This window comes from Rheinheimera sp. (assembly GCF_036782235.1).
Classification (GTDB): Bacteria; Pseudomonadota; Gammaproteobacteria; order Enterobacterales; family Alteromonadaceae; genus Pararheinheimera.
Genome location: NZ_DAIPZL010000020.1, coordinates 1 through 43,015 on the forward strand (window position 1 = coordinate 1; position 43,015 = coordinate 43,015).

Below are 43,015 nucleotides of genomic sequence, written 5' to 3' on the forward strand. Positions count from 1 at the left end.
GACCCCCACCATGTCAAGGTGGTGCTCTAACCAACTGAGCTAAGGACGCATTTTGCAATACCACCGGCAGGTGGTTTTGACAACGGACGCTATAGTATTTTCGCGGACAGGCTATTGCAAGTGATTTTTTGGCAAGCCCCGTCAAGCGCTGTTATTTTGTGCGAAATGTCTGCAGCGTTCAGCTTTGCCCAGGTTGAGCGGCAATTTTAAACTGACAGTGCTGCTGTAACTGTTGCCACCAGGCTACATGACGGTTGAGTTGCTGTCTAAGCTCTTGATGCTGAGCTTCTGTACGCTGATAAAGCACTGCAGCTATGGGACTTTGTTGATAAATCCGGTTTAACGCGGGTTGCAATTGCTGGCTTATACCATCCAGTTCGGCCAAATAGGGCTGAATTTTGCCAATAAACTGTTGCAATAAAATGTTGTTGAGAATTTGCGTTTTGTCTTTGGCCTGAGGTCGTTGGCAAAAAGCATCAAGGTTGATGTGGTCAAGCTGTGCATTCAGCGCACTGAGCCAGCCGTTATTCTGCCGCAGGCTATATTGCCAGTCAGCCAGCAGCTGGCTTTGATAAAGGGCGCCAACCTGGTGATTAATAAAAGCTGCATCAGTGCTAGCCAGAGCGGCAAGATCCTTTTTCAGTACATTGTCTTGCAAACGCCCAAGCTGCTGCAGTGCCGTCAATGTTGAGGTGATACTAACACCGCTTTGAATGCTACGTTGACTGCCATACAGTTGCTGGCGCAGTGTCTGATCGGTCAACAGGAAGTTGGCCAATACCTGAGGTAACTGCTGTTGTTTTTCCTGATAAATCAGCTGAAGTTTCTGCTGCAAATCTGCATCCAGTTGCGGGTGCTGCAGGCAGGGTTTGAGCTGATTGACTAACTGCAGTTCGTAACCGAGTTGATTCGCGACCGTCATGGTTTTGCCAAGGCTGTTATTACGCTCGGCAACAAGCTGCTGTAATCCACAGCGTCGCAGCACCACCAAATCAAGTACATTCAGTTTTGTGTCGGGGAGCGGCTGATAAAGCTGCCGTACCGGCGGTAGTTCAGGCACAGGAGTAAGTTTAGGTGCCAGATCAGGCAGCTCCAGCATACGCTGAAGTCTGCTGTGATAATCCAGCCATAAATCTTCGGCATCATGCCTGCTGCAACTGCCGAGCGTGAAACACAACAACAGCGGCAGTAAAGCGCCAAACAGCCTTCTGTTTAGTCGATCAGGCTGCGGTTTCCGGTGCTGCTGGGGTTGAGGTGTTGTTTTTTTGTTGGCCATCTTCTATCCGGTGCAGTTGCTGTTTCAGGATCATGGCCAGTAATACGGCGGCAACAGTCAAACCGACGATAATGCCAATCCAAAATCCATGTGCGCCCATTTTGGGGGTGAGCCAGTCGGTCAGGCCAAGCACTGTGCCCAAGCCAAAACCTATAGGCCAATATGCAATCAGCGTAATAAAAAATATTGGTTTGGTATATTTTAGGCCACGCAGAGCACAGCTTGACACCACCTGAATAGCATCGGAGATCTGGTAGAAGCAGGCCAAAATCAGAATAGAACTTGCCATGGCGATCACTGTAGCGTCTGTGGTGTATAAAGACGCTACCCAGCTGCGGGTTAAGAAAGTAAAACCGGCTATGGCAAAAGCCATCATGACAGCGAGCACTATAGCGGTACTAATTGCAGTGCGAAGCTCCCGTACGTCCATAGCACCGGCCAGATGGCCGACACGGATGGTGGTTGCCATGCCCATACTCAGCGGCAGCATAAATACTAAAGCGCTGTAGTTATTGGCGATTTGATGCGCCGCCACGACTGTAGGACCTAAATGCACTATCATCAGCGGAATACAGGCAAAGAGGGTTACTTCAAAAAACATCGCAAAGGCGATAGGGGTGCCCAGCGCAATAATTTGCCAGATCTCGCGGATTTTAGGTCTGTAATCCGGCAGTTTCAGCCGGTACGGCGCTGTACGGGCGCTTTTTAATGCATACAGGCTAATGGCCAGCAGCTGCGCCAGAAATACCAGTGAGGTTGCCACACCACAACCGGCACCACCCAATGCAGGCATGCCGAACTTACCGTAAATAAAAATATAGTTGGCCGGAATATTTACCAAAATGCCAACGAAGCTTATCCACATGGTGGCTTTGGTATAACCTATGCCTTCAAATAAATTACGCAGTACCATATAACCTGCGGCTGGGAACACCCCCCAGGCAATATAGGCCATGTAATCGAGCGCTTTTTGCCTGAGCGTATCGTCCATTTCCATCATGCCAACAGGCACCGCAATAAACTGCATTAACAAAAACACCAGCAGCGCAAGTGCAAAAGCAAGGTAAGCACCTTGCAAAGTGACAGCTGTCACTTCTTTTTTATGGCCGGCCCCAAAATGCTGCGCAATCATTGGGGTCAGAGCCAACAACAGTCCCTGAAATGTCAGAATAATTGGTAGCCACAAGGCGGATGCCACTGCAATACCGGCCATGTCGACCGGGCTGACCCGGCCGGCCATCAGGGTGTCCACCACATACATCATGGTTTGGGTCAGCTGCGCCAGCACTATAGGGCCTGACAGTTTCAGAATGGTTTTGGCTTCAAAGCGGGAAAAAGGTAACATGGCAACTCACAACAGACGGATTAGACGCGATTTTTTCGTCGCGAAACAGCGGTTAATTTAGCACAAACAGGGGCAGTGATGTTTACCGGAATAGTTCAGACTCAGGCCATTGTCGACAAAATCCAGGATCAACCAGGTTTTCGTCAGCTGCAGCTCAAAGTGGCAGCATCTTATCTGACAACGCTGGAGCAGGGCGCCAGTATTGCCATCAACGGTACTTGTTTAACTGTGGTGGGTTTTACCGCCAATGACACCGAAGGGAACGTCAGCTTTGATGTGATTGACGAAACCCTGCGCCTGACCAACCTGGGATTATTAAAACCAGGTGATTTGGTCAATTTTGAGCGTTCTTTAACTATCGGCAAAGAGCTGGGTGGCCATATTTTGTCGGGTCATATTCATTGCAGAGCGCAAATTATCGAGGTGAATAAAACGGCGCATAACTGCGCTATGCAATTAGCCTTGCCTGCGCCTTTTGGCAGTTATGTGTTTAGCAAAGGCTTTATTGCGATTGACGGCATCAGTCTGACAGTAGGACAGCTTCAGCTAAACGCAGACCAAAGCTGTGTGTTTTCGCTGCATTTAATACCTGAAACTTTAGCTGTAACTAATCTTGGCAAACGTCAGTGTGGTGACTGGGTTAATATTGAAATTGACCAGCAAAGTTACACCATAGTGCAGAGTGTGGAGCGTATGCTGGCTGCCCGCGGCTTGATCCAATAACTATCAGTGCATGTTCAGGCTGCAGCCTTTAAGGCTGCGCCTTTGCCGCTTTTATTAATAAATCTGTTCGTCATCGGCGTCGATAAACACCTGCACGCTGCGGTGCGCTTCATCTTTGTGCGTTTTAATATGGATAGGGTTACAGCAATTGCTGCAATCTTCAAAATCGTCCTGATCTTCGCCGCTGACATCCAGCGTGATATGGGTAGGGTGGCCACAAAACGGGCAGATAATGGTTTTGTTAATCAAGTCCATCATATCCTCCAGACGTGTTGTTGTGTGTTGCCGCTGCCGTTGATGTACAGGCTTAGCCGATCCTCACTAGTGTAGGCCTAAATTGTGTTTTATGTCGGCTGACTTTGCTACAGCGAAGTACTGATTTCAGGTCGCTTCGCCGTCATTGTTTCAGCAGTCTGTTATTTTGGGTTTTGCAAATGGCCGGGGGTAAGCTCAGTCAGTGAAGCAAGCACATGATCAGCAAGGGCATAACCCGGCGCATGTTGATGTGCGCTGTCAGGCACAGCAATACAGCGCATCCGGGCTGCTTTGGCGGCAATCAAACCTGTGACACTGTCTTCCAGTGCCAGGCAATATTGCGGCGCCACGCCTAAAGCTGCGGCAGCATTGAGATAGACCTGCGGATGAGGTTTTGCCAGTGGTAAAAATTCAGCCGAGCAAGTTGCCTGAAAAAAAGGCAATAATTCAAAGTGTTTTAATGTTGCCAACATCATTCTGTGGTTGGATGAAGTGGCCAAAGCTATGGGCAGCCTGAGCGATTGGCATAACTTCAGCGCTTCAAGAGCGCCTGGCATCAGTTTGCCTTTGCTGATGATCATGTTTATTACCTGCTCAATAATCAGGGTGGCCACTTCCGCCTGAGTCGGGCCCTGCCAGGCAAAACGTTGATACCAGTGTTGCACCACATTATCACAGCGCCAGCCCAGCGTTTGAGCAGTGTCCTCTGGTTTGAGCGGTACACCAAGGGAAGAAAAAATTTGATATTCAGCCTGTTGCCAGAAATTTTCCGAGTCAAGCAACAAACCGTCCAGATCAAAAACGACGACTTGGATCATCAGTTATCCATTATTTTCATGGCCTACAACAAACGTTGGCGGATCAAATCTCTGGCCTGCCAGCTGTAACGACCGCCACGGATATAAGCGTGGTGTAATAAATGATACAGATTATAAAGATCTTTCCTGTCGTTGTAATTGTTGTCGAGCGGATACACCTGATTGTATGCATTAAAAAAACTGTCGGGTAATGGGTCAAACATCTGGCTGTAGGCCAAATCTGTTTCCCGATCACCAAAATAGCTGGCTGGGTCAAATAACACCGGTACTTCAGATAAAAAGCCGATATTGCCGCGCACCAGTTCCCCGTGCAGCAGCGCAGGTTTGGGCTGATGACCATGCAATTGCTGGCGCACCCGTTCGACTATTTTATCAATATCACCAAATTGCTGATCTTGTTCGGCCAGTAGTTGCAATAACCAGCCAATTCGTTGTTCGGAAAAAAACGTTGACCAGTTGGCCTGCCACTGATTCGGCTGCATAGTGGCACTTAAATAATTATCCCAGTCAAAACCATACATCGCCTGATCGTCGGCCTGATGCAAAAAGGCCAGTTGATGACCAAGTGCCTGCCAACCGTATGGATGTGCGTTGGTCATAGGTAAGTATTCCAGCACCAAAAAGGATTTATCCAGGGTTTGACCTGCGCAGATCACCTTTGGCAAACGTACACATTGGCGCTGTGTCAGTGCCTGAATACTCAGTGCTTCGGTGTCAAAACTGTCCAGTACCTCGCGTTGATTCAGTTTGACAAAAAACTCCAACTCCTGACCTTTAAGGTGGTACAGCATATTGCCGGAATGGGTGGACAGCTGGTGTTTTTGTTCAATCTTAAAGTCACATTGCAATTCGGCACTGATTTGTTCTGCAAGAGCTTGCCACATGAATAAACTCCGGTGTTGTCAGGAAATAAAGCTGGGGATGTCAGTAGTATGGTGCAAATTTAGCCAAAGTGGAGTTGTTATGCGCAGCAGCAACACCCTTGCCTGAGCGCCTTTGTGCCAGTAAGATAACGGCGCTTTTTGGCTGATAATTGCCCGCTACGTGCCGGTCGTTGTTGGTTTAACCGTTCGTATGGTTGAACACCATCAGGCATCCACTCAGATTTGATAAAACAAGTGTCCCTTGGTATGGGCCACCACTGTAAGGAAAATGACATGCCAGTTATTACTTTGCCTGACGGAAGTCAGCGCGTTTTTGAAGCCCCTTTATCTGTATTAGACGTTGCCAAAGACATAGGTCCTGGCCTTGCTAAAGCGACCATTGCCGGCAAAATTGACGGTGTATTGGTTGACGCCTGTGAAATGATCGACCGTGACGTCAAACTGTCTATTGTCACCAGCAAAGACGACGAGGGCCTGGAAATTTTGCGCCACTCTTGTGCGCATTTGTTGGGTCATGCCATTAAACAGCTGTGGCCAAACGTCAAAATGGCCATTGGTCCTGTGATCGACAACGGCTTTTACTATGACGTTGATTTAGATCGGGCTATCAGTGCTGAAGACTTAGCAGCACTCGAAGAGCGTATGCTTAAGCTGGCAAAAACCGAATATGACGTTGTGAAGAAAAAAGTCAGCTGGCAACAGGCTTACGATACCTTCAAAGCGCGTGGCGAAAGCTACAAAATGGAAATTCTCGAGCAGAATGTCGCCAAAGACGACCAGCCGGGTTTATACCATCACGAAGAATACATCGATATGTGTCGCGGTCCACACGTGCCGAATATGCGTTTTTGCCAACACTTTAAAATTATGAAAGTGGCCGGGGCATACTGGCGTGGTGACTCAAAAAACAAAATGCTGCAGCGTATTTACGGTACCGCATGGGCGGATAAAAAGCAGCTGGCTGCTTATTTAACCCGTTTAGAAGAAGCCGAAAAACGCGACCACCGTAAAATTGGTAAAGCTCTGGATTTATTCCACTGGCAGGAAGAAGCACCAGGCATGGTGTTCTGGCATAACGACGGCTGGACTATTTACACTGAGCTGGAAAAATTTGTCCGGGAAAAATTGCGTTCATTTGATTATGACGAAGTCAAAGGCCCGTTGATGATGGACCGTTCTTTGTGGGAAAAATCAGGCCACTGGGATAAATACTCTAGTGCCATGTTTACCACTGAGTCGGAAAAACGCGAATACGCCATTAAGCCGATGAACTGCCCTGGCCATGTGCAGATTTTTAACCAGGGTCTGAAGTCTTACCGTGATTTACCGCTGCGGATGGCCGAATTCGGCTGTTGCCACCGTAATGAGCCTTCAGGTTCTTTACACGGTTTAATGCGGGTGCGTGGTTTTACTCAGGACGACGCGCACATTTTCTGTACTGAAGAGCAAATTGAAGCCGAAGTGGGCGCTTGTATCGACATGGTGTACCAGACTTATCAAACCTTTGGTTTTGATAAGATTGTGGTGAAATTGTCGACCCGGCCGGAAAAGCGGGTAGGTTCTGACGAAATCTGGGATAAAGCCGAAAAAGCCCTGGCTGATGTACTGACCAGCAAAGGTATTGAATTCCAGTACTTACCTGGTGAAGGTGCGTTTTACGGTCCAAAAATCGAATTTACTTTACACGATTGTCTGGACAGAGCCTGGCAATGTGGTACCGTGCAGCTCGATTTTTCAATGCCAGCCCGTTTAGGTGCTTCTTATGTAGCGGAAAACGGCGAAAAACAAATTCCGGTAATGATCCACCGCGCCATTTTAGGTTCGCTGGAGCGTTTTATCGGTATTTTAATTGAAGAGTACGCAGGTTTTATGCCGGCATGGTTAGCGCCAACTCAGGTTGTGGTGATGAATATTACCGACAATCAGGCCGAATATGCCCAACAATTAGTAAAAACTTTCAAATCTCACGGTATTAGAGCAACTTCTGACTTGAGAAATGAGAAGATAGGCTTTAAAATCCGCGAGCACACGCTGGCTCGTGTTCCGTATTTAGTGGTTGTTGGCGACAAAGAAGTTGAAGCCGGCGATTTAGCACTGAGAACACGTAAAGGCGAAGACCTCGGTAAAATGACTGTAGCTGCTTTTGTTGACAAGCTGACGACAGAAATCAAAAACCGGGTCTGATGATATTAATCCTTGGAGGAACATACCATTAAAGTAGGAAAGAAACCGTTACCGACGAACAGACCAAATCGTATTAACGAAGAAATCAGCGTCCGCGAAGTGCGTTTGATTGGTCTGGAAGGTGAACAATTAGGGGTTGTAGGTATTACTGAAGCCATTCGTTTGGCAGAAGAAGGTGGTTGTGATCTGGTCGAAATCAGTCCAACAGCTGAACCTCCTGTTTGTAAGTTGATGGACTATGGTAAGTTCCTTTTTGAAAAGGGTAAAGCTGCTAAAGAGCAGAAGAAGAAGCAAAAACAGATCCAGATCAAGGAAATTAAATTCCGGCCTGGAACTGATGAAGGCGATTACCAGGTAAAACTACGCAACCTGCGTCGCTTCATTGAAGAGGGTGACAAAGCTAAAGTAACACTGCGTTATCGTGGTCGTGAAATGGCGCATCTGGATATCGGTATAGAGATGCTCAACCGGATCAAAGAAGATATGTCAGATATTGCTATCTGCGAATCTTTCCCGAGCCGCGTTGAGGGTCGTCAGATGATCATGATGCTGGCCCCAAATAAGAAGTAATAAGCGCATTCAAGTAAAAGTCGTACACCACTGCGGCAACGCAGTGGTGTTTGATTTTTCGCCTTATTATTCGTTGTAATTAAACAATGCGAGTTATTTAACTATGCCTAAGATGAAAACCAATAAAGGTGCTGCAAAGCGCTTTAAAAAAACCGCTTCTGGTGGTTTTAAACGTAAGCAATCACATCTTCGCCACATTCTGACGAAGAAGTCTTCTAAGCGTAAGCGTCAGTTAGGTCCAAAAACGTTAGTTGCAAAAGTTGACGTCGCTGGTATCGCTCGCTGCATGCCATACGCATAATATTTAGGAGACTGAAATGCCAAGAGTAAAACGTGGTGTGACCGCACGTGCGCGTCATAAGAAGGTATTAAACCAGGCTAAAGGTTACTACGGTGCCCGTAGCCGTGTTTATCGTGTAGCTTTCCAAGCAGTTATCAAAGCCGGCCAGTACGCTTACCGTGACCGTCGTCAACGTAAACGTCAATTCCGTCAACTGTGGATCGCGCGTATCAACGCTGCTTCACGTCAAAACGGTTTATCTTACAGCCGTTTCATCGATGGTCTGAAAAGAGCGTCTGTTGAAATCGACCGTAAAATTCTGGCTGACATCGCTGTATTCGACAAAGGCGCATTTGCTGCTTTAGTTGCCAAAGCGAAACAAGCTTTAACTGCTTAATTTTTAAGTAGTAAAAAAGGCAGCTCCGGCTGCCTTTTTTGTTTTTGTTGACCTGTGATAAATCAGTGGCCTGCTGTACCTGAGGTTAATGATCCGATTTTTGCTGCTGTTGCGAAAGACTGGACTCAATACGCCTGATTTTATCCATCAGCTCGCGCTGCTCGTCGTCGCTGAATAAATGTTTGTCTTCCACCAGATGCATAATAATGTTTGCCACTATCATTGGGATCACCACAAAAATCCAGAAATGACCAAATAAGATGCCGATAATACGGCCAGCAGTGGTGACCGGCGTTAAATCCCCATAACCTATCGTTAATGAAGTAACAGTGGCCCACCATAAACCATCGGCAAAGGATTTTGCTTCCAGTAATGAAAAACAGAAAGCACCGGATAACAAACTGGTGATATACAACAGCAGGATCAACCACAGCCGGTTGGCGGTATAAATCAGTAGTTTTTTCATAATAAAAATCCATTTCAGCTAAAAAAACACCTCCAAAGGAGGTGTTTTACAAATGACGATCTAAACACAGAATACGGGCCTGAGATCTAGTTTTTAGTTCACCGCAGGCGCAAACTCCATAATCATGGTGTTGTCTTTAAACAATTGCAGCTTCGCTTGATTCACTTCGATTCGATCGGCCAGCTGCAGCTGTTTGGTAAATTGTTGTTCATAAAAATGAGCATCAGCACAATGTTTGCGCGTGCTGACCACGGGCATCACTTTTAACTGATTGTCTTTTTGCTCATAAGTTGCATTAAAGTTATTGCAGCCGGAAAAACCATATAACTTATTGTCAGCAAACATCATCCGGATATTCAGTTTTTGTGGCACACCAATTTGTGACACTGAACTTAACCGCCAGACCACTCCCTGAGCTGAGCCCGGAGCCGCCTGATTCGGGCAAGTGGCGCCTGGCCAGAACTGGTCGAACTTATCGACAAATAATGCCTGGTTATTATCCGGACTCTTTCTGGCAGTCATAGTCGCAACCACAGATTTGCCGTTTAATACCGGATTGGTCTGGTAGCTGCGCATCATCGGCAAATGATGTTGGGTCATGGCAATCTGATGACTTTCACCGGTCTGACAATCGGTAAAGCTCGCTTCATTGCCTTTGAGCTGATACATGCCGAGTAACGGTAAACGGCTGTCAATTTTCTGCACTGTTGGCTGGCGCGTCAGCGTCATGTTGTCTGCCGATACAATAGGTTTTCCTGCTACATCCAGCATTACCAGATGTTGATTACTGGCAAACTGAAAAGACGGCATCTGCTGACGTTGTGTCGTAAAGTGCAGGGTGCGCTCGTCCAGCTGCCAACTGCCCTCAATCAGTTCAACGACATTGCGGTCAATAAATTCACGGCGAGCCTCAAATTTACCATTTTGGTAGACATTGATATGGTAGTTCACACCCGGGCATTTTTTGCAGGGCAAAGTGCCGGTAAAACTCATGTCGCGGTCGATAAAAATTAAACCAAAGTCGGTGGCAATAGGCTCGGCATTGTCGGAATGTACCACTTCGTCGGGCACCAGCTCTGGTTTGACTTCAACTTCTGTAATTTCCTGCACAGGGGCGGGTTTGGCGGCTTGCTCGGGAACCACAGAACAGGCGGACAACAATAATACGCTCAGTACTACACTGCTTTTTTTCACTTGAATCATTACCGGATAACCAAAATTGGCGCCATTATACTGAAACTGCAAAAAGAGCGGCAGCGGTTTTTTTGTAACAGCGTTACGCCGCTTGTTATCTTAGGTTGAGTAAGAAGCGAGTGCTCAGATAAAGCCCCAGTGTTTTAGCATCAGTTCTGCACTGTGCTTTGGGTATTGCTGCATAAAACAATGCCCACCTTTTGTTTGTAATGAGGAGACTGCAGGGTTCAGCGATTGCCATCTGTGCACTGCCTTTTGTACAAAGGGATAAGTATCATCACCATAAATCACCAGCGTTTCGCTGCAAGGGCGTTTTAGTTCCCGCCATAAATTTTGCGGGTAAGATGCAAATATTTCAGCTTCACGCTCCGGCTTACATTTCAGTCTGCTGCCATCCTGATGATACAGTGCATGGTCGATATAAGCGCGCAGAGCGTCTTGTTGCCAACCTCTGAACATACCTCTGTTGGTTAAATATTGCTCTGTTTCGAGTTTGTCAGGCCAAAACTGCCGGCGTTTTAAGGCTTTTTTCGCCATTGGGTTGTGTTGATATAAGCCAAGCAGATCCAGCGCCTGCATAGAGCGCAGCAACAGTGGTGGAAATAATACCGGGTCCAGCAGGATAACTTTGTGAAAGATCCGCTGTGGTTGGGCATTGACCAACGCAGTTAATACGCCGCCAAAACTATGACCACATCCATATACATCCACCTCACCAAACTTAGGTAAATGCTGCTGAAAGGCATCACTTGCAAGTTCGGCACTTTGATGCCAGCCAATAAATTTACCACCGTGGTCGCTGTCGCCATGGCCCTGGGTGTCGGATAAAAATAAATCAAAATAAGGTGAAAGCTGCTGTAACAGTGGCAAATACATCAAGCTGCAAAAACCATTGCCGTGTAGCAGATGTAATAGAGGTTTGCCGCTTGGAGTGCTGTGATGGCCACGCAAGGTAAAACCGTAGCGGCTTTGATAATGCCAGGGAATAAGTTGCACTGCTAAATCTCAAGTAAATACTCTAATAAAACCATGCCATGTTTTTACTGAAGCAGCAAGCAAAGCTTAAAGCTGACTCTGTGCTCAACGGCTATTGTGCTGAAGTGCGGAGGTGGTGAGGTAGTTGTGCAGCTGCCGCCGGCCAGGCACTGGAAAAAAGACAATGGCAGAACGATGTGTGACATGACAGGTAAAAAAACACCCGAAGTAACACTTCGGGTGTTTTGGTGAAACAAACCGGTTAATAAAAGCCGGTTGTCAGATCATCAGAAGTTGTAAGTTAAGCGGGCGTAATAGAAACCGCCGTTAAAACCCATCACCGTTGTGGTTGGGTATTTGGCACCCAATACTTCGGCCCAGCGGTTTTCATCCGGTACTTCATCAAACAGGTTATTGGCACCGATAGCGATGTTGTAGTTGTCGCTAAAGCTATAATTCAGTTCAATATCCACTGTTTTTTCTGCACCTAAGAACAGTGGTAAACCGTCATCTTCCACCCTTAAGGCACCAGAGTCAGCATGGTCTTCAAAATAAGAGCCATAGTGATTTAACCGGATAAATCCACCAATTTCGCCCCAGTTCTGGCTAATGGTAAAGCTGCCACGAACTTTTGGTAAACCATCTTCAATCTGTTTGATTTTGGCTTCATTGATATTACGCAGCACCACAGGGTTGCCATCGTCATCTACACCAGGTCTTTCGGTGATGCGATCCACTTCCGTTTTGTTGTAGTTCAGAGCCAGGGCAAAAGTGGTGCGACCGCCCATTAAATCGGCGCTGTAGTTGGCAACAAAATCAACACCCTGCGTTGTGGTATCAAAGTCATTGGTGAAGTATTTGACACCGGCAAAGCTGGTTGCATCGGCCACACCCAGATTTAACAAGGCCTGAATATCGGCAGGAGTTAAGGTCTGGGATGAAGATTGACTAATACGGTCTTCCACTTCAATACGGTAGTAGTCTAGGGTGGCATAAAAACCGTCCACTTCCACCACAGTACCAAATGAATAGTTAGTTGACTCTTCAGGCGTTAACGCCTTACCACCTTTGAGCACAGAAATTGGATGGGTTGGCGGTAGGGTGGCATTATCAACCAGACCTTGGCCTGCGGCAAAAGACGTGGTGACGTTACGAACCATCGACTGACCGATAGTCGGAGCCCTGAAACCTGTGCTGACTGCACCACGCAGCGCCATTTCATCAGTTGCCTGGAAACGACCTGTTAATTTAGCGTTGGTGGTAGTGCCAAAATCTTCATAGTTTTCATAACGCAGCGCAAAATCTGAGCGGAAGCGGTCAGAGAACTCAGCACCAAATTCAGTATAAGCGGCGTAGTTATAACGGTTAAAAGAACCGGCATCGTCCGGCTTAAAGCCAGGGAAACCGTTTGAACCTATACCAAAACCTTGTGATGCCAATGGACCTACTTCAAAAGAGTTTTTATCACCGGCATAAATTTCAAAGGTATCAATACGGTATTCCAGACCACCAGCGACAGCCAGCGGGTAAGGCAGGGCATCCACTTCGATCAGTTTATTCATATCGTAGTTGATGGCTTGTTCCTGCTGTACATACTTACCTGCGTTAAAGTCGCGTGGCGTCCGTGGACCCATCGACGCGTTGATGGTGTTTTTTATATAAAACTCCACTTCGCTGCGGCCATAGCTGGTGCTTAAATCAAAGAACCAGCCGTTGTCCATTTCGCCTTTCAGACCACCAGCCAGGGCGCCATCAGTGACGATACCACCAAACTTCGGTGTAAAACCGCCTGGCAGCATAGAGAAGAAAGTGAAACAGTGCGACGGCAGTGCTTTTACTTTAGCAGTTACCTGGCTGTAGTTCAGACCCTCGATGTCAACATTGCTGCATGCGCCTTTGCTGGCGTCCAGATTGCCGACCAATAAAGACTTACCGCCGTCATTGGAATAGACACCACCGCGGGTTTGTGGGTTACGGAAATAAAAACCGCCTTCCACATTACGCTGAGCTACGTTACCAAAGGCATAAAACTCTTTGTTTTTCGCGACTTCTAAACCAATGTTACCAAAGACTTTAAAGTCACGTTTAAATTCAGGTGAACCCCAGACCTGGGCCGGATCCGCAATTTGTGTGTTGCCTTTTGCAGCTAAACCTGCTGCATCACCGCGTTGCACTGAACGGCTGGTTGGATCAGATTGTTTAAATTCAGTACTGAAGTTGGCAAAACCATTGTCGGTGAAAGGTAAACCAATATTGGCGGACACCTGACGTAAATCGCCGTCACCGTCATAATGCTGACCGGTTTTCAGTTCTACCGCACCACCTTCGCTGGCATCTTTTAACCGGAAGTTAATTACACCGGCAATAGCATCAGAACCATATTGAGCCGCAGCACCATCACGCAGAATCTCTACCTGCTTTAATGCAATAGATGGAATAACTGAAATATCAGGGCCTTGTGAACCGTCTGACAAACCACTGCCTAAGAAGGTAATAACGGCAGAGCGGTGGCGGCGTTTGCCGTTGACCAAAACCAGGGTGCTGTCTGGTGGTAAACCACGAAGGTTGGCCGGGCGGACTAAAGTAGAAGCATCGTTGATAGGTTGGGTGTTTACGTTGAAGGAGGGAACTGCGGAACTCATCAGGGTCATCATGTCACTTGGGCCGGCTTTCACAAACTCGTCGGCACTGATGACATCTACAGGGACTGCGGAATCCCCGACCGAGCGTGGCGCGCCCCGGGAGCCGACTACCACGATCTTTTCTACGTCCTCATTCTTTTGCGCTTCTGCTGTGTCCTGAGCTAATGCTGCAAAGCTGGTACCACTTAACATCAACAGGGCACTACCGGTCAGCGCAAACTTAATTCCCGCCGCAAGCGGCTGAAGTTTTGTCTTGTTTTTCATAATTATGCCTTTTAATCCTGGATCGTTTTATACGGCTCGTTTTATTTGTGTGAGCTCGTGAACTAACTTATGGCAATTTTGTCCGTTTGTCCAACCTGTAAAATGGCCGAGTTATCTCAAAACTGTTGCAGAATATTTATAGATTGGTGTTTTGGGTTTGGGTATTTTCGCGCCGATGAAGGCTTGCAGCGATGTTTTTAGCGTTTGAACCGCTTTATTAAGAGACTGGACGGATTTGATTGAAAAAAATAATCCGCTGGCGTTAGATAGAAGTCCTTCATTGTTTTCAGGATTTTTTATGAACCCTTCTTTGACCACTGGTCTGACCCTGGTTGCAGCTGCAACTTTATCCTGTACCGTCAGCGCCAAACAACTTGAGCTTCCAGCCTTGTTTGCCGATCCTGCGTTAAGCGGTCCGGTGCCAAAGTCACTGAGTTATTCACCGGACGGTAGCAGGGTGACTTATCTTAAAGGTAAAAGCTCGGATGCCAACCGGCTGGATTTATGGCAATACCAGCTCAAAAGCCGTAAACACAGCCTGCTGGTGGATTCCGATACCTTATTTAGTGGTCCGGAAGAATTGTCCGATGAAGAAAAAGCCAGAAGGGAGCGTCTGCGATTATTTGCCAGTGGCATCGTCAGTTACAGCTGGTCGAAAGATGGTAAAGCCTTGTTATTCCCGCTAAACGGGGATTTGTATTATTACGATCTGGCAAAAAATAAAGCCCGTAAACTGACAGACACCAAAGAATTTGAAACCGACGCCCAAATCAGTCCAAAAGGGCGTTATGTTTCTTTTGTGCGTGAACAAAATATTTATGTACTGGATTTAACCAGTGGCAAAGAGCAACAACTGACCACTGATGGCAAAGGTACCGTAAAAAACGGTATGGCGGAGTTTGTTGCGCAGGAAGAAATGGCACGGATGACAGGGTACTGGTGGGCGCCGGATGACAGTAAAATAGCTTTTACCCAGTTTGATGACGCCGCTGTGCCGGAGGTACTGCGTAATGAAATTTATGCCAATGAAATCAAACTCTATAACCAGCGTTATCCTTATGCCGGTGCCAATAACGTCAATATAAAACTTGGGGTTGTTGCGCTGAAGTCAGCAGCGGTGCAGTGGCTGGATCTGGGGGCGGAAAAAGATTTTTATTTACCCAGAGTACAATGGACACAAAATCCAAATCAGCTGACCTATCAGTGGCAAAACCGGGATCAGCAAAAGCTCGAGCTCAGGCTGGTGGATTTAACCAGTGCACAACAACAGGTGCTGCTGAGTGAACAAAGCAACACCTGGCTGAATTTGCATGACGACCTGTACTTTTTCAAAGACAAACAACGTTTTATCTGGGCATCCGAGCGGGATGGCTTTAAACACCTGTATTTATATCAATTTGATGGCAAAACACCGCAGCAGCTGACATCAGGCCAGTGGGTGGTCAATAAAATTGAGTCTGTTGATGAAAAAAATAACCTGCTTTATTTTACCGGCCGCAAAGACACAGTGCTGGAAAACCACTTATACCGTTTAAACCTGACGAATCAACAGATTGACCGGTTGACCACGGCGGGTGCCAGTCACGCTGTAGTGGTAGCCAAAGATGGCAGTGGTTTCCTCGATAGTTATTCAGCGGTCAATAGTCTGCCTAAGGTGCAGCTCAATGATAACACCGGCAAAACGCTGACGGTGCTGGAAGCCAATGAACTGAATGCTGCACATCCGTTAACGCCCTACTGGCCTGAACTGGTGCAGCCGCGTTTTGGTACCTTAACGGCCAAAGATGGCCAAACCTTGCATTACCGTGTGTTTGAGCCAAAAAATCTGGATCACAACAAAAAACATCCGGTTATTGTGAGTGTGTATGGTGGGCCTGGCGCGCAACGTGTTACGAATAGCTGGAGTGGCAAAGACTTATATTTCCACTACATGGCGCAGCGTGGTTATATCATCTTCCAGCTCGATAACAGAGGCTCGGAAAACCGCGGTAAAAAGTTTGAAGACCCAATTTATAAACAACTGGGTGTGGTCGAAGTTGAAGATCAGATCACAGGTGTCGAATATTTACGCACTTTGCCTTATGTCGACAGCAGCAGAATAGGGGTCTATGGCCATAGTTATGGTGGTTATATGGCTATTATGGCGATGTTTAAGGCCGGTGATTATTTTGCAGCCGGTGTGTCGGGTGCGCCTGTCACCGACTGGACTTTATATGACACACACTACACCGAGCGTTATTTAGGTCATCCGGCGCAAAATGCCCAAGGTTATCAGGCGAGTTCAGTTTTCCCATACAGTGATGGGTTAAAAGGTGATCTCCTGATTTATCATGGTATGGCCGATGACAACGTCTTATTCAGCAACAGCACCAAACTGTTTTCTGATTTACAGACAAAAGGTAAGAACTTTGACATGATGACCTATCCGGGCAGTAAACACGCCATGTTTGGTCAGCAGGTTCAAACCCATTTACATCAGACGATCACCAACTTTTTTGACCGCACTTTGTTAAACCGCGGCAAATAATTCCCCGGACCATGGTGGTGTAGTAAAAATAAAAACGGTCAGCATGCTGACCGTTTTTTTATGCAAAATGACTGTTCAAGACAACGACTACAATTCATTACCTGTATATTGCTGACGGGAGAACGCCAACAGGTTATTGATGGTGGTCTGGCTGATTTGGGCCATGGCTTCTTTGGTAAAAAACGCCTGATGACCAGTGATCAGCACATTGGGGAAGGTTAATAAGCGCTGGAACACTTCATCAGCGATGACCTGATCAGACAGGTCTTTAAAAAATAAATCTGCTTCCTGCTCATAGACATCCAGACCAAGATAACCAATTTTTCCTGATTTCAGTGCCTGGATCACCGCTTTGGTGTTGATCAAAGCACCGCGGCTGGTGTTGATCAACATCACTCCTGTTTTCATCTGACTAAGTGCATCTTCATTGATCAGATGCTGGCTATCAGGGGTTAAAGGGCAATGCAGGCTGATAATGTCACTTTGCTGATAAAGTTCGCCAAGGCTGACATAACGGGCGCCAAGCTGTTGTAATTCCTGACTTTCGATAGGGTCAACACAGAGCAGCTCACAGCCAAAACCACGTAAAATACGGGCTGTTGCAAGGCCAATACGACCAGTGCCAATTAAACCCACGGTTTTTTGATAGAGGTTAAAACCGAGCAGGCCATTTAAATCAAAGTTATTGTCGCGTGTTCTGTTATAGGCTTTATGAAACTTCCGGCTTAAACAGAGCATCATACCAACTGTATGTTCAGCCACGGCCTGAGGTGAATAAGCCGGCACGCGCATCACCCGGATACCGAGTTTTTTTGCTGTTGCAAGGTCAACATTATTAAAGCCGGCGCAGCGCAGCGCTACAGCAAAAATACCAAGCTCAGCGAGCTTTTGCAGTACTGTTGCCGATAAATCATCGTTGACAAAAGCACAGACAGCGTCGCTGCCATCAGCAGCTGCAACGCTTAATAAATCCAGTTTTTGCGGCAAAAATTGCCAGCTGATATGGTCCGTGCTGTGCTGACGAAGTGCCAGTTCATCATAAGGCTGGCTGCTAAATACGGTAACTTTCATCCTGATCTCCATGGCGCAATTTGACTCAGTTTATCAGGGGATGATGCTGTTTTATAAGCGCTATTTTGACGGTGGTAATAACGCCAGCTCTTCCAAAATAGCGTCGATAAACTGCCCTGGTTTGGTTCTTGGTGCATAACGTTTTACCACCACACCGTCTTTGTTTACCAGAAACTTAGTGAAGTTCCATTTAATAGCGCGGGTTTTTAACAATCCTCTGGCCTGATCTTTCAGGTATTCAAACAAGGGTTCGGCTTCCGGGCCATTCACATTAATTTTCGCCAGCACCGGAAAACTGACGCCGTAATTGAGCTGACAAAACTGCTGAATAGCCTGATCTGACGCCGGCTCCTGACCGCCAAACTGATTACAGGGAAAAGCCAGCACCACTAAACCCTGATCTTTAAACTGCTGGTGTAAGGCTTCCAGTTCCAAATACTGCGGCGTAAATCCACACTGGCTGGCGGTATTAACAATCAGCAGCACTTTGTCGCGAAACTGGCTGAGATCGATCATCTCGCCTGCTGCTGTCTTTACTTTAAACTGGTGCACATTAGCCATGAGTTCTCCTGTCGCGGGCATTTTTGCTATTTGTATCATAACTTTGTAAGCTAAAGTTCAGTGTGTCACAGAATTAAGACAGTTATATGGCAATTGCAGCAAAAGAGTTCAGACTGGCCTTTATTGGCCTTGGTGTGATGGGATTTCCGATGGCTGGCCACCTGCAGCAAAAAGGCTATCAGGTGACAGTCTATAACCGAAGTGCCGACAAAGCAGCGGCCTGGGTAGCGCAGTATGGCGGTAACAGTGCTGCAACACCGGCGCTGGCAGCCAGGCAGGCCGACATGGTGATGCTCTGTGTTGGCAATGATGACGATGTACGCTCCGTGGTGTACGGCGACAATGGCGTGTTGTCTGGTATGAAATCCGGTGCTTTATTGATTGACCACACCACCGCATCAGCTGATTTAGCCCGCGAACTGGCTGAAGTATGCAAAACAAAAAATATTGGGTTTCTTGATGCACCTGTGTCCGGTGGTCAGGCCGGGGCGCAAAATGGTCAACTGACTATTATGGTGGGTGGCGAAGCTGTACACTTTTCTAAAGCTGAAACCGTGCTGCAAAGTTATGCCAAAAGCTGTCGTTTATTAGGCGCTGCCGGAGCCGGCCAACTGGCAAAAATGGTTAATCAGATTTGTATTGCCGGTGTGGTGCAGGGCTTGTCTGAAGCCCTGCATTTTGCCACTCAGGCCGGGCTTGATGTGAAGTCGGTACTGGATGTGATTTCAAAAGGGGCGGCGCAATCCTGGCAAATGGAAAACCGCGGTTACACTATGGTGGATGGGCAATTTAACTTTGGTTTTGCTGTGGACTGGATGCGTAAAGATCTTGGTATCACACTGCAGGAAGCCAGACGCAATGGCGCTCAATTGCCACTGACGGCGCTGGTTGATCAGTTTTATGCTGATGTACAGGCCCAGGGCGGGGGGCGTTTTGATACCTCAAGTCTTATTACCCGCTTTAAATCATCTGCCAAGGCCACGTAAGTGGCCTTTTTTCTGCTCGTTGTGTGTGAGGCATGCTTTGATAACGCCCGTGAATGTTGTTTCCATCGTCGCTAAATAAGGAAAAATGTATATTTAATACGCGGTTAACTTTTTGTGTAAAAATATCTGCTATTTTTCCGGGCGATTTTGCGCCGTCGTGATACAATTTTGTAACTTTATGTGTTTATGTTGTGAAATGATGAATTTTATTGATATAGGCTGGCAGCTGTATCTGATTTTATTCAGCCTGCTGGTCGGGCTCCCAGCCATGATTGGCTTTATTTTGTATCGCCTGGATCCACGTTGGTTAAAACCTTTGTTGTGGTCTGTGCCTGCCTGTGCTTCGTTATTCTTGTGGTCGGCCTGGTGGTTAACCCGTAACTCTGTTGAAATTGTCGACAACAGCATGTTGCTGCAGGCTGGTTTTTATCAGGCGACTGTGACGGACCTGTCATTACCCCAGAGTGTCATTGATGTGATACCAAAAGATGAACTCGGGCAGTACCGGCCTGATGTAGCCATTAATGGCATCAATCTGCCGGATTACCAAGTGGGTTGGTATTTGCTGGCCAATGGCAAAATGGCTTTTGTGATGCTGATTGGCAACCCGGCTGAAATTACCTTAGTGAGCACACCAAGCACTACAGCGTTGGTGGGAGGCAATATTCATCAGCGTGATTTAGTGGCAGCACAATAGCTCCACGGCATAATCAAAAAGCCCGCATTGCGGGCTTTTTGATTGCTGATAGACCGTGATCCTGGCCGGAACAGACGTTAGGCAAACACCATCTCAGGCACTTCACCTTTAATCACTAATTTACCGGCGGTTTTCTGCTGAATTTCTTCAACGCTGACACCCGGAGCCCGCTCCAGTAAGTGGAAAGCGCCGTCTTTGACTTCCAGCACAGCTAAGTCTGTGACGATCTTTTTCACACAGCCAACACCGGTCAGCGGCAGGGTACAGGCGTCCAGTAACTTGGAGGCACCGTATTTATCGGCGTGGGTCATAGTCACCACAATATTCTGCGCGCCAGCCACTAAATCCATAGCGCCGCCCATACCTTTGACCAGTTTGCCTGGGATCATCCAGCTGGCGATATTGCCGTTCTGGTCCACTTCAAAAGCACCTAATACCGTTAAATCCACATGGCCACCGCGGATCATGGCAAAACTTTCAGCTGAACTGAAAATCGCCGCGCCTTTGATCGCAGTGACTGTTTCTTTACCAGCGTTGATCATATCAGCGTCAATCTCTGCTTCAGTCGGGTAAGGGCCCATTCCCAATAAACCGTTTTCTGATTGCAACATCACTTCAATGCCAGCCGGTACGTAGTTGGCCACTAAAGTTGGAATACCAATACCTAAATTTACGTAATAACCGTCTTTGAGCTCTTGCGCCACACGCATTGCTACCTGTTCACGGGATAATGCCATTTTTCTGCTCCTTAACCTTGGCGAACCATACGACGTTCAATGCGTTTTTCGAATTTGGCCTGGATCACCCTTTGCACATAAATGCCTGGGGTGTGAATTTGTGAAGGCTCAAGCTCGCCTGGTTCCACAATTTCTTCAACTTCAGCGACAGTAATTTTGCCGGCTGTGGCCACCATAGGGTTAAAGTTCATCGCCGTGTGGCGGAAGACTAAATTGCCGTAACGGTCGGCTTTCCAGGCGCGCACAATGGCAAAATCGCCGGTAATAGAAGGCTCTAACACGTAGTTGCGGCCATTAATTTCGCGGGTTTCTTTACCTTCAGCCACTGGTGTGCCGTAGCCTGTTGCGGTAAAAAAGGCCGGTATACCAGCACCACCGGCGCGGATTTTTTCTGCCAGTGTGCCTTGTGGCGTCAGTTCTACTTCTAACTCACCGCTTAACAGTTGTTTTTCAAATAAAGCGTTTTCGCCAACATAAGAAGCCACCATTTTTTTAATCTGACGGTCTTCCAGCAAAACACCCAAACCAAAACCGTCGACACCACAGTTATTGGAAACAACAGTTAAATCGCGGGTGCCCATTTTTTTGATTTGGGCGATTAAACCTTCCGGAATGCCACAAAGGCCAAAACCACCGGCAATAATGGTCATACCATTTTCCAGGCCTGCCATTGCTTCGTCGTAGCTATGTACAACTTTGTTAAACCCTGCCATTTGAAGTCCTCTTCATTTTTATATGCTGTAGTGCCGCTGTGTTGCGAAAACGCGGCTTAATTCTGCTGACATTTGGCTTTAAGCGCCAATCCTACTTTAGAACTAGGTGTTTTCCCCAAGGCTTCTGCAATAGCCCAGCCCGCACGGGCGAGCGTATTTAAATCAACGCCATGGGTTATGCCAAGGCCGCTTAGTAAATACACCACATCTTCAGTGGCAACATTGCCTGACGCGCCGGCGGCATAAGGGCAACCGCCCAGGCCAGCGACTGCACTGTCGACCACCGCCACACCACGGCTTAGCGCTGCGTAAATATTTGTTAACGCCTGGCCATAAGTGTCGTGAAAATGCACGGCAATTTTGTCCACTGGCACCACTTCAAGCACTGCATCGAGCATCAACAGCACTTTGGCCGGTGTACCCACACCTATGGTGTCGCCCAAAGATATTTCATAACAGCCCATGTCCAGTAACGCTTTGGCCACCCGGGCAACATCGGCTGGCGCGACGTCGCCCTGATACGGGCAACCCACCACACAAGAAACATAACCACGCACGCGCACACCATCCGCTTTGGCAGCAGCAACGACGGGCTCAAAACGCGCCAGGCTTTCGCTGATAGAGCAGTTGATGTTTTTCTGGCTAAAAGCTTCAGAAGCGGCACCAAAAATGGCCACTTCGTCCGCACCTGCCGCTTTAGCCGCCTGATAACCCTGTAAGTTGGGGGTCAGCGCCGTGTAAGTGACGCCGTTTTTACGGTTAATTCCAGCAAATACCGCGGCCGAGTCGGCCATTTGTGGCACCCACCTGGGGCTGACAAAAGAGCCGGTTTCAATGGTGGTTAAACCGGCATCGGCCAGTGTATTGACCAGCGCTATTTTGGCAGCAAGGGGCACAGCCACTTCGTTTTGCAAACCGTCACGTGGGCCAACTTCAACAATGCGTACTTGTTTTGGCAAATTTAATGGCAGGCTCTCGTTCGTGAATTGAGTCATGTTAAGCCTCCGTTTTGGCGGCAAAATCCACCAGCTCGGCACCATCTTTGACTAAGTCACCGGCGGCATAAAAGAGTGCATTCACCACACCTGCAGCCGGCGCTTTAATGGCATACTCCATTTTCATGGCTTCCATTACCAGCAGCGTCTGACCAGCTTCCACTTCCTGACCGGTGCTCACCAGCACAGCGACCACAGTGCCATTCATTGGCGCTTTTAAGCTGCCGGCACTTTCGTCGTTTGTGGCCACTTCTACTGTGGTTTTGTAATCAAAATCAAAACGTTGTTGTTTGATAAAGACAGAGACAGTGTCGCTATACTGACTGACCCGCACCTTACATTGATGGCCGCTGATATTGGCCATCAACTCGTCCTGTTGCAGCTGGGCTTTAATGGTTAAACATAAATCGCCCACACAGACCACAAAGGTATCAGAGGATTGGGTGATTTGCACAGTCTTGGCGGTTTCATCCAGAGTCAGCACAAAACTGACGCTGGCATTTTCGTTCATGCGCCAGCCAAAGGCCGACTGCCATGGTGAGCTGGTTGTGCCTGCCGGCTGCTGTTTTAACAATAAATACAAAGCGGCCAGAATCAGCGCCTGGGTAGGCTCCTGCTGCTCAGGGGCAAGCAACACTTTTTGATGATGTTCAATAAAATGGGTGTCGAGTTCGGCTTTGGCAAAAGCCGGATGTTCTACCAGACGGGTTAAAAAGTTTAAGTTGGTTTTGACCCCGGCAATACGGTAATCGTCCAGTGCACGGCGCATACGGGCGATAGCACGGTCACGGCTTTCATCCCAGACAATGAGTTTGGCGATCATCGGATCGTAAAAAGGCGACACTTCGTCGTTTTCTACTACACCAGTGTCAATACGCACATGGCGGTTGGCGTCCGGCTGACGTAAATAGGTCAGTTTACCAGTAGCTGGCAGGAAGTTATTGTCCGGATCTTCAGCATACACCCGCACTTCAATGGCATGACCATCCAGCGGAATTTCGTCTTGTGTCAGTGGCAGCGGCTGATTGCTGGCCACCAATAACTGCCATTTGACTAAATCCTGACCTGTGATCATTTCGGTGACCGGATGCTCCACCTGTAACCGGGTGTTCATTTCCATAAAATAGAAAGAGCCATCTTCGTCAAACAGGAATTCCACGGTACCGGCACCGGCGTAACCTATGGCCTGCGCCGCTTTAACCGCGGCTTCGCCCATTGCTTTACGCTGCGCTGCGGTAAAGTTGGGTGCCGGCGCTTCTTCAATGACTTTTTGATGGCGGCGCTGAATAGAGCAGTCGCGTTCATGTAAATACACTGCGTTGCCGAAGTTGTCGGCAAACACCTGAATTTCCACGTGCCTTGGTTTGGTCAGATACCTTTCCATCAGGATTTTGTCGTTGCCAAAACCATTTAAGGCTTCACGTTTGGCACTTTGCAGCTGCTCGAGAAACTCGGATTTTTGCCACACCACCTTCATGCCTTTGCCACCGCCGCCATAAGCGGCTTTAAGCAGCAGCGGGTAACCCACCTTGTCGGCTTCCAAAGCTAAAAAGGCTTCATCCTGGTTGTCACCATGGTAACCCGGTACCAGCGGCACACCGGCTTTACTCATAATTTCTTTGGCGGCACTTTTACTGCCCATAGCAGCAATAGCAGGCACTGGCGGGCCAATAAAAACTACACCGGCTTTGGCGCAGGCCTCAGCAAATTCTTCATTTTCTGATAAAAAGCCATAACCAGGGTGAACGGCCTGGGCGCCGGATTTTTGGGCTATGTCGAGAATTTTGTCAGCGCGTAAATAAGATTCTTTGCTTGGCGCCGGGCCCAATAAATAAGCTTCGTCGGCCATTTGTACATGGCGGGCGTTGGCGTCCGCTTCCGAATACACAGCCACACAACGAATACCGAGCTGATGTGCGGTTTTAATCACTCGACAGGCAATTTCGCCGCGGTTGGCTATTAAAATTTTCTGAAACATATTAAGCCTGTCCTTTATTGTCAGTGTCTGCATGAGGCTGGGTTTGCTGCCATGCTGGTGTGCGTTTTTGTAAAAAGGCTGATAAACCTTCCTGGCCTTCGCTGGATACCCGGATGGCAGCAATACGACGACTGGTTTCGTCAATTAAAGCCTGGGTGGTTGGCTGATTGGCCACAGTAAAAATTAAGTTTTTGGCAGCTTTTACCGCTGCCGGGCTGTTAGCCAGCAGGGTTTGCACCATGGCATCCGACACATCATGCAATTCATCTTCGCTTACCAGCTGATGCAGTAAACCTAGATGCAAAGCTTCGGCGGCAAAAAAACGCTCAGCTGTTAAGAAATAACGGCGGCTGGCACGCTCGCCAATGGCGCGCACTACATAGGGGCTGATCACTGCTGGTATTAAACCAATTTTGACTTCACTTAAACAAAAGCTGGCTTTGTCACTGGCAATGGCAATATCACAACAAGCCACTAAACCTACAGCACCACCAAAAGCTGCACCTTGAACTATGGCAAGCGTTGGGGCAGGGAAGTTGTCGAGTTTTTGCATCAGCCTGGCAAGTTCACCGGCGTCCTGCAGATTTTCATCATAGTTTTTGTCGGCCATGGAGCGCATCCAGCCTAAATCGGCGCCAGCGCTAAAGTTTTTGCCGCTGGAGCGCAGCAATAACACCCGGACTTGCGGGTTTGTTGCAAACAAATCCAGCGCCTGAATAAGCTCCTGGATCATGTTATCGTCAAAAGCGTTATGCACCTCAGGGCGGTTTAACACCAGCTGCGCCACACCACGTGGGTCGATGGCAGTGCTGATGTAATTAAAATTCTGGTTTTGCATCATCAACTCCCGTTACATGCGGAACACGCCAAAGCGTGTCTCTTCAATAGGCGCATTCAGCGATGCCGCCAGCGCCAGGCCAACCACCATCCGGGTTTGCGCAGGGTCAATAATGCCATCGTCCCATAACCGGCCTGAGGCATAATAAGGATGACCTTGTTGCTCGTACTGCTCGATAATAGGTTTTTTAAGTGCAGCTTCAGCCTCCGCCGATAAAGTTTCGCCTTTGCGGGCTAAACCATCTTTGGTCACCTGCGCCATCACGCCCGCAGCCTGTTCACCACCCATCACTGAAATACGGGCGTTTGGCCACATCCACATCATGGTTGGGTCGTAAGCCCGGCCACACATACCATAGTTACCGGCGCCATAAGAGCCGCCAATTAACACGGTAAATTTTGGTACCTTGGCGCAGGAAACGGCCGTCACCATTTTGGCACCGTGTTTGGCAATACCTTCGGCTTCGTATTTTTGACCCACCATAAAACCTGTGATGTTTTGCAGGAACAGCAGCGGAATTTTGCGCTGGCAACAGAGCTCGATAAAATGCGCGCCTTTTTGCGCGGACTCGGAAAATAAAATGCCGTTATTGGCCACAATGCCCACCGGATTGCCAAAAATACGGGCAAAACCACAGACCAGCGTGGGGCCATACAGTTGTTTAAATTCATCAAAATCAGAACCATCGACAATGCGGGCGATGACTTCACGTACATCAAATGGTTTTTTCAAATCGGTGCCCACAATGCCGTATAACTCTTTGGCATCAAACAGCGGTTCCTGAGAAGGTTTGACATCCCGAAGCTGCGGTGCAGCGCGGTTTAGGCGGGCAATGCTGTTACGCGCCAGCTGCAGTGCATGTTCATCGTTTTGTGCGTAGTGGTCGGCAACACCTGAGATACGGCAATGTACATCAGCACCGCCTAAATCTTCAGCTGAGACTTCTTCGCCGGTGGCGGCTTTGACCAGTGGCGGACCGGCCAGGAATATAGTGCCTTGTTCTTTGACGATAATAGATTCATCCGCCATGGCAGGCACATAAGCGCCACCTGCAGTACAAAGGCCCATTACCACGGCAATTTGCGGAATACCTTTGGCCGACATATTGGCCTGATTAAAGAAAATCCGGCCAAAATGCAGTTTGTCCGGGAATACATCGTCCTGACGAGGCAGGTTGGCACCACCGGAATCGACCAGATAAATACAAGGCAGCTGACAACGTTCGGCAATTTCCTGGGCGCGTAAATGTTTTTTTACCGTCAGTGGATAATAAGTGCCGCCTTTGACTGTCGCGTCGTTCGCCACAATCATACATTCAACACCACTGACCCGGCCTATACCGGCGACCACACCAGCTGCTGGCACATAGTCGTCATAACACTGCCATGCGGCAAACTGGCCAATTTCTAAAAAGGGTGAGCCAGGGTCCAGCAGCTTTTGAATACGGTCACGCACAAACAACTTACCGCGGCTGGTATGACGGGCAATCAGGGCTTCACCGCCACCGAGTTTAATTTGCTGCACTTTGCTGTTGAGATCATCCACCAGAGTTTGCATCGCTTCTGCGTTTTGCAAAAACTCTGCACTTCTTGGGTTAATTTTGCTGCTTAATCTGGTCACTGAAGTCACCTTTAGAAATTATTGGAAGTCGCGCTGTGTCTGTAACTGCGCTTTTTGCTCTTACCGCGACGCAAGCAGGGGCGCAGCCCCGGAGTCGGATTAAAAACTTATTGATCAGGGCAGATGGTGTTGGGGATGTCGGCTACAAAAAAGCCGACCGTTGAGCAGCATGGATGCTGCGAAACGAGCCCCCCTGGGATGGGTTGATGGGCGTGTCGGCGTTTTGTAGGTGGCAATCCCCTTCACAAAGATTGCCGTGCAATTAATTCGACTCGTTAAACAGTTCCCGGCCTATCAGCATACGACGGATCTCCGAGGTACCGGCGCCAATTTCATAGAGCTTAGCGTCACGTAATAAACGGCCTGTCGGGTATTCGTTGATATAACCGTTACCACCCAGCAGCTGAATGGCATCCAGCGCCATTTTGGTGGCGAGTTCTGCGGTGTACAAAATTACTGCTGCGGCATCTTTACGGGTGGTTTCACCCCGGTCACAAGCTTTGGCAACTGTGTAAGCATAAGCTTTGGCGGCATTCATCTGAGTGTACATATCGGCAACTTTGCCTTGCACCAGCTGGAACTCACCGATAGCCTGACCAAATTGTTTGCGGTCATGAATATAAGGCACAACGATGTCCATACATGCTTGCATAATGCCAAGCGGACCACCCGATAACACCAGACGTTCGTAATCCAGACCCGACATCAATACCCGAACGCCTGAACCTACAGAACCCAGCACGTTTTCTTCCGGCACTTCACAGTCTTCAAATACCAGCTCGCAAGTGTTTGAACCGCGCATGCCGAGTTTGTCGAGTTTTTGTGCCTGAGAAAAACCTTTAAAACCACGTTCGACGATAAAAGCGGTAATGCCTTTAGAACCTGCGTTCACGTCGGTTTTGGCATAAATCACATAAGTGTCAGCGTCCGGGCCATTGGTGATCCACATTTTGTTGCCGTTTAAAATGTATTTATCACCGCGTTTTTCCGCACGCAGTTTCATCGAAACCACATCAGAGCCGGCGTTAGGCTCAGACATCGCCAAAGCACCAATATGCTCGCCAGAGCACAGCTTTGGCAGATATTTCATTTTTTGCGCTTCGTTGCCGTTTTTGAAAATCTGGTTTACACACAGATTCGAGTGAGCGCCATAAGACAAACCAACAGATGCCGAAGCGCGGCTGATTTCTTCCATCGCCACAATGTGGGCCAAATAACCTAAACCAGAACCACCATATTTTTCGTCAACTGTCACGCCAAGCAAACCTAAGTCGCCAAACTTACGCCATAAATCGTTTGGAAAAGCGTTGTCATGATCAATTTGGGCGGCACGTGGGGCAATTTCTTCGCGGGCAAAGGCGTTGACCTGTTCGCGGATCATATCGACCATTTCACCCAGGTCGAAGTTAAGCGATTTATAACTGCTAATCATCAAAGTTCCCCGTTTGCGGATTGGTTGTTGGTTTTGGTTTCTGTAGTTCTGGCTTCGGTCAGGGTTTCGCGGCAGCGTTTTTCCACTGTGACCAGCTCCATCAGCACTACTTTAATGTCGTCCATTTGCTGGTGCAGCTCGGCTTTTTTCTGCTCTATCAGCTTCAGCATAATGGTAAGTTGGGTGACACTGGATTTGTCAGCGTCATAAAGTTCAAACAGCTGACCGGTTTCCGACAAGCTAAAACCTAAACGTTTGCCACGTAAAATAAGCTTCAGCCGCACCCTGTCTCTTTTGCTGTAAATGCGGGTCTGGCCCTGACGTAAAGGTGTGATAAGTCCCTGATCTTCGTAAAACCGGATACTGCGGGTGGTAATATCAAACTCTTTGGCAAGTTCGCTGATGCTATAGGTTTTGTCGTCTTTTTCTGTCATTTCGGCCACCGTAAAAATCGCCGGTAACTATAAGTGAAGTTTACGTAAAGGTAAAGCTGAAGGGCTGTTGTTATCCCTTTGTAGTGATCGCTCAGCTACTTTCCCCCTGGTTGTCAGCTTCCTTAGTGCCTGGTAAGTCACTATTATTCATCAGTTGTTTACTGCAGTTAATCTTATGAATCCCCAGCTGATTTTGTGAGTTTGATACCTAAATGGCTGTGAAAGATCAGCACTGGGATTTTTGCGGATGTAAATGAAAACTGCCAAAGGCGCTGTGATTGTGTAGCAAAAGCACAACAGTAAAATGGGGCAATAACACCAAAGTCTTGGTTGGTTGACGTTGGCGTAAACGTAAATTTGGTGTAGGCTCATGCACAGTTGCAAACAGCAGGGGGAAACCCCACGAATTTCGGAGAGCAGAATCAATGACGCAGCAGAATCAAGTGGTGATAGTGGCAGCAAAACGCACTGCTATGGGTGGTTTTATCGGCGGATTGGCTGATGTCAGTGCCACTGATTTGGGTGCAACCGCCATCAGCGCTGCTTTAGCTCAGTCCGGTCTGGCTGTTGATAAAGTCAGTGAAGTGATTATGGGCTGTGTGTTACCTGCAGGGCTCGGTCAGGCGCCAGCGCGTCAGGCAGTGTTAAAAGCAGGTCTGCCGTTATCAGCAGGTGCCACCACTATTAATAAAGTCTGTGGTTCAGGTTTAAAAGCTGTGATGCTGGCTTCTGACTTATTAAAAGCCGGCAGCGCCGATGTGGTGGTGGCCGGTGGTATGGAGTCAATGTCAAATGCGCCTTACCTGCTGCCAAAAGCCCGTTCTGGGATGCGGATGGGCCATGGTGAAGTCAAAGATCACATGATGCTGGACGGTCTGGAGAACGCTTACGACGGTAAAGCCATGGGTTGTTTTGCCCAGCAGACGGCCAATGAACAGGATTTTAGCCGTGAAGCGATGGACGCTTTTGCGGTGCAGTCGCTGACCCGCGCCCAAAAAGCCATTGCTGATGGTGCTTTTGTGGCTGAAATTGCCCCTGTGACTATTCAAAGCCGTAAAGGTGAAGTGGTATTTGCCACTGACGAGCAACCTGGTAATGCCAAAGTCGATAAAATTCCAACACTGCGTCCGGCTTTTGCCAAAGACGGTACTATCACAGCTGCCAACTCCAGTTCTATTTCAGACGGCGCCGCAGCGCTGGTGCTGATGCGTGAAGGGGATGCACAAGCCCAGGGCGCAAAAGCACTGGCCCGTGTGGTCGGCCACGCTACCCATTCAATGGAACCCGCGTTGTTTACCGTCGCACCTGTTGGCGCTATGACAAAATTGCTCAGCAACTTAGGCTGGGACAAAAACGACGTGGACCTGTGGGAAATTAATGAAGCTTTTGCCATGGTCACTATGCTGGCCATCAAAGAAATGGGCCTGGACAGCAACAAAGTGAACGTCAACGGTGGCGCTTGTGCTTTAGGTCACCCCATTGGTGCCTCTGGTGCCCGTATTCTGGTCACATTAATCCACGCGTTAAAGGCCCGTGGCCTGAAACGGGGGATCGCCTCTTTATGTATTGGCGGTGGTGAAGCTGTGGCATTAGCGGTTGAAGTTGTTTAACTGTTGATCACAACAGGGGTTAGAAAAAAGGCCGTTTTGGCAGCCTGGTCGCAAAGCCAAAACACAAAGCCAACAAACTAAACCAAAACTATTAAGCCAAAAACGAAGTCTAAAAAATATAAGCAGTGGCAACTACCACGCAACAAATCCAAAGCCCGGTGCGAACAGCCCCGGGTTTTTCTGAAAATCCGGGGCAGCGCTCAGAAGGTGGCTGCTTCCAAACGGGGAAAAAGTTATGACCACTCAGGTTCAGCTGTTTATCAACGGCGAGTTTGTGCACTCAAAAAGTGAAAAATTCATCCCGGTGACTAACCCTGCCACGCAGGAAGTGATCGCTCAGGTACCATGCACCACCATGGACGAAATGGAACATGCCATTCGTTCTGCCAAAGAAGCCTTTTTAAGCTGGAAAGAAACGCCGGTATCAGAACGCGCCCGCTTAATGATGCGTTTTGCTGCACTGTTAAAAGAACATCAGGCTGATATCGCCGATATTATTTGCCGTGAACTTGGCAAAACAGTGGAAGACGCTAAAGGGGACGTCTGGCGTGGCATTGAAGTGGTCGAACAAGCTGCCAATATCCCTTCATTAATGATGGGTGAAACGGTAGAAAACGTGGCGCGCAGCATCGACACTTACAGCTACATTCAGCCACTGGGTGTGTGTGCCGGTATTACACCATTTAACTTCCCGGCCATGATCCCATTGTGGATGTTCCCTATGGCCATTGCCTGTGGCAATACTTTTGTATTAAAGCCTTCTGAACAAGATCCAATGACGGTGAACCGTATTGCTGAGCTGTTTGCAGAAGCCGGCGCGCCAAAAGGTGTGTTACAGGTAGTACATGGTGCTAAAGAGCAGGTTGACGTTTTATTGCATCATAAAGACATTAAAGCCATTTCATTTGTAGGTTCAGTGAACGTTGGTCAGTATATCTACAAAACCGGTACTGACAACTTAAAACGGGTGCAGGCTTTTGCCGGTGCCAAAAACCATATGGTGATTATGCCTGATGCCAATAAAAATCAGGTGGTGAACGCCCTGGTTGGAGCCTCAGTGGGTGCTGCCGGTCAACGTTGTATGGCGATTTCTGTGGCTGTGTTTGTTGGCGCTGCCGCTGAGTGGATCCCTGAAGTGGCGGCTGCCATCGGTAAAGTACGCCCTGGTGTTTATACCGACCCAAACGCCGCTTATGGCCCGCAAATCAGCCCGCAAGCCCGCGCCCGTGTGTTGTCTTTGATTGACCAGGGCAAGAAAGAAGGCGCGACTTGTCTGGTCGACGGCTCCACTATTGAGGTTGAAGGTTATCCAAATGGTAACTGGGTAGGTCCGACAGTGTTCTCCAACGTCACCACAGATATGGCCATTTATAAAGAAGAAATTTTTGGCCCAGTGCTCAATACCATGACAGTGAATTCACTGGATGAAGCTATTGCTTTGGTAAACGCCAGCCCATATGGCAACGGCACCGCGATTTTTACCGCCAGTGGCCATGCCGCCCGTAAATATCAACACGAAATTGAAGTAGGCCAGGTGGGCATTAATATTCCAATTCCGGTACCACTGCCGTTTTTCTCATTCACCGGCTGGAAAGGCTCGTTCTACGGTGATCAACATGCTTACGGTAAACAGGCTGTGCGTTTTTACACTGAAACTAAAACCATTACCGCCCGTTGGTTTGAAGACGATATGGCCGCAACAGGCCCGAATATGTCGATTAACCTGCGTTAATGTTGTACTGGTTGTCAGAGCCGTCCTGGCGGCTTTGACATGCGGACCCGCCGCGCGCAGTGCGCGCGGCTTTTGATTGTCTGCTTAGCCTGTGCCAATCCGCGGTTCCGGCGGCTATTTATGCACTTGACCACGGAAAAGGCACATCAAATACAAGAAAAAAGCGAACAGCCGTCCACCAGACTAAACAGAGGCTGATAAAAATCAGCAGACGATAGTGATGCTTTGCAGCAGTGAATGCCGGATGTCGCAGGCCAAACAGCATATTTGAAGGTGTACCCTATGAATTTTAATTTAACCGAAGATCAACAGGCTTTTGCCGAAACGGCCCGTCAGTTTGCGGAAACTGAACTGGCACCTTTTGCCGCTGAGTGGGACAGAACCCATCATTTTCCAAAAGATGTATTGCAAAAAGCCGGTGAACTTGGCTTTTGCTCTTTATATACCCCGGAAGACGCCGGTGGTTTAGGTTTATCACGGCTTGATTCTTCGATTATTTTTGAACAGCTCGCCATGGGCTGTACTGCCACCACGGCCATGTTAACCATTCACAATATGGCCACCTGGATGATTGCCAGCTGGGGCACTGAACAAGCTAAAAACGAGTGGTGTCCAAGTCTGGTGACAGGCGAGAAGCTGGCTTCTTATTGTTTAACCGAACCAGGTTCAGGTTCAGATGCAGCCTCACTTCGCACCAGCGCCAAAAAAGACGGCGATTTTTATGTGCTGAACGGCTCCAAAATGTTTATCTCAGGTGCAGGTTCCACCGAAGTTTTAGTGGTGATGGCGCGCACCGGTGAGCCAGGTCCCAAAGGCATTTCTGCTTTTGTGGTGCCAGCAGATGCTGCTGGTGTAATTTACGGCAAAGCTGAAGAAAAAATGGGCTGGAATGCACAACCAACCCGCTTAGTGACCTTTGACAATGTGCGTATTCCGGCGCATTACCTGTTAGGCAATGAAGGTGAAGGTTTTACTTTTGCCATGAAAGGTTTAGATGGTGGCCGTATTAATATTGCTACTTGTTCTATCGGTACTGCGCAACAGGCGCTGAATACCGCCCGCAACTATATGCTGGAGCGTGAGCAGTTTGGCAAACCGTTGGCGGCTTTTCAGGCATTACAGTTTAAACTGGCCGACATGGCAACTGAGCTGGTTGCAGCCAGACAGTTGGTACGCTTAGCAGCATTTAAGCTGGACACGGATGACGCTGAAAAAACCGCTTATTGTGCGATGGCAAAACGTTTTGCCACTGATATCGGTTTCCAGGTGTGCGATCAGGCGCTGCAAATCCATGGTGGTTATGGATATATCAAAGAATATCCGCTGGAGCGGCATTTCCGTGATGTGCGGGTGCATCAGATTTTAGAAGGCACCAACGAAATTATGCGTTTAATCATTGGTCGTCGTTTGCTTGACACTGCAGCCAGCGACATTTTATAAGCTGTGTTTTGGAAAATGCCTGTGAATTGCCGCTCAGTTTCGGCGTTAACAGGCGATGAGCTTATCAGCCAACAAAGGCGGTAGCTGCTTTGCTGCCTTTGCGCAAACAAGAATAACAAGGATAAATCATGTCACAACTGAAGCTGGAAAAACGTGGCCATACGGCGCTTATCACCATCAGCAATCCACCTGCCAATACCTGGACCCGCGAAACTTTGACGCAGCTGCGTGATGCAGTCAGATCGCTTGACCAGGATAAAAATATTTATGCTTTGGTGATCACAGGTGAAGGGCAGAAATTTTTCTCAGCAGGTGCCGATTTAAATCTGTTTGCTTCGGGTGACAAAGCTGTCGCTTCTGATATGTCACGCATTTTTGGTGAAGCTTTTGAAACCTTATCAGCCTTTCGGGGTGTATCTATTGCTGCCATTAACGGTTATGCCATGGGCGGTGGTTTAGAAGTGGCGCTGGCTTGTGATTTACGTATTGCCGAAGAGCAGGCGCAGATGGCGCTGCCGGAAGCCAAAGTAGGTTTATTGCCATGTGCCGGTGGCACCCAAAACCTGGCCTGGCTGGTCGGCGAAGGTTGGGCAAAACGAATGATTTTATGTGGTGAGCGTATCGGCGCCGCCAAAGCCCTACAAATTGGTTTGGTGGAAGAAGTGGTAGCCACAGGTCTTGCACTGGAAACAGCTTTGTTATTGGCCGACAAAGTGGCAGAGCAAAGCCCGCCCGCTGTCACAGCCTGTAAAAAACTGATCCAGCAAGGCCGTAGTGGCAGTATCACAGCAGCGCTGCCGCTTGAGCGTGAGTTGTTTGTGGGTCTGTTTGATACCAAAGATCAGGTGGAAGGGGTATCGGCCTTTTTACAAAAACGTAAAGCAAACTGGGTGAATGGCTGATGACAGAACTGATAACAACTGCTGATGCAGTAGTGCTGTTCAGCACTATTGCCGCCGACAATAGCAAGCTGATTGGTGTGGCTACACTGAACAGTGAAAAGTCACTGAATGCACTGAGTTTGCCAATGGTGGAACTGCTGCTGCCACAAATGCAGGCCTGGAAAGAGGATAACAACATTGCCATGGTATTGTTGCAAGGCGCTGGCGATAAAGCCTTCTGCGCTGGTGGTGATATCCGCGAACTATACCACAGCATGAAAAATGAACCCGGTACTTACCAGCAGTATGTGCAGGACTTTTTCACCAAAGAATACAGCCTGGATTATCTTATTCACACCTTTGATAAGCCTGTGCTGGTGTGGGGCAACGGTATAGTGATGGGCGGCGGCCTTGGTTTAATGGCCGGCGCGTCCCACCGTATTGTCACTGCTACTTCACGTATTGCGATGCCGGAAATGGCGATTGGTTTATACCCTGATGTAGGCGGCAGCTGGTTTTTAAACCGCATGCCCAAAGGTTGTGGCTTATTTTTAGGTTTAACCGGCGCTTCTATTAATGCAGCAGACGCTAAACTCATTGATTTAGCAGATCATTTTATTCCGCATGAACAAAAAGCGCAGGTGATTGAGCAGCTGAAAGCTATTCGCTGGGGCAATACAGTGGCACTGAATCATCAGAAATTATCTGATGTGCTGCACAATATTGAAGAGTTGTACCGCAATCAGCAGCCGGCCAGTCAAATCCGGTTACATCAGGCAGCCATTGCTGAACTGGACGGTCAAGCCGATTTAGCCAGTGCCATGCAAGCGATACTGGCCATCAAAGGTGAAGACAGCTGGCTGGCCAAAGCCAAAGCATCGTTGCAATACGGCAGCCCCATCACCGCCCATATTGTGTACCGTTTATTGCAGCTTGGTCAGTCAAAAATTCTGGCGGACAGTTTCCGGCTGGAGCTTGGCTTGAGTGTGCAATGTGGCAAATTGGGCGAATTTACCGAAGGGGTGCGGGCATTGTTGATTGATAAAGATCAGAAACCACAGTGGTTATATCCGGATGTGGCCGCAGTGCCGCAGGCTGTGATTGATGAATTATTCCGCTCACCCTGGCCTGACAACGAACATCCGCTGCGTGAGCTTGGAAAAGTACATTAAAGATAGGCCACAGTGATTGCAGGTTGTTTGCAGCAGCCTTGTCGCAGAACAAGGCCGCTACAACTTTACACAACTGTATGTTGGATAATGGCGCTTTTTATCATGGCATCAACACTTGGTGGTGTTATTGCCAAAACCAGACAATACCGGTTTGCAGAAGCTGCTAAAAGCAGTCCGCCGGTTCAGAGAAAACGGGGAAATATCATGGCGTTAGTTGCTTTTATTGGTTTAGGAAATATGGGTGGCCCAATGGCCATCAATTTGCTCAAAGCCGGCCACCAGGTACAGGCTTTTGATTTGTCAAAAGATGCGTTGACGCAGGTTCAGGCTGAAGGTGCCGTGGTGGCCGCTTCTGCTGTGGACGCAGTGAAAGGTGCTGAATTTATTATCTCCATGCTGCCGGCCGGTAAACATGTCGCAGGTTTATATCTGGGTGAGCAGGGAGTTGCAGGCCATATTGCCAAAAATGCTTTGGTGCTGGATTGCTCCACCATTGACGCCGCAACGGCGCGTAGTGTTGGCGCTGGTCTGGCAGCACAAGGCATTGCTTTTATTGATGCACCTGTGTCTGGTGGTGTCGGTGGTGCTAAAGCCGGTACTCTGACTTTTATTGTGGGTGGCTCGGCACAAAATTTTGAACGCGCCAAAACAGTGCTGGAAGCGATGGGCAAAAACCTGTTTCATGCCGGTGATGTGGGCGCAGGTCAGGTGGCCAAAATCTGCAATAACATGTTGTTGTCTATTTTAATGGCAGGCACCAGTGAAGCCTTACAGCTGGGCATTGATAATGGTTTGGATCCAAAAGTGTTATCCGACATTATGCTCAAAAGCTCGGGCCGCAACTGGACATTAGAGCTGTATAACCCTTGCCCTGATGTGCAGCCCAATGTGCCATCCAGCAATAACTATCAGGGGGGGTTTATGGTGGATCTAATGGCAAAAGATTTAGGTCTGGCCGCCGAATGTGCCCAGCTTAGTCAGTCGGCGACGCCTATGGGTTCGCTCGCGCGCAATTTATATGTGACCCATCAGCGTCAGGGCAATGGCAAACTGGATTTTTCCAGTATTTTCCGTCTCTTTGGTAAAAAATAAAGCAGGCTCTTCGAAGCATAAATTTTTACGGCAAGGCTTTGTATCGCAAAGCGTTTTAAGAAAGGTTAGTTATGAATTTACAAGGTAAAACCATAGTGATCACAGGCGGCGCTCAGGGCCTTGGCCTGGAGATGGCTAAAATGTGTGCCGCGCAGGGCGCTAATCTTGCACTGATCGATATGAATGAGCAGCAATTGCAAACGGCAAAAGCAGAACTGGGCTCTGCGGTCACAGTGCGCACTTATCTGGCAAACGTTGCCAGTGAAACTGAAGTGGAAGCCACTTTTGCTGCTATTGATACAGATTTTGACGGTATTGATGGCCTGATCAACAACGCCGGTATTTTGCGTGACGGTTTGTTGCTGAAATTTAAAGACGGCGAGCTGCAAAGCAAAATGTCGTTACAGCAATTTCAGTCAGTGATTGATGTAAACCTGACCGGGGTGTTTTTGTGTGGCCGTGAAGCTGCGGCCAGTATGGTCAAACGGGGCCGCAAAGGTGTGATTATTAATATGTCCAGTGTGGCGCGTGCCGGTAATATGGGCCAGACCAACTACGCAGCATCTAAAGCCGGTGTGGTTGCGATGACAGTGACCTGGGCGCGGGAGCTTGGCCGTTATGGTATTCGGGTTGGTGCTATCGCCCCTGGTGTTATTCGTACTGCCATGACAGATGCCATGAAACCAGAAGCACGCGACCGTCTGGAAAAAATGAAACCTGTTGGCCGCTTGGGTGAAGCCAGCGAAATCGCGCATACCGCCCGTTATATTTTCGAAAATGATTTTTTCACCGGCCGTGTGGTGGAAATTGACGGTGGTATTTCGATGTAATGTCAGGCTTTTGGCGGCTTGTGCTAAAACCTTAGCGGTCGCAGCTGATTTTACCGACAGATAAAAAAAGCCCGCATGTCAGCGGGCTTTTTTAGCTCTGCACAAACACAATATTAATCAATCAAACCATATTGCTGTTTCAGCACTTCGATAATTTCTGCTTTTGGATTGGCGGATAATTCAATAGTTTTGCCAATCACTTTCTCAGCGATGCCTAAATAAGTGCGCGAAATATCCATCATCACAGCTGTTGGCAATTTGTTATCGCGTGCCAAAGCTTCACGCTCCGGCATCCGGTCTTTATTCAGCAGAATATCCGGATCAGGGAAGTTGTTTAATAACCACTGGCGAAAACCTTCTTTGGACTGCTCGACAATCTGGCCTTCACGCCAGGCGGCGCCGTCCCAAATCCGTGAGCTGTCTGGTGTGCCTACTTCATCCATATAAATCAGCTTGCTGGCGCCATCAGCGCCTTTGACATAACCAAACTCAAATTTGGTATCAACAAACATCTGGTCCAGCGCTGCTAAAGCGTCACTGATCACAGCAAAACCTTGTTTTAAGAGTTTTTCGTACAGGTCGATGTCTGATGTTTGTTCAAAACCAAAAGCCTGATAATGACGTTCGATATCAGCGCGGGAAATATTGACGTCATCGGCTTCCGGCACGCCGGCAAGACCGGTCAGGATACCTTTGGTTGATGGTGTAATAAGAATTTCCGGCAGTTTTTGATCTTTTTTCAGGCCTTCAGGTAAAGTGATACCACAAAACTCACGTTCACCTTTGCTATAAGCACGCCACATAGAGCCAGTAATGTACTGACGGGCAATAGCTTCAATTTTTACCGGCCGCGCTTTTTGCACTATCCACACCAGCGGGTGCGGAATATCCAGAATATGGCTGTCGGCCAAGCCATTTTGTTTAAACAACGAGAACCAGTGATTGGAAATAGCATTGAGCGCCGCGCCCTTGCCAGGCACGCCATTTAAGCCGTTCTCACCATGCCAGATGCAGTCAAACGCAGAAATACGGTCGCTGATCACCATAATGGCCAGCGGGGTGTCGGCGGCAACCGGATAGTTTTTCTCTTTGATAAGGCGTGCGCTGTCCGCTTCGGTCAGCCAGTACACACTGCGGACTTTGCCGGAGTGTACAGGTAAATGGGTACGAATTGGCAGATCGTCGTTCACCGCCAGAACCTGGGTTGCAAGAGTCATAATCACATCTTCTGTTGCTGAAAAAAGGCGGGGCTCAGTCTAACAGAAAGCAGCCCACAACAGAATCTGGCGGTAGAGATAAAATGGCTCTGGTATCATGGGCCTTTTTTGTATTCAAAATAAGGATTTATTCTGTGATGGCTGAGGTTCTTGCACCTGCAACTTGCCCTTTGTGTCTGGGGGATGACAACAGATTTTATCACCAGGATAAAGTGCGTTGTTATTGGCATTGTGCACACTGTGCGCTGGTATTTGCCGATCCCGGCAGTCATTTAGCTGCCGATGCCGAATTGGCCATTTACCGCCAGCATGAAAATAATCCGCAGGATAGTCGTTACCGCGCTTTTTTAAATAAACTGGCAGCGCCTTTATCACAGCGTCTTGGCACTACAGGATTAACAGGGCTGGATTTTGGTTGTGGCCCCGGGCCTACCTTGTCTTTGATGCTGCAAGAAGCAGGGCAGCAGATGGCAGTGTTTGACCCTTATTTTGCCAATGAGCCCAAGGTACTGCAGCAGCAATACGATTTTGTTTGTTGTACCGAAGCAATAGAGCATTTTTATCAACCGGCCAAAGAATGGGCTTTGTGGCTGACTTTACTCAAAGCAGGCGGCTGGCTTGGTCTGATGACCAAATTGGCGCCGACTCAGGATGAATTTGCCCGCTGGCATTACAAAAATGACCCGACTCATGTGTGTTTTTTTAGCCGAGAGACATTCTTATTTTTGGCTGAGCGTGATGGATTTACCGTTGAATTTATTGGTAACGACGTGATTTTACTGCATAAAAAAGCTTTAAGTTAAGGAGTCTGGTCAAATGGATTTGTTACAACCTCAGCTGCTGATTTGGTTGTTGTTGGCTGTTGCCATAGTGTTGGTATTTGTAACGAATACTGACAGCCCGCCCCTGGTATCAGATAGAGGGCCTTTGCACCAACCAAATCCAGACCAAGCGCAGCACTACCAGATACAACAAGCTTTTTATCGCCGCTGGCTTGACGCTTTTTTTAGCCAGCAGAAAGTACGTCAGCTGGCCTGGTTTAGTTTTGCGGCGTCCGTAGTGATGGCATTGTTATTACAACGGCTGGCGCCTGCGAGTTTTGTTGCACTGCTGTTTGTTTTTACGCTGGTATTTTGGCTTAACAAGGGCAAGCAGCGCTGGCAGCAGGTGGTGCGCCATAGCCTGGTGATAGTGTTATCGCTTTTACTGAGTCTGCATCTGCTGCCGGGGTTTGAAAACTGGTTACAGCTTGAACACATTCAGCTGAGCGAACAAAGCCGGCCTTTTTCGTTGTATCTGAATCTGGATAAACCCCTGGTGTTTTTTCTGTTGTTATTGCTGCTGCCTGATTTAACCGGACGTTATCAGTTGAACTTCGGCGCAAGCGTACAACTCTTATCGATAAGTCTGCTGGCGATTGTTGTGCTGTCGCTTCTGGCGGTCGCTTTGGGTTTTGTCGCGCTGGAGTGGAAGCTCCCAGATTGGTGGTGGTTGTTTGCGCTGAACAACCTGCTGTTTACTTCTGTGGTTGAGGAAGCGTTTTTCCGGGGTTATCTGCAGCGTCTTTGCGGCGAAAAAACCGGCCCTGTGGTTGCCATCTTATTGGTGGCATTGTTATTTGGACTGGCACATCTGGCAGGTGGTGTATGGTACGCAATGTTGGCGGGGCTGGCAGGGATCTTTTACGGTTACCTGTATTGGCGAAGTGGCAGCCTTGCCGTGGCAGTTGCCGGACATTTTGCGGTGAATCTGGTGCATTTTCTGGCGTTAACTTATCCGGCGCTGCGCTAAAAATGAAACGGCAACTACCGACAAATAAGCGCAAAGTGGTTGTTGCACTTGCCTTTTTTTTCGCAGGCAGGCCATACTGCCAGTACAAAAATTACACTTTGACAGCCAAGGAGCCATAATGCCACTCGCGCTAAAAAAAATTCTGGCGTTGTTAGCAGGTCTGATGGTCAGTATCGGCACTATCGCGTTATTGGAACAATTCAGTCATTGGTTGTATCCGGTGGGTTCGCAGCCTGACTGGCAGGATCCGTCCGCTGTTGCTGCTTATATGCAATCTTTGCCGGTGGGCGCTTATTTATTGGTGTTGCTGGCCTGGTTTAGTGGTGTTGTTGTGGGTATAGCTGCAGCCACTTTGCTGGTCAAAAGAGTCAGCCGGCTTTTTGTTGTGGTGATCACTGCTATGGTGTGGCTGGCCACTCTGGCCAATGTGTATCTTATTCCGCATCCGCTTTGGGTGTCTGTCACTGCGTTGGTTTGTTTGCCGCTACTTGGGCTTCTCTGTGGCCATCTGCTGAATCGTTGTTATCCGCACCATACTGAAACTGAAATTATTGATTAATCTTCGGTGTTGCCCTTTTTTCATCATAAGGAATTGTTATGTCTGAGCTAAATATTCTGGCGATCTGCGGTAGTTTAAGAGCCAAATCACATAATCTGACTTTACTCAAATATGCCAAGGCGCATGCGCCGGCCGGCATGAACATTAGCATCGCCGATTTATCCCAGGTGCCATTTTACAATGCAGATCTGACTGATAAACCAGAAGCAGTGCAGCAGTTATTGGCGCAATGTGAAGCAGCCGATGGCTTTTTGTTTGGTTGCCCGGAATACAACTATTCACTGGCACCTGCGTTAAAAAATGCGCTGGACTGGGCGTCACGTGAACCCGATAACCGCCTGCTCGCCGGCAAAGCCGCTGCTATTATGGGCGCCGGTGGTGGCATGGGCACCTCAAGGGCACAATATCACCTGCGTCAGGTGGGAGTGTTTTTAGATTTGCATTTTGTCAATAAACCCGAAGTGTTTGCCAATGCATTTTCCGGTAGCTTTGATGCAAGCAGCGGCGCATTAACTGACGAGCGTTTACAAAAGCTGATAGTGCAACAATTGCAGGCCTTGGCTGTGCTCAGCCAAAAACTCAAAGGTTAAGCCAGTGCTGCAGAAGTTGTCTGAAATAAAAACAAAAAAAGTGGTTCGCAATCTCCTTACGGCGCTGATGCTTGGTAGTGTTGCTTTGGCAGATGCCGCTGCAGTTACAAATGCTGAGCAGAATGCCGGCCTTGCAAATCCATTTTTGCTGCTGACCGAACAGGAACTTGGAGAAAAAGACGCGGCATTAGCGGACTTTTGGCAGCAGCAGGTGGTAACAGGTTTTCTGAAAGCCGCTGATGGTACGCCACTTTTTTATGCTTATCACAATACGGTTCAGGCCAAAGCCACTGTAGTGATAGTCACAGGGCGCACTGAAGCCATCGCCAAGTATCAGGAATTGTTTTTTGAACTGGGTCGGTTGGGGTATGCCGTTCTTGGTTATGATCACCGGGGGCAGGGACAATCCGGGCGTTTATTAGCCGATACGCAAATTGGCCATGTACAGTCTTTTGCTGACTATGTGCAGGATTTGCACTTGTTGCAATCTGAGCTCAGCCCGTTATTACCCAAAGACAAAGTATTATTAGCCCATTCAATGGGCGGCGCAGTCGCCAGCAGTTATCTGGCAACTTATCCCGGGGTTTTTAAAGCAGCTGCTTTGTCAGCCCCTATGCATGCGCCCAATACGGAGCTGGTTTTTGGCGCCAAAGATGGTTGTTATCTGCAGCAAATCCTTGGCTGGACTTGCCCGGATTGTTATGCCGGTTTTGCCAGCAGTCCTTATCAGAACAGCACTTTTGCCAATAATATCTACAGCCATTCAGAAGTTCGTTACCAGCGTTTTCGGCAGTTATTTGAGCAACAACCAGGCTTGCAACTGGGCGGCCCCAGCTGGCAGTGGCTGGGGGAGGCTTGTGCTATTGCCGAGCGGATGCCAAGTATTGCCAGTCAAATCCGGGTGCCGGTAAAAATTCTGCAGGCAGGTGAGGACGTTGCTGTCAGATCTGAGGCACAACAGTTATTTTGCGAAGCTTTAGGGACTTATTGTGCCGGTGGCAGTGTTATGAAAATTGACGGTGCAAGGCATGAAATTTTATTTGAAGCCGACCGGTATCGTTTGCCGGCACTGACGGAAATTCTGCGTTTTTATCAGCAACAACTGGCGATTTAAGCAGCTGAATTTTGTGATTATCCGCAGCCACAGCTTGGTTGCAAAGCATAAAAAAAAGCCAGACTCAGGTCTAATGCCGATCAGATAAGAAAATTTCAGATCGGTTGACCGATCCAGTGGCTGAT

Annotated in this window: 40 protein-coding genes; 20 read left to right on the top strand and 20 right to left on the bottom strand. The window is 48.3% G+C overall.

Annotated elements, in window-relative coordinates:
- Window positions 1–178: 178 nt before the first annotated feature.
- On the bottom strand, window positions 179–1,276 hold the full coding sequence (locus V7P87_RS15525; protein WP_333798248.1) for a DUF3080 family protein: 1,098 nt from the start codon (window positions 1,274–1,276) through the stop codon (window positions 179–181).
- Entirely contained in the window at window positions 1,221–2,621 is a 1,401-nt protein-coding gene (locus V7P87_RS15530; protein WP_333798249.1) for an MATE family efflux transporter, read from the bottom strand. The genes V7P87_RS15525 and V7P87_RS15530 overlap by 56 nt, the downstream gene beginning before the upstream one ends.
- Before the next feature lie 78 nt (window positions 2,622–2,699).
- Here V7P87_RS15530 and V7P87_RS15535 point away from each other — a divergent pair, with 78 nt between their 5' ends.
- Complete coding sequence (locus V7P87_RS15535; RefSeq protein ID WP_333798250.1) at window positions 2,700–3,344, top strand: riboflavin synthase subunit alpha; 645 nt, start codon at window positions 2,700–2,702, stop codon at window positions 3,342–3,344.
- A gap of 54 nt (window positions 3,345–3,398) precedes the next feature.
- Here the strand turns inward: V7P87_RS15535 and V7P87_RS15540 are convergent, their stop codons facing one another.
- The 3 genes from V7P87_RS15540 to V7P87_RS15550 all read right to left on the bottom strand — a co-directional run bounded on the left by V7P87_RS15540 (window position 3,399) and on the right by V7P87_RS15550 (window position 5,301).
- Complete coding sequence (locus V7P87_RS15540) at window positions 3,399–3,599, bottom strand: CPXCG motif-containing cysteine-rich protein (RefSeq protein ID WP_260656636.1); 201 nt, start codon at window positions 3,597–3,599, stop codon at window positions 3,399–3,401.
- A 161-nt stretch (window positions 3,600–3,760) separates the two neighbouring features.
- Window positions 3,761–4,417, bottom strand: coding sequence for a hexitol phosphatase HxpB (hxpB, locus tag V7P87_RS15545; protein ID WP_333798251.1), 657 nt, complete (start codon window positions 4,415–4,417; stop codon window positions 3,761–3,763).
- 23 nt (window positions 4,418–4,440) lie between these two features.
- Window positions 4,441–5,301: a fructosamine kinase family protein gene (locus V7P87_RS15550; protein WP_333798252.1), complete on the bottom strand. Its 861-nt coding sequence runs from the start codon at window positions 5,299–5,301 to the stop codon at window positions 4,441–4,443.
- 273 nt (window positions 5,302–5,574) lie between these two features.
- On the opposite strand from V7P87_RS15550, the gene thrS reads away from it, so the two are divergent.
- The 4 genes from thrS to rplT all read left to right on the top strand — a co-directional run bounded on the left by thrS (window position 5,575) and on the right by rplT (window position 8,732).
- Window positions 5,575–7,485 carry a threonine--tRNA ligase gene (gene thrS / locus V7P87_RS15555; RefSeq protein ID WP_333798253.1) on the top strand — a complete coding sequence of 637 codons (1,911 nt, stop codon included), beginning with the start codon at window positions 5,575–5,577 and terminating at the stop codon, window positions 7,483–7,485.
- A 12-nt stretch (window positions 7,486–7,497) separates the two neighbouring features.
- Window positions 7,498–8,055, top strand: coding sequence for a translation initiation factor IF-3 (gene infC / locus V7P87_RS15560; protein ID WP_296298305.1), 558 nt, complete (start codon window positions 7,498–7,500; stop codon window positions 8,053–8,055).
- Between the two features lie 103 nt (window positions 8,056–8,158).
- The gene (rpmI, locus tag V7P87_RS15565) at window positions 8,159–8,356 is read left to right on the top strand and encodes a 50S ribosomal protein L35 (RefSeq protein ID WP_333798254.1); all 198 of its coding nucleotides are present in this window, start codon (window positions 8,159–8,161) and stop codon (window positions 8,354–8,356) included.
- Window positions 8,357–8,372: 16 nt separating this feature from the next.
- Entirely contained in the window at window positions 8,373–8,732 is a 360-nt protein-coding gene (gene rplT, locus V7P87_RS15570; RefSeq protein ID WP_260656631.1) for a 50S ribosomal protein L20, read from the top strand.
- An 85-nt stretch (window positions 8,733–8,817) separates the two neighbouring features.
- Here rplT and V7P87_RS15575 read toward each other — a convergent pair whose 3' ends face one another.
- The 4 genes from V7P87_RS15575 to V7P87_RS15590 form a co-directional block, all read right to left on the bottom strand.
- On the bottom strand, window positions 8,818–9,198 hold the full coding sequence (locus V7P87_RS15575; RefSeq protein WP_333798255.1) for a potassium channel family protein: 381 nt from the start codon (window positions 9,196–9,198) through the stop codon (window positions 8,818–8,820).
- Window positions 9,199–9,291: 93 nt separating this feature from the next.
- A complete protein-coding gene (locus tag V7P87_RS15580) occupies window positions 9,292–10,392 on the bottom strand; it encodes an META domain-containing protein (protein ID WP_333798256.1) in 1,101 nt (366 codons plus the stop codon).
- A 123-nt stretch (window positions 10,393–10,515) separates the two neighbouring features.
- On the bottom strand, window positions 10,516–11,388 hold the full coding sequence (locus V7P87_RS15585; RefSeq protein WP_333798257.1) for an alpha/beta hydrolase: 873 nt from the start codon (window positions 11,386–11,388) through the stop codon (window positions 10,516–10,518).
- Between the two features lie 266 nt (window positions 11,389–11,654).
- Window positions 11,655–14,273: a TonB-dependent receptor plug domain-containing protein gene (locus tag V7P87_RS15590; RefSeq protein ID WP_333798258.1), complete on the bottom strand. Its 2,619-nt coding sequence runs from the start codon at window positions 14,271–14,273 to the stop codon at window positions 11,655–11,657.
- A gap of 298 nt (window positions 14,274–14,571) precedes the next feature.
- Here V7P87_RS15590 and V7P87_RS15595 point away from each other — a divergent pair, with 298 nt between their 5' ends.
- A complete protein-coding gene (locus tag V7P87_RS15595; RefSeq protein WP_333798259.1) occupies window positions 14,572–16,800 on the top strand; it encodes a S9 family peptidase in 2,229 nt (742 codons plus the stop codon).
- An 87-nt stretch (window positions 16,801–16,887) separates the two neighbouring features.
- On the opposite strand, the gene V7P87_RS15600 is transcribed toward V7P87_RS15595, so the two are convergent.
- Window positions 16,888–17,871 (bottom strand): 2-hydroxyacid dehydrogenase, encoded by a 984-nt coding sequence (locus V7P87_RS15600; protein WP_333798260.1) that lies wholly within the window; start codon window positions 17,869–17,871, stop codon window positions 16,888–16,890.
- Window positions 17,872–17,931: 60 nt separating this feature from the next.
- A complete protein-coding gene (locus V7P87_RS15605) occupies window positions 17,932–18,432 on the bottom strand; it encodes a glutathione peroxidase (protein WP_333798261.1) in 501 nt (166 codons plus the stop codon).
- A gap of 86 nt (window positions 18,433–18,518) precedes the next feature.
- On the opposite strand from V7P87_RS15605, the gene V7P87_RS15610 reads away from it, so the two are divergent.
- Window positions 18,519–19,418, top strand: a complete 900-nt coding sequence (locus V7P87_RS15610) for an NAD(P)-dependent oxidoreductase (protein ID WP_333798262.1) — start codon at window positions 18,519–18,521, stop codon at window positions 19,416–19,418.
- 199 nt (window positions 19,419–19,617) lie between these two features.
- The gene (locus V7P87_RS15615) at window positions 19,618–20,115 is read left to right on the top strand and encodes a hypothetical protein (RefSeq protein WP_333798263.1); all 498 of its coding nucleotides are present in this window, start codon (window positions 19,618–19,620) and stop codon (window positions 20,113–20,115) included.
- 77 nt (window positions 20,116–20,192) lie between these two features.
- On the opposite strand, the gene V7P87_RS15620 is transcribed toward V7P87_RS15615, so the two are convergent.
- The 8 genes from V7P87_RS15620 to V7P87_RS15655 form a co-directional block, all read right to left on the bottom strand.
- Window positions 20,193–20,852, bottom strand: coding sequence for a CoA transferase subunit B (locus tag V7P87_RS15620; protein ID WP_333798264.1), 660 nt, complete (start codon window positions 20,850–20,852; stop codon window positions 20,193–20,195).
- An 11-nt stretch (window positions 20,853–20,863) separates the two neighbouring features.
- The gene (locus V7P87_RS15625; RefSeq protein WP_333798265.1) at window positions 20,864–21,565 is read right to left on the bottom strand and encodes a CoA transferase subunit A; all 702 of its coding nucleotides are present in this window, start codon (window positions 21,563–21,565) and stop codon (window positions 20,864–20,866) included.
- A 56-nt stretch (window positions 21,566–21,621) separates the two neighbouring features.
- Window positions 21,622–22,560 (bottom strand): hydroxymethylglutaryl-CoA lyase, encoded by a 939-nt coding sequence (locus V7P87_RS15630; RefSeq protein WP_333798266.1) that lies wholly within the window; start codon window positions 22,558–22,560, stop codon window positions 21,622–21,624.
- Between the two features lies 1 nt (window position 22,561).
- Complete coding sequence (locus V7P87_RS15635; protein ID WP_333798267.1) at window positions 22,562–24,538, bottom strand: acetyl/propionyl/methylcrotonyl-CoA carboxylase subunit alpha; 1,977 nt, start codon at window positions 24,536–24,538, stop codon at window positions 22,562–22,564.
- Between the two features lies 1 nt (window position 24,539).
- Window positions 24,540–25,376 (bottom strand): enoyl-CoA hydratase-related protein, encoded by an 837-nt coding sequence (locus V7P87_RS15640; protein WP_333798268.1) that lies wholly within the window; start codon window positions 25,374–25,376, stop codon window positions 24,540–24,542.
- 12 nt (window positions 25,377–25,388) lie between these two features.
- Window positions 25,389–26,996 (bottom strand): carboxyl transferase domain-containing protein, encoded by a 1,608-nt coding sequence (locus tag V7P87_RS15645; RefSeq protein ID WP_333798269.1) that lies wholly within the window; start codon window positions 26,994–26,996, stop codon window positions 25,389–25,391.
- 262 nt (window positions 26,997–27,258) lie between these two features.
- Entirely contained in the window at window positions 27,259–28,428 is a 1,170-nt protein-coding gene (locus V7P87_RS15650; RefSeq protein ID WP_333798270.1) for an isovaleryl-CoA dehydrogenase, read from the bottom strand.
- Window positions 28,428–28,862, bottom strand: a complete 435-nt coding sequence (locus V7P87_RS15655; protein WP_333798271.1) for a MerR family transcriptional regulator — start codon at window positions 28,860–28,862, stop codon at window positions 28,428–28,430. Before V7P87_RS15655 ends, V7P87_RS15650 begins: the two co-directional genes overlap by 1 nt.
- A gap of 425 nt (window positions 28,863–29,287) precedes the next feature.
- Here V7P87_RS15655 and V7P87_RS15660 point away from each other — a divergent pair, with 425 nt between their 5' ends.
- The 7 genes from V7P87_RS15660 (at window position 29,288) to V7P87_RS15690 (ending at window position 37,619) form a co-directional block, all read left to right on the top strand.
- Complete coding sequence (locus tag V7P87_RS15660) at window positions 29,288–30,472, top strand: acetyl-CoA C-acyltransferase (RefSeq protein ID WP_333798272.1); 1,185 nt, start codon at window positions 29,288–29,290, stop codon at window positions 30,470–30,472.
- A 235-nt stretch (window positions 30,473–30,707) separates the two neighbouring features.
- Complete coding sequence (locus V7P87_RS15665) at window positions 30,708–32,204, top strand: CoA-acylating methylmalonate-semialdehyde dehydrogenase (protein WP_333798273.1); 1,497 nt, start codon at window positions 30,708–30,710, stop codon at window positions 32,202–32,204.
- 282 nt (window positions 32,205–32,486) lie between these two features.
- A complete protein-coding gene (locus tag V7P87_RS15670) occupies window positions 32,487–33,644 on the top strand; it encodes an acyl-CoA dehydrogenase family protein (RefSeq protein ID WP_333798274.1) in 1,158 nt (385 codons plus the stop codon).
- 128 nt (window positions 33,645–33,772) lie between these two features.
- Window positions 33,773–34,546: an enoyl-CoA hydratase gene (locus V7P87_RS15675; RefSeq protein WP_333798275.1), complete on the top strand. Its 774-nt coding sequence runs from the start codon at window positions 33,773–33,775 to the stop codon at window positions 34,544–34,546.
- Entirely contained in the window at window positions 34,546–35,697 is a 1,152-nt protein-coding gene (locus V7P87_RS15680; RefSeq protein WP_333798276.1) for an enoyl-CoA hydratase/isomerase family protein, read from the top strand. The genes V7P87_RS15675 and V7P87_RS15680 overlap by 1 nt, the downstream gene beginning before the upstream one ends.
- A 204-nt stretch (window positions 35,698–35,901) precedes the next feature.
- Window positions 35,902–36,789, top strand: a complete 888-nt coding sequence (mmsB, locus tag V7P87_RS15685; protein WP_333798277.1) for a 3-hydroxyisobutyrate dehydrogenase — start codon at window positions 35,902–35,904, stop codon at window positions 36,787–36,789.
- Window positions 36,790–36,860: 71 nt separating this feature from the next.
- Window positions 36,861–37,619, top strand: a complete 759-nt coding sequence (locus tag V7P87_RS15690; RefSeq protein WP_333798278.1) for an SDR family oxidoreductase — start codon at window positions 36,861–36,863, stop codon at window positions 37,617–37,619.
- Window positions 37,620–37,732: 113 nt separating this feature from the next.
- Here V7P87_RS15690 and V7P87_RS15695 read toward each other — a convergent pair whose 3' ends face one another.
- The gene (locus V7P87_RS15695) at window positions 37,733–38,836 is read right to left on the bottom strand and encodes a phosphoribosylaminoimidazolesuccinocarboxamide synthase (RefSeq protein ID WP_333798279.1); all 1,104 of its coding nucleotides are present in this window, start codon (window positions 38,834–38,836) and stop codon (window positions 37,733–37,735) included.
- Window positions 38,837–38,973: 137 nt separating this feature from the next.
- Here V7P87_RS15695 and V7P87_RS15700 point away from each other — a divergent pair, with 137 nt between their 5' ends.
- The 5 genes from V7P87_RS15700 to V7P87_RS15720 all read left to right on the top strand — a co-directional run bounded on the left by V7P87_RS15700 (window position 38,974) and on the right by V7P87_RS15720 (window position 42,890).
- Entirely contained in the window at window positions 38,974–39,639 is a 666-nt protein-coding gene (locus tag V7P87_RS15700; protein ID WP_333798280.1) for a class I SAM-dependent methyltransferase, read from the top strand.
- A gap of 13 nt (window positions 39,640–39,652) precedes the next feature.
- The gene (locus V7P87_RS15705) at window positions 39,653–40,627 is read left to right on the top strand and encodes a CPBP family intramembrane glutamic endopeptidase (RefSeq protein ID WP_333798281.1); all 975 of its coding nucleotides are present in this window, start codon (window positions 39,653–39,655) and stop codon (window positions 40,625–40,627) included.
- Window positions 40,628–40,745: 118 nt separating this feature from the next.
- A complete protein-coding gene (locus V7P87_RS15710) occupies window positions 40,746–41,186 on the top strand; it encodes a hypothetical protein (RefSeq protein ID WP_333798282.1) in 441 nt (146 codons plus the stop codon).
- Between the two features lie 38 nt (window positions 41,187–41,224).
- On the top strand, window positions 41,225–41,776 hold the full coding sequence (locus V7P87_RS15715) for an NADPH-dependent FMN reductase (protein ID WP_333798283.1): 552 nt from the start codon (window positions 41,225–41,227) through the stop codon (window positions 41,774–41,776).
- Window positions 41,777–41,843: 67 nt separating this feature from the next.
- Complete coding sequence (locus V7P87_RS15720) at window positions 41,844–42,890, top strand: alpha/beta fold hydrolase (RefSeq protein WP_333798284.1); 1,047 nt, start codon at window positions 41,844–41,846, stop codon at window positions 42,888–42,890.
- The last annotated feature ends 125 nt before the right edge of the window (window positions 42,891–43,015 follow it).

Coding starts and splice junctions, on each gene's coding strand:
- V7P87_RS15705 (WP_333798281.1), top strand. CDS start 39,653: ATGGATTTGTTACAACCTCAGCTGCTGATTTGGTTGTTGTTGGCTGTT.
- thrS (WP_333798253.1), top strand. CDS start 5,575: ATGCCAGTTATTACTTTGCCTGACGGAAGTCAGCGCGTTTTTGAAGCC.
- V7P87_RS15595 (WP_333798259.1), top strand. CDS start 14,572: ATGAACCCTTCTTTGACCACTGGTCTGACCCTGGTTGCAGCTGCAACT.
- V7P87_RS15640 (WP_333798268.1), bottom strand. CDS start 25,376: ATGCAAAACCAGAATTTTAATTACATCAGCACTGCCATCGACCCACGT.
- rplT (WP_260656631.1), top strand. CDS start 8,373: ATGCCAAGAGTAAAACGTGGTGTGACCGCACGTGCGCGTCATAAGAAG.
- hxpB (WP_333798251.1), bottom strand. CDS start 4,417: ATGATCCAAGTCGTCGTTTTTGATCTGGACGGTTTGTTGCTTGACTCG.
- V7P87_RS15615 (WP_333798263.1), top strand. CDS start 19,618: ATGAATTTTATTGATATAGGCTGGCAGCTGTATCTGATTTTATTCAGC.
- V7P87_RS15575 (WP_333798255.1), bottom strand. CDS start 9,198: ATGAAAAAACTACTGATTTATACCGCCAACCGGCTGTGGTTGATCCTG.
- V7P87_RS15610 (WP_333798262.1), top strand. CDS start 18,519: ATGGCAATTGCAGCAAAAGAGTTCAGACTGGCCTTTATTGGCCTTGGT.
- mmsB (WP_333798277.1), top strand. CDS start 35,902: ATGGCGTTAGTTGCTTTTATTGGTTTAGGAAATATGGGTGGCCCAATG.
- V7P87_RS15695 (WP_333798279.1), bottom strand. CDS start 38,836: ATGACTCTTGCAACCCAGGTTCTGGCGGTGAACGACGATCTGCCAATT.
- V7P87_RS15655 (WP_333798271.1), bottom strand. CDS start 28,862: ATGACAGAAAAAGACGACAAAACCTATAGCATCAGCGAACTTGCCAAA.
- V7P87_RS15680 (WP_333798276.1), top strand. CDS start 34,546: ATGACAGAACTGATAACAACTGCTGATGCAGTAGTGCTGTTCAGCACT.
- V7P87_RS15620 (WP_333798264.1), bottom strand. CDS start 20,852: ATGGCATTATCCCGTGAACAGGTAGCAATGCGTGTGGCGCAAGAGCTC.
- V7P87_RS15670 (WP_333798274.1), top strand. CDS start 32,487: ATGAATTTTAATTTAACCGAAGATCAACAGGCTTTTGCCGAAACGGCC.
- V7P87_RS15630 (WP_333798266.1), bottom strand. CDS start 22,560: ATGACTCAATTCACGAACGAGAGCCTGCCATTAAATTTGCCAAAACAA.
- V7P87_RS15540 (WP_260656636.1), bottom strand. CDS start 3,599: ATGGACTTGATTAACAAAACCATTATCTGCCCGTTTTGTGGCCACCCT.
- V7P87_RS15720 (WP_333798284.1), top strand. CDS start 41,844: ATGCTTGGTAGTGTTGCTTTGGCAGATGCCGCTGCAGTTACAAATGCT.
- rpmI (WP_333798254.1), top strand. CDS start 8,159: ATGCCTAAGATGAAAACCAATAAAGGTGCTGCAAAGCGCTTTAAAAAA.
- V7P87_RS15530 (WP_333798249.1), bottom strand. CDS start 2,621: ATGTTACCTTTTTCCCGCTTTGAAGCCAAAACCATTCTGAAACTGTCA.
- V7P87_RS15605 (WP_333798261.1), bottom strand. CDS start 18,432: ATGGCTAATGTGCACCAGTTTAAAGTAAAGACAGCAGCAGGCGAGATG.
- V7P87_RS15715 (WP_333798283.1), top strand. CDS start 41,225: ATGTCTGAGCTAAATATTCTGGCGATCTGCGGTAGTTTAAGAGCCAAA.
- V7P87_RS15590 (WP_333798258.1), bottom strand. CDS start 14,273: ATGAAAAACAAGACAAAACTTCAGCCGCTTGCGGCGGGAATTAAGTTT.
- V7P87_RS15660 (WP_333798272.1), top strand. CDS start 29,288: ATGACGCAGCAGAATCAAGTGGTGATAGTGGCAGCAAAACGCACTGCT.
- V7P87_RS15600 (WP_333798260.1), bottom strand. CDS start 17,871: ATGAAAGTTACCGTATTTAGCAGCCAGCCTTATGATGAACTGGCACTT.
- V7P87_RS15675 (WP_333798275.1), top strand. CDS start 33,773: ATGTCACAACTGAAGCTGGAAAAACGTGGCCATACGGCGCTTATCACC.
- V7P87_RS15700 (WP_333798280.1), top strand. CDS start 38,974: ATGGCTGAGGTTCTTGCACCTGCAACTTGCCCTTTGTGTCTGGGGGAT.
- V7P87_RS15635 (WP_333798267.1), bottom strand. CDS start 24,538: ATGTTTCAGAAAATTTTAATAGCCAACCGCGGCGAAATTGCCTGTCGA.
- V7P87_RS15665 (WP_333798273.1), top strand. CDS start 30,708: ATGACCACTCAGGTTCAGCTGTTTATCAACGGCGAGTTTGTGCACTCA.
- V7P87_RS15690 (WP_333798278.1), top strand. CDS start 36,861: ATGAATTTACAAGGTAAAACCATAGTGATCACAGGCGGCGCTCAGGGC.
- V7P87_RS15710 (WP_333798282.1), top strand. CDS start 40,746: ATGCCACTCGCGCTAAAAAAAATTCTGGCGTTGTTAGCAGGTCTGATG.
- V7P87_RS15535 (WP_333798250.1), top strand. CDS start 2,700: ATGTTTACCGGAATAGTTCAGACTCAGGCCATTGTCGACAAAATCCAG.
- V7P87_RS15525 (WP_333798248.1), bottom strand. CDS start 1,276: ATGGCCAACAAAAAAACAACACCTCAACCCCAGCAGCACCGGAAACCG.
- V7P87_RS15625 (WP_333798265.1), bottom strand. CDS start 21,565: ATGGCAGGGTTTAACAAAGTTGTACATAGCTACGACGAAGCAATGGCA.
- V7P87_RS15650 (WP_333798270.1), bottom strand. CDS start 28,428: ATGATTAGCAGTTATAAATCGCTTAACTTCGACCTGGGTGAAATGGTC.
- V7P87_RS15550 (WP_333798252.1), bottom strand. CDS start 5,301: ATGTGGCAAGCTCTTGCAGAACAAATCAGTGCCGAATTGCAATGTGAC.